Below are 57,671 nucleotides of genomic sequence, written 5' to 3'. Positions count from 1 at the left end.
CCGTTTTCTGCAGGAAGCGCGGGCATTTTCGGACGCCTTGGCCCAGCGCATGGCCACACACACCGAAATCGTCAATGGCCTGCGCAGCCTGTTCATGGTCAACCCCGTGCTCAGCCGCGCCGAGTTTGAGCGTGCCGCCCGCGAACTGGATGTGCGCCAGCGCTACCCCGGGGTGCGCAATCTTGCGTTTACCCGCTATGTGACGGCCGAACAGCGCGCGGCGTTCGAGGCGCGCGTGCGGGCCGACACGTCGGTCAACCCGCAGGGGCTGCCTGACTTTGCCATTCACCCCGCGGGCGCGCGCCCCGAGTATTTTGTGGCTGAGTACCTCTGGCCTGAAGAGGGAAGCAGGGGCCTGCTGGGCCTGGACATCAGTGTCCAGCCCGCCAACCTAGAGGCCATGCACTACAGCCGCGACACCGGTAAAACCGTGGTGTCCGCGCCGTTCGAATTGCTGCAAGAAAAAGACCATCGCACGGCCTTTGTGCTGCGGGCGCCCGTTTTTGGCTCCGCCCCGGTGGGCGGAACGCCCCCTTTTCTGGGCGCGGTGGCTTCCACCATCCGGGTGCACGACCTGATGGGGAGCCTGCGCGAGCTCGGTTACATGAATGGCATCGCGGTGTCGATCGCCGACCGGGGCGCGGTGCATGCCCTGGCGGCAGGTGCCAAGGGCCGCAACGGCGAGAGCGGCAGCGCCGAGAGCAACCCAAAGGGGCTTCCCCTGCTGGCGCTGACGGGCGTGCCACTGGCCTCGGCGGCGCTGCATGAGGTGGATTTACAGGTGCACGACCGCCGCTGGCGCCTGAGCTTCTTTCCCGCCAAGGATTTCCTCTCTCCCTCCGAGCGGCGCCTGCCGATGCTGGCTGCCATGGCAGGCACGCTGCTTTCTGTGCTGCTGGCGGCACTGGTGGTGTTGCTGGGGCGCCAGCGTGCGCTGGCCCTGGCGCAGGCGCAAGTGTCTGACGATGCCCGGCGCCAGAGCGAAGAGCGTTTCAGCGCCGTTTTCAGGCAGGCGGCCGTGGGAATGGCGCAAATCGACACGCAGACCGGGCGGTTTGTGCGCGTCAATCAAAAATATGCCGACATCGTCGGCTACTCGGTGGCGCAGATGTGCAAGACCGATTTTCAGAGCATCAGCCACCCCGCAGACCTGCCAGAGGACCTGGCCCGCCTGGAGCGCCTGAAAGCCGGCGACATATTTGAATACCACATGGAAAAGCGCTATTTCCACCAGGATGGCCACACCCTGTGGGTGGACCTCACCGTGTCTTCGATGTGGGCGCCGGGCGAGCCGCCCGGCTTTCACATCGCCGTGGTGCAGGACATCACCGAACGCAAGCAGATGGAAGACAGCCTGCGCGGCAGCGAGCTGCGCCTGCGCGGCATTTTGCAGCGCCTGCCGGTGGGTGTGTGCCTGGTGCAGGCAGACGGGCTCATGAAGTTTCGCAACGACCAGTTTGTGCAGATATGCGGCTACACCGAAGACGACATTCCCAGGGGCGAAGACTGGTGGCCCACGGTGTACCCCGACGTGCAATACCGCGAGCAAGCCCGCACTACCTGGATGGCAGCGCGCGCCAAGGCCATCGAAGGCGACGGCACCATTGCCTCGGGTGAATACACCATCCACTGCAAGGACGGCCAGCAGCGCACCGTGGAAATTGCCGGTGTCATCGTGGACGGCGGCCACCTTTTCACCCTGGTGGATCTCAGCCAGCGCAAGGCCGACGAAGAGGAAATCCGCTACCTGGCCTTCTACGACCCGCTCACCCACCTGCCCAATCGCCGCCTGCTGCGGGACCGGCTGCAGCAGGCGCTGGCCACCAGCGCCAGGCACCAGCGCAGCGGCGCCTTGCTGCTGCTGGACCTCGACAACTTCAAGACCCTCAATGAAACCCGGGGCCACGAGCGGGGCGATGCCCTGCTGCTGCAGGTGGCCAAGCGGCTGCGCGACTGCGTGCATGAGGACGACACGGTGGCCCGCCAGGGTGGCGATGAATTTGTGGTGGTGCTGGAAGACCTGGGCGACAACCCCGAAGAGGTGGCCGCGCGCAGCGAGGAAACCGGCCAGAAGATCCTGTCGGCCTTGCGCGCGCCCTACGAGGTGGATGGCGAGGTCCACCACAGTTCGCTGAGCATGGGCATCACCGTCTTCAGCGGCCTGCGCGAAACCGTGGACGAGCTGCTCCAGCGCACCGACCTGGCCATGTACCAGGCCAAGTCGGCGGGGCGCGACACCTTGCGTTTTTACGACCCGCAGATGCAGGCCGCCGTGAGCGCACGGGCCGCCATGGAGCTGGACATGCGCGCGGGGCTGGCCCAGAGCCAGTTCGAGCTGTATTACCAGCCGCAGATCGAGCATGGCCGCATCACCGGCGCTGAGGCGCTGCTGCGCTGGCGCCACCCAAGCAACGGCTTTATCTCGCCGGCCCAGTTCATTCCGCTGGCCGAAGAGTCGGGCCTGATCCTGCCGCTGGGCGAATGGGTGCTCAAGTCGGCCTGCGAGCGCCTGGCGCTGTGGGCGCAGCAGCCCGGCCTGGCCGCGCTGAGCCTGGCCGTCAATGTGAGCCCGCGCCAGTTTCACCAGGCCGGTTTCGTGCCCCAGGTGCTGGCGGCACTGGCGGGCGCGGGTGCCGACGGGCACCGCCTCAAGCTCGAATTGACCGAAGGGCTGTTGCTGGAGGATGTAGAGGACACCATCGAGAAGATGGGCCAGCTGCGCGCTTACGGGCTGGGGTTTTCGCTGGACGACTTTGGCACGGGGTATTCATCGCTGGCCTACCTCAAGCGCCTGCCGCTTGACCAGCTCAAGATCGACCAGGGCTTTGTGCGCGACGTGCTTACCGACCCCAACGACGCGGCCATTGCCCGCACCGTGGTGGCGCTGGCCACCAGCCTGGGCCTGCGCGTGATCGCCGAGGGGGTGGAAACCGAGGCGCAGCGCGAGTTTCTGGCCCGCAACCATTGCCACGCCTGGCAGGGTTATCTGCTGAGCCCGCCCGTGCCCGTGGCCGAGTTTGAAGCGCTGGTGCAGCGCACCAACACTGCCCACTGATGGCGAGGAGGCCGCTGGGCCTGCTCCCGCCGCAGCCCGGGCGCAGGCGAATCAGCGCCGGGGGCTGCGCGATGCAGCATCTGTTTATCAATTTTGATAGCTGCTAGCGCTTGCTGAATAAGCGCTAGAGGCCATTTTTACCCAATATTCCACAGAGGGGCTGCGCCGGTACCCGGCAGGTGGCCCACGGGCCAGGGAGCGGCCGGTCGGCGCGGTATCATTCCGGTCCGGTTCCAGCCTGCGGGTTTTCCCCGTGGATGCGTGCGGCCCCGGTTATTCCCTGGCTACTTCCTCTTATTTGCCTTCACCTCTGACCCGTGCGTCTTACCTCGATCAAGCTTTCCGGCTTCAAGTCGTTCGCTGAGCCCACCAATTTCATGCTGCCCGGGCAACTGGTCGGCGTGGTGGGCCCGAACGGCTGCGGCAAGTCCAACATCATGGACGCCGTGCGCTGGGTGCTGGGCGAGAGCAAGGCCAGCGAGCTGCGCGGCGAGAGCATGCAGGACGTGATCTTCAGCGGCACCACCACCCGCAAGCAGGCCAGCCGCGCCAGCGTGGAGCTGGTGTTCGACAACTCCGACCACCGCGCGGGCGGCCAGTGGGGCCAGTACGGCGAGGTGGCCGTGCGCCGCGTGCTCACGCGCGACGGCACCAGCAGCTATTACCTGAACAACCAGCCCGTGCGCCGCCGCGACGTGCAGGACGTGTTTCTGGGCACGGGCCTGGGCCCACGCGCCTACGCCATCATTGGACAGGGCACCATCAGCCGCATCATTGAAAGCCGCCCTGAAGAGCTGCGCCTGTTCCTCGAAGAGGCCGCCGGTGTCTCCAAATACAAGGAGCGCCGCCGCGAGACCGAAAACCGCCTCTCGGACACGCGCGAGAACCTCACCCGGGTCGAAGACATCCTGCGCGAGCTGAACGCCAACCTCGAAAAGCTCGAAAAACAGGCCGAGGTGGCCGCCAGATACAACACGCTGCAGGCCGACGCCACGCTCAAGCAGCACCAGCAGTGGTTTCTGAAGCGCGCCGACGCTGAGGAACAGCAGGCCAAGGTGCGCCTGGATGGCCTGCAGGCCGTGAACGACCTCGAATCGCGCATGGCCGACCTGCGCGCGGTGGAGTCTGATCTCGAAACCATCCGCCAGGCCCATTACGCCGCAGGCGACCAGGTCAACCAGGCCCAGGGCAAGCTCTACGAAGCCACGGCCGAGGTCGGCAAGCTCGAAGCCGAGATCCGCTACGTGGTGGAAGGCCGCCAGCGCGTGGAGCAGCGCCTGGTCACGCTGGCCGAGCAGATCACCCAGTGGCAGACCCGCAATGAAGAGGCCGATATCGAGCTGGAAAACCTGGCCGGTGCCGGGGTGGATGCCGAAGAGCGCGCCGAGATGCTGGCCGCCCAGGTCGAAGAGCAGGCCATGCAAATGCCGGACCTGGAAGAAGCCCTGCGCCAGGCCCAAAGCCGCACGGCAGAGCAGCGCAGCAGCGTGGTGCAGGTGCAGCAGCAGATCGGCGTGCTGGCCGCCGAGCAGCGCAGTTTTGACGAGCAAAGCCGCCAGCTCGATGCCCGCTTCGAGCGCCTGCGCACCGACCGCAACGCGCTGGCCGCACCCGATGAAGCCCGCCTGAACAACCTGCGCGAGCAGCTTGAAGAAGCGCAAGAAATTGCCGAAACCACCGAGGCCCGCCTGCACGAGCTGCAGGAATCGGTGCCCCAGCTCGACGACGACCGCCGCGCCCGCCAGCAGGCCGTCAACAGCGAGAGCGCGCGCCAGGCTGACCTGTCGGCGCGCATGGAGGCGCTCAAGGCGCTGCAGGAAAAGGTCAAGACCGACGGCAAGCTGCGCCCTTGGCTGGCCAAACATGGCCTGGACGGACTGCAAGGCCTGTGGAGCCGCATCCACATCGAACCCGGTTGGGAAAACGCCCTGGAAGCCGCGCTGCGCGAGCGCCTGGGCGCACTCGAAGTAGGGCGCCTGGAGATGGTGCGCGGCTTCCTGGGCTCTGGCGGCAACGACGCACCGCCCGCGCGCCTGGCCTTCTACAGCGCCCCCGCTGCGGGACACCCCGAGCCATCGTCACCCCACGCCCGCCTGTCGGACCTGCTGCGCCTTCAGGATGCCGGCCTGCGCGCCGTGTTGATTGACTGGTTGCAGGGCTGCTATACCGCGCCCACGCTCGATGACGCGCTCGCCCGCCGCAGCACGCTGCAGCCTGGCGAAGTGGTGTTTGTGCCCACAGGCCACGCCGTCAGCGCCCACAGCGTGAGTTTTTACGCACAAGACTCCGAACAATCCGGCCTGCTCGCTCGCGCGCAGGAGATCGAGCACCTCGAAAAAGAGCTGCGCGCCCAGGCCCTGATCGCCGACGAATCGCGCACCGCCCTGGTCCGTGCAGAGTCTGCCTACGCCGACGCCTCGCAGCGCCTGGTGGCAGCACGACGCGAAGCGACCGAAACGCAAAGCCGCGCCCATGAGCTGCAGGTGGAAACCCTGCGCCTCACCCAACTGGCCGAGCAGACCCGCGCGCGCAGCGAGCAAATCGACGCCGACCTGGCCGAGGTGGAGGCGCAGCTGGCCGACCTGCAGGAGCGCCGCGTGGCCGCTGAGGCACGCTTTGAAGAACTCGACATGCAGCTGGCCGACAGCCAGGAGCGCGAGGCCCAACTGGGCGACCGCGTGATCGAAGCCGAGCGCAAGCTCACCGCCTGCCGCGAACAGCAACGCACGCTGGAGCGCCAGGCGCAAGAGGCCACGTTCTCGCAGCGCAGTCTGGAGGCACGCCGGGGCGAGCTGTCTCGCTCCATCGAAACCGCCACCCAGCAGGCCACCGCACTGGCTGACGAACAACAGCGTGCTCGCGACGAGCTGGCCCGCCTGTCCGACGCTGCGGCGCAGGGCGGCCTGCAGCAGGCGCTGGAGGCGAAGATGGAGCGCGAGAAAGCCCTGGCCGCCCAACGCAGTGAATACGACGACCTCACCGCCAAGCTGCGCGCCAGCGACGAGCGCCGCATGCAGCTCGAACGCGCGCTCGACCCGCTGCGCGCCCGCATCACCGAGTTCCAGCTCAAGGAACAGGCAGCGCGCCTGGGCCTGGAGCAATACACCACATTGCTGGCCGATGCGCAGGCCGACCTGGAGGCCGTGGCGAAATCCATCGAGGAAGGCAACGTTCGCATCAGCGGCCTTCAAGGCGAAATCGACCGACTGCACCGCGAGATCGCAGCCCTGGGCGCGGTGAATCTGGCCGCGCTCGATGAGCTGAAACTGGCCAGCGAGCGCAAGGTGTTCCTCGATGCGCAAACCGCCGACCTGACCGAAGCCATGAACACGCTCGAAGACGCGATCCGCAAGATTGATGGCGAAACGCGCCAGCTGCTCTCGGGCACCTTCGATACCGTCAACGCGCACTTTGGCCGCATGTTCCCCGAGCTGTTCGGCGGCGGGCAGGCCAAGCTCATCATCACCGGCGACGAGATTCTGGACTCGGGCGTGCAGGTGATGGCGCAGCCACCGGGCAAGAAGAACCAGACCATCCACCTGCTGTCGGGCGGCGAAAAGGCGCTCACGGCCATTGCGCTGGTGTTTGCAATCTTCCAGCTCAACCCCGCGCCGTTTTGCCTGCTCGATGAGGTGGATGCGCCGCTGGACGACGCCAACACCGAGCGTTATGCCAAGCTGGTCTCCAGCATGAGCAAAGAAACCCAGTTCCTGTTCATCAGCCACAACAAGATCGCCATGGAAATGGCCGAGCAACTGATTGGCGTGACCATGCAGGAGCAGGGCGTCTCGCGCATCGTGGCGGTCGATATGGAGTCTGCCTTGTCGATGGCGGAACTATGAGCACCCCTGAGTCGCTTCGTGCCTTCCCCTCAAGGGGACGACGCCCTCGCTGCGGGGCGGCCCTTGTTCGGCGTCCCTGGCATGGGCCGCGCCAGTTTCAAGCGCGGCTGGGCGTGTGCAACGCAACGGATAGCCAAGAATATTTTTTATGAGCACATTGCAACTGAGTCTGGCCATCATCGGCGGCCTGGTGCTGGCCCTGATCGTGGCCTACAACACCTGGACCTCGCGCCGCAACGCGCCCAAGCGCGCCGTGCCGCAAGAGCCCGAGCGCACTGCCGAGCCCGCGCTGCGCCAGGAGCCGGCGTTCGATACCGATGTAGCCGAGCCCGTGGATGGCGGAGCCTTTCACGGCCTGGACCGCGGCCCCGAGCCCGCCAGCCACACGGTGGATGCCGACGATGCCATGGAGCTGCCCGTGCCGCCCTTGCTGCACGAGCGCCGTTTGGGGCTGGACCCGCTGATCGACATCATCGCCACGCTGCAGCCCGAGCAATCGGTGTCGGGCGACGCCGCACTGGCGGCGCTGCCGCCCACGCGCCGCGCGGGCAGCAAGCCCTTTGCCATCGAGGGTTTCAACGAGGTGACGCAGCAGTGGGAGACCCCCGCGCCCGGCCAGCGCTACCAAAGCTTTCAGGCCGGCGTGCAGTTGGCCAACCGCACGGGCGCGCTCAACGAGATCGAGTTTTCGGAGTTTGTGGTCAAGGCCCAGGCGTTTGCCGACGCCATCAATGCGGCGCCCGATTTTCCCGACATGCTGCAGGAAGTGGCCCGCGCCCGCGAACTCGATCAGTTCGCCAGCGACCACGATGCGCAACTGTCTTTCATGCTGCGCGCCCGCCATGCGGCCTGGAGCCCCGGCTACGTGCAGCAAAATGCCGCGCGCGTGGGCTTTGTGGTGGGCGCCATGCCCGGCAGGCTGGTGCTGCCCGCCAGTGCCCCGGGCCTGCCGCCCGTGTTGACGCTGGGCTACGACACGCAGGCCGCGTTGGCCGAAGACCCCGACCAGTCCGCCATCCGCGACATCACCCTGAGCCTGGATGTCGCCCAGGTGCACCGCAGCGAGCAACCCTTTGCCCGCCTGCGCGAGGTGGCCGCCGCCCTGTGCGAGGCCATGGACGGCGTGCTGTGCGACCAAAACGGCACCCCGCTGCCCGCCATGGCCATGGACCCGATTGCCGCCGACCTGGAACTGCTCTATGACCAGCTCGACCAGCGCGAACTGTCAGCTGGTTCGGTGCTGGCGCGGCGTCTCTTTAGCTGAGCCGTTGTGCGGTCATGACCGAGAATTTTGACCTGTTTTCGGCCCAAGAGCCCGTGGATAAAGCGCAGGCAGCTATCAAAATAAAAGCACTGCGCGACCAGCTCAACCACTGGGCACACCAGTATTACGTGCAGGACGCGCCCACCGTGCCCGACGCCGAGTACGACCGCGCCTACCGCGAGCTGCAGGCCCTGGAGGCCGTGCACCCCGGGCTCATCACCCCCGACTCGCCCACGCAGCGCGTGATTGGTGCGGTGATGGACGGCCTGGCGCCCGTGCGCCATGCGGTGCCCATGCTCAGCATCCACACCGAAACCGACACCGAGGCCACCGGCGCGCAGGCATTTGACGCCCGCGTGCGCCGCGAGCTGGGTCTGTCGGATGCCGACCCCGCCATCGAATACGTGGCCGAGCCCAAGTTTGATGGCCTGGCCATGAGCCTGCGCTACGAAAACGGGCGCTTGGTGCAGGCTGCCACGCGCGGCGATGGCGAGGTGGGTGAGGACGTGACGCACAACGTCCGAACCATCCGGCAAATCCCTTTGACCTTGCCAGAAGGCGTACCCCCGTTGCTCGAAGTGCGCGGCGAGGTCTACATGCGCCGCGCCGACTTCGACGCGCTCAACGAGCGCCAGCGCGAGCAGGGCGGCAAGACCTTTGTGAACCCGCGCAACGCCGCTGCGGGGGCCGTGCGCCAACTCGACTCGGGCATTACCGCCCAGCGCCCCCTGAGCTTTTTCGCCTACGGCCTGGGCGCCATCACGCCGCCTGCCGAGGGCGGGCCGGTGTTTCGCACCCATTACGAGATGCTGCAGACGCTGAAATCTTGGGGTTTTCCGGTCGCAGCCCATGTGCAGATTGCGGTGGGTGCTTCTGAATTGATAGCGTTTCACCAGCAGGTGGGTGCCAGCCGCGATGCGCTGCCCTACGACATTGATGGTGTGGTCTACAAGGTCAATTCGCTGCAGCTGCAGCGCGATCTGGGCTTCAAGACCCGCGAGCCGCGCTGGGCCGTGGCGCACAAATACCCTGCGCAAGAGATGGCCACGCGCATCGAGGGCATCGACGTGCAGGTGGGCCGCACCGGCAAGCTCACGCCGGTGGCGCGGCTGGCGCCGGTGTTTGTGGGCGGCGTCACCGTCACCAACGCCACGCTGCACAACCTGTTCGAGATCCGCAAGAAGGGCGTGCGCGTGGGCGACCAGGTGATCGTACGCCGCGCGGGCGACGTGATTCCGGAGGTGGTGGGCGTGATGCCCCCCGAGGGGGCTGGACTCGCCTTGGGGCGGCCCGGCGGAATTGCCGTGCCCGGCCACCGCACCGTTTACGTGCCCAACTTCAAAATGCCCAAAACCTGCCCCGTGTGCGGCAGCGATGTGGTGCGCGAGAAGGGCGAAGCCAACCACCGCTGCACCGGCGGCCTGTTCTGCCCGGCCCAGCGCAAGGAGGCCATCCTGCACTTTGCCGCGCGCCGTGCCATGGACATCGAGGGCCTGGGCGACAAGCTGGTGGACCAGCTCGTGGATGCCAACGTGATCCACACGCTGCCCGACCTGTATCGGCTGGGCCTCACATCCCTCATCGCGCTGGATCGCATGGCCGAAAAGTCGGCGCAAAACGTGCTGGCCGCGCTCGAAAAATCCAAGCAGACCACCTTGCCGCGTTTTCTGTTTGGCCTGGGGCTGCGCCATGTGGGCGAGGCCACGGCCAAAGACCTGGCAAGGCACTTTGGCACGCTGGACGCCATCATGGATGCGAGCGTCGAGCAGCTGCTGCAGGTGCCCGATGTGGGCCCCGTGGTGGCGCAAAGCCTGCACACGTTCTTTCAGCAACCGCACAACCGCGAGGTGGTGGAGCAGCTGCGCGCCTGCGGGGTGACCTGGCCCGAAGGCGCCCCGGCAGAGCGCGCGCCCCAGGTGCTGGCGGGCAAGACCGTGGTGCTGACCGGCACCTTGCCCACCCTGAGCCGCGACGCTGCCAAAGATATGCTTGAAGCCGCCGGTGCCAAGGTGGCCGGCTCGGTCAGCAAAAAAACCAGCTATGTGGTGGCTGGCGAAGACGCGGGCAGCAAGCTGGCCAGAGCGCAGGAACTGGGCGTGCCCGTGCTGGACGAGGCGGGCATGCTGGCGCTGCTGCAGCACGCGGGCGGAACCCCCGCCGCAGAAGGGGCCTGATGGCGTTGTCGCGGCGCGCACCCCGGCTGGGGCTGGCACTGGGCAGCGGCTCGGCGCGTGGCTGGGCGCATATCGGCGTGCTGCAGGTGCTCGACGAGGAGGGAGTGCGCCCCGACATCGTTTGCGGCTCTTCGATTGGCGCGCTGGTGGGGGCCGCCTACGCGGCGGGCGAACTGAATCGTTTTGCCGACTGGGTGCAGGGCCTGGGCATGCGCGATGTATTCGGCTTCATGGACTTCAACCTCACGGGCGGCATGCTCAAGGGCGAAAAGCTGATTGCCTTCTGGCGCCGCAATTTCGCGGACTTTGATATCGAATCGTCGCCCATGCTTTTTGGGGCTGTGGCCACCGATCTGCATTCGGGCGCTGAAGTGTGGCTGCGCCATGGCTCCATCGCCGACGCGGTGCGTGCCTCTATTGCGCTGCCGGGCCTGTTCACGCCCGTGGCGCGGGCAGACGGGAGGCTGCTGGTGGATGGCGGCATCGTCAATCCCGTGCCCACGTCGCTGGCGCGCGCCATGGGGGCGGACATCGTGATTGGTGTAGACCTGAACTCCGACATCCTGCACCGCCACATGCAGCCGCTGGCCGTGGTGCAGACGCCTGCACCAGATTCCGACGCGGTGCCCGAGCCCGAGCCACCCAAGAGCAGCGGCTGGATGCAGCGCCTCACACCCTGGCGCGCCGACGAGCCCGCAGCGGCTGATGTGCAGCGGGTGCCGTCAATGCTGGACGTGGTGATGACCAGCGTTGCCATCATGCAGATGCGCATCACCCGCAGCCGCATGGCCGGCGATCCGCCCGAGGTGGTGGTGGCGCCTGCGCTGGCCAACCTGGGGCTGCTGGATTTTCATCGCGCCAGCGAGGCCATCGAAGAAGGCCGCCGCGCCGCCAAGGCCAGCTTGCCGCAACTGCGGCGCTTCATGGGCTAACGCTCCTATATTAATAGCGTGTACCGCTTGATACATAAGCGCTAGCGGCGCTTTTATACTGTTCTCATGTCGCTTTTTGAATCCCTTTCAGTGCGCTGGGTTGCGCTGCGCTCCGCGCTGGCCCGCCTGGTGCGCCGGCCCGAACGTCTGGTGTCGCTGCACAGCCTGGTGTGGCTGCTCGCCGCTTTGCCGCTGGCGCTGCTGCTGTATGCGGTGGCGCTGGTGCCCTTCACCCCGGGCATTGGCGATATCCGCAAGGCCAAGACCGAGCAGCCCGCGCAGCTCATGTCGGCCGACGGCAAGCTGCTGGCCGAATACCGCTGGGCCAACCGCGAGTGGGTGGCGCTCGACCAGATTTCATCGAACGTGGTGAATGCGCTCATCGCCACCGAAGACCACCGTTTCTATGACCACTGGGGCCTGGACTGGCGGCGCACGGCGTCGTCGGTGGTGCTCACGCTGCGGGGCGACCCTCAGGGCGGCTCGACCATCACGCAGCAGCTGGCGCGCAACCTTTTCCCCGAGGAAATCGGCCGCTCGCGCACCGTCACGCGCAAGCTCAAGGAGGCGATCACGGCGCTGAAGATCGAGGCGACCTACTCCAAGGACGAGATCCTTGAAACCTATCTCAACACCGTGCCGTTTCTTTACAACGCGTTTGGCATCGAGATGGCTGCGCGCACGTATTTCGACAAGTCGGCCGACAAGCTCAATGTGCTGGAAAGCGCCACGCTGATCGGCATGCTCAAGGGCACGGCTTATTACAACCCGGTGCTCAATCCCGAGCGCGCACTGGCGCGGCGCAACACCGTGCTGTCGCAAATGCTCAAACGCGGCAAGCTGGAGCAAAAGCAGTTCGATGCCCTGAAAAAGCGCCCGCTGCGCGTCAACTTCGAGCGACAGACCGAGGTGATGGGCCCGGCTCCGCACTTTGCGATGCAGTTGCGCAAGCAGCTCATCGGCTGGGCGGACGCCAATGGCTACAACCTGTATGCCGACGGGCTGGTGATTCGCTCCACCATTGATTCGCGCCTGCAAAACTATGCCAACCAGGCCGTGGCCCGCCAGGGGCGCCAGTTGCAGGACGTGGCCGACAAGGCGTGGGCCCGCCGCGATGGCTGGGGCCCCGGCAACGAGCTGGTGCTGGCGCTGGTGCGCGAAAGCGCCGAATACCGCGCCGCGCAGGAAAAAGGCACACCGCCCGATGAAGCACTGCACACCCTGCTGGCCGATGACAGCTTCATGCTCAAGCTGCGCCGAGAAAAAACGCGCGTGCAGGCGGGTTTTCTGGCGCAGGACCCGGTTACCGGCCATGTGCTGGCGTGGGTGGGCAGCCGTGACTTTGGCATTGACCCGTACGACCATGTGGCGGCCGCGCGCCGCCAGCCAGGCTCCACGTTCAAGCCCTTTGTGTACGGGGCCGCTTTTGCCCAGGGGGCATCACCCAACGATGCGCTGATGGACTCGGCCGTTGAAATCCCGCTGGGGGGCGGCCGTGTATGGCGGCCCACCGACGGCCGCGCGCCCAGCGAGGAACCCATGACACTGGCCGATGGCCTTGCTTACTCAAAAAACACCATCACCGCCCAGCTGATGCAGCAGGTGGGCCCCGCCCGCGTGGCCGAGGTGGCGCGCGCGCTGGGCGTGCGGCAGTCCCCGCTCGAAGAAGTGCCCTCGCTGGCGCTGGGCACGAGCCCCGTCACCTTGAAGGAGATGATTGCGGCCTATTGCAGCATCGTGAACCTGGGCCGCTACGTCGAGCCTGTGCTCATCACCCGCATCGAAGACAAAAACGGCAAGGTGCTGGAGACATTTGCCCAGTCCACGCCCGAGCCCGTGTTTGACGCCCGCGCCGCCCAGACCCTGCGCAACACCATGCGCGGCGGGGTAGACCGGGGCACGGCCACGGCGATCCGTTCGCGCTATGGCATCCAGGCCGATGTGGCGGGCAAGACCGGCACCACCCAGGACAACACCGACGGCTGGTTCATCCTGATGAACGCCCGCGTGGTGGCGGGCGCCTGGGCGGGCTTCAACGACGGCCGCATCACGCTGCGCAGCGACTACTGGGGGCAGGGCGCACGCAGCGCACTGCCGATGGTGGGCGAGTTCATGCAGCAGGGGCTGCGCGCCAGGGTGATCAATGGCAACGAGAGGTTTGTGGATGAGTTTGCGCCGGTAGAGCTGCCACCGCCGCCAGATGCACCGCTGGACAGCGTGCGTGACTGGATTCGCGGGCTGTTCGGCGGCGGTGAGTCACGGTCTGCGCCGCCAGCGCCACCAGCGCTCCCACCGGGCACCTTGCCCCCGGTGACCACCGACGATGCGCCATCCGTTCAGTTCACGCCGATGGTTCCGCCGCCCCCACCACTTGTTCCGTTAACGCCAGCCACGCCTGCGCAGGACTGGGTGGGAGGGTGAGCTGTTGAGCGGTATGCCAACGCTGCGGGTGCATTGAATGTCGATGCAACGCAGACCAAACCGGCCGCCGTTGTGGTCGCTGAAATTGGCTAGCAGCTTTTATTGCATCACGTATCCGCATCCCGCAACACTTGCGACCTTGCCCCCGCACCTCGCTTGTGGTGAAAGGCAGGCTGTCGTGGTTTCGCAGCCCGGGCTAACCAGGCCGTGCGGATCCCCCGGCACACAGCGGCCTTCTGATGTCCATCTACATGCCAGGATGCGGACGCGCCTAGCACCAGAGCCCGGAGTCACAAAATTACATGGAACATTCCGGCCACCCGCGCGTTGAAGCCCTCGTTCACCATGGGAATCTGCAGCCACCTCAATGACGAAGAATGCGCCGCGCACGCACAGCGGGGTGATCGCGCAGCGTTTTCGGAGCTGGTGGCCCGTTTTCAGAATCGCATCTACCGCTTCTTAGTGCGGCTCACGCGGTCGCCCGATGATGCGCTGGAGTTGACGCAGGAGACGTTTTTGCACGCCTACCAGGCGCTGGCGCGCTGGACACCCGACGCCCGGTTCAGCACCTGGCTGTTTCGCATTGCCCGCAACCTGGCGTTTGACTGGCTGCGGCGCGGCAAGCGCGTGGCCTTTGTGCCGTGGGACGAAGACCAAGCCGCCAGCCACCCCGACCCCGCACCGGCGCCCGATGCCGTGCTGGAGACGGCGCAGCGCTTCCAGGGCCTGGAGAAAGCCCTGGCGCGTCTGCCGCCAGAGCACCGCGAGATCCTGCTGCTGCGGGAGATTGAAGAAATGTCCTATGAAGACATTGCCGCCGTGCTTCAACTGAACATCGGCACCGTCAAGTCGCGCATCGCACGGGCGCGCGACGGGTTGCTGGAAAAAATGCCGCGCTGAATGGAGACCTTGCCATGACCTGCCCCCGCCACGACGATCTGTCCGCCTATGCGGACGACATGGTGCAACCCGCCGAGCGCGTCCGCCTGCGCCAGCACCTTGCGGGCTGCCCGGCGTGCCAGCACCGGCTTGATGCCATCACCACCCTGGGCCAGCGCTTGCGAGCCTTGCCGTCGCCCCCGCTCGGCGTGGACCTGGCCGGGCAGTGGAACGAACCACAGCCCGAGCCACCGGCTGGGCCTTTGCGCACCCCGCCGCAGGGGCGGCGACCCGCGCGCCCTGATGCGGGCCGCTCGGGCAGGGTGGTCTGGTCGAACTGGCTGGGCTGGATGCCTGCGGGGTTGGCGAGCGGGCTGGCCCTGGCCTCGGGTGTCTGGCTGGGCGGCCTGCTGCTGGGGGGCGGTGCCGCCACGGTGCCAAGTGCCGCCTTGGTGCGGGTGTTCGACCCCGTGCCTCCAGGTGGCCTGTGTGCTGCCGCCGAAATTTGCCGTATCCAGAGAGGAATGCCATGAACCGTCGCAGCGTACCCGCATGGCTTTTGGCCGCATCGCTGGCCCTGAATGCAGGCATCGTGGTGGCCGTGGCCCTGCAGCAGTGGCAGCCACCACCCAAGGCGCAGGCCATGCAGCCAAGTCCCGTGAACCTGCCGGATTACCTGGAGCTGAGCGCCGAACAACGCCAGCGCTGGCAACAGCTTGAGCCAAATTTTCTGCGCGACGTGACCGCGAATTGGGCCGAGATCCGCCGCCACCGCGAGGCGCTGGTGCGGCACATCTTTGCCAATGAGCCGCAGCGCGCCGCCATCGACGCCGAGCAGGCTCGCATTGCCGCCTTGCAGGATGCACAGCAGCAGCGTGTGATTGCGCAACTGCTGGCCGAGCGCGCGTTGCTGGATGACGGGCAGCGTGCGCGGCTGATGGCGCTGCTGCTCAGCCGCTATGCCCAGGAATCGTCCGAAGAGGAGTTGCTGCACCGCGATTGATTGCCGCGCAAGCTCGCCGGGCCGGGGCCGCCAGACGGTGGCTGACAAAAGATGCAAAATAGATGGAACATTTGTCTGCGCCAGTCGTTTGAAACAACAAGGCCTGGCACTTGTCGGCCCCTTGTGTTCAACCCACTGGAGTCATTCGATGAAATCCCCCCTGTACCTTCTGCTCGCCGCTGCCCTGACCCTGCCTGTTGCCGCGCTGGCCGCCGGCCCGTCTGCCCATGACCATGGCACGGGTGAGCCCCAAAAAGTCGAGCTCAACGCTGGCAAGAAATGGCAGACTGATGCCCCGCTGCGCCAGGGCATGGGCGCCATGCGCAAGGCAGTCAACCACACGCTGCCGCTGGCCCATGCAGGCAAGGCGCAGGCCGCCGACTACGACGCCTTGGGTGCAGAAGTCTCCAGGCAGGTCGCGTACATCGTGGAAAACTGCAAGCTTGATCCGAAGGCCGATGCCCAGTTGCACATCGTGATCGGCGAGATCCTGGGCGGCGTGGATGCCGCACAAGGCAAGGAAGGCGACAAGGCGCGCGCTGCCGGGGTGGTGAATATTGCCCAGGCGCTCAACACCTACGGCCGCCATTTCGATCACTCCGGCTGGCAATCCATCCCGATGCCCCATTGATCGACCATCGAATGAGCGCCTGAGCGCCTCGTTGCCCTGGCGGGGTCCGGGGCAAGCGGCTATTCCACGTCGATGCAGTGCAGCCCGAAGCTGCCACGGCGCCGGTCCGCAAAGTAGGCTTCCAGCGTTTCTTTGACGGTGCGAAACGCCAGCTCGTCCCATGGCACCTCGGCTTCGGTGAACAGCCGCGCCTCGATGGTTTCATAGCCGGGGTTGAACTGGTCGCTGAGCAGCCGGGCGCGGTAAAACAGGTGCACCTGGCCTACGCGGCGCACGTTCAGCAGGCTGAACAGCGGGCCCATCTCGATCTGGGCGCCGGCTTCCTCGTCGGTTTCGCGGGCCGCGCCCTGGGCCGTGGTTTCATCCAGCTCCATGAACCCGGCGGGCAGCGTCCACTTGCCCCAGCGCGGCTCGATGTTGCGCTTGCACAGCAGCACCCGGCCATCGGTGAACTCGGGCACGGTGCCCACCACGTTCAGCGGGTTTTCGTAGTGCACGGTGTGGCAGGCGGGGCATACGGCGCGCTGCTTGGTGTCGCCGTCGTCGGGCAGGCGGTAGGCAACGGCCGTGCCGCAGTCGCGGCAGTGTTTGATCGGGCTGCGAAAGGTCATGCCAGAAATATAAGTCAAATAGGCCGCTAGCGCTTATGGTTAAAGCGCAGGCAGCTATTAAAATTGAAGTGAAGTGAGTTGAAGTGAATGCAGGCGCTGCTGGGCGCCTACACCACGCTCAGGCGCAGCGGGGTGAGGCCGTCCACGCCGCCTTCCAGTGTGTCGCCGCGCACCACGGCGCCCACGCCTTCGGGGGTGCCGGTGTAGATCAGGTCGCCGGGGGCCAGCTCCCAGGCGGCCGACAGGTGCTCGATGGTTTCGGCAATGTTCCAGATGAGCTGGGCCACGGTGCTGCGCTGGCGGTCGGCGCCATTGACCTGCAGCCAGATGGCGGCCTTGGCGATGTCACCCGCCTGATCGACGGGAGTGATGGGGCCAATGGGGGCGCTGGCGTCAAAGCCCTTGCCAATGCACCAGGGGCGGCCCTGTTTTTTCATGTCGTTTTGCAGGTCGCGGCGCGTCATGTCCAGGCCCACGGCATAGCCGTAGATGTGCTGCAGCGCATCGGCCGCCTTGATGTTTTTGCCGCCCTTGCCAATGGCCACCACCAGTTCAATCTCGTGGTGCAGGTTGGCCGTGAGGCTGGGGTAGGGCAGCAGGCCGGTTTCGCCGGCATCGACCACCACGATGGCGTCGGCCGGTTTCATGAAAAAGAACGGCGGCTCGCGACCGGTGAAGCCCATTTCCTTGGCGTGCTCTTCGTAGTTGCGGCCCACGCAGTAGATGCGGTGCACCGGGAAGCGGTCGCCAGAGCCCACAACGGGCACGCTGGCTAAGGGCGCGGGAGAAAAAACATAGCTCATGTCAGTCTTTCTGCTTCAAGATGGGTCCTGGTGGTTTGCAATCCACGCGGTCACGGTGTTGCTGCGCCTTGCCGTGCATATGCAGTTTCTGCGGCTCTGTGCTTGATAGCTTGATACTCACGTTTCTTGCAACACCTTATCAATGGTGCGGGGGCGTTGGCGCGGTGGGCTGTGGTGATACCGTCGCGCTGCGCGGCCTCGTCCTGCTGCAGTGTGCCACGGGGCCGGTGTGTCTGCTGGGGGGAGGCTACACTCGCGCCCATGGCACAGAGCTTCGATTTCTATCAGGCGCCAGGCCACCTTGTCCGGCGCGCACACCAGCGCGCCGTGGCACTTTTCATGGAAGAAACGGCCGGTTTTGACGTGACGCCGGTGCAGTTCGCCATCCTCAATGAATTGATCGACCGGCCCGGCGAAGACCAGGTCACCCTGGCGGCCCGGGTGGCATTTGATGCCGCCACATCGGGATCGGTGATTGGCCGCCTGGAGGCGCGCGGCTGGGTCCGGCGTGTGCCCGACATGCGTGACCGGCGGCGCAAGCTGTTGTGGGTCACCTCCGCAGGCGAAGCCGCTGCGCTGCAGATGCGCGGCGCGGCCCAGCGGGTCCAGGAGCGCCTCATGGCGCCGTTGTCTGACGCTGAAGCGGTGCAGCTCAAGGCCTTGCTGGCCAAGCTGGTGTTCAGCCCGGCAGCAGCTGCCGATGCCCATCGTCCCTGCCAGCCCCCTGGTGCGCCCCCGCTCTCCAGCCCATGAAGCTTTTCAACTACTTTCGCTCGTCGGCGTCGTTTCGCGTGCGCATCGCGCTGCAGCTCAAGGGGCTTGGCTACGACTACATCCCGGTGCACCTGGTGCGCCGCGAGCACCATGACCCGGCCTACACGGGCCGGGTAGGCGATGCGCTGGTCCCCACCTTGCTGACCGACGACGGCGTGGCGCTGTCGCAGTCCATGGCCATCATCGAATACCTCGATGAAACCCATCCGTCGCCGCCCTTGCTGCCCGCCGAGCCGCTGGCCCGGGCCCAGGTGCGGGCTTTGGCCCAGATGGTGGCGTGCGAAATGCACCCACCCAACAACCTGCGGGTGCTGAACTATCTGGTGCAAACGCTGAAGGTGGACGAAGCCGGCAAGAACGCCTGGTACAGCCACTGGGCCCGCAGCGGGCTGGAGGCCTTCGAGCGCCAGTTGGTGCTGCTGGCGCAGCAGCGCGCAGCGCAGGGCCTGGCACCGTCCGTGTCTTGCTGGGGCGCTGCCCCCACGCTGGCCGACTGCTGCCTGGTGCCGCATGTGTTCAATTGCCAGCGTTTCAACGTCCCTTTGCAAGGCCTGCCGCTGACCATGGCCGCCTTTGCTGCCTGCATGGCGCTGCCCGCATTTCAGCAGGCGCAGCCCTCGGCCTGCCCCGACTACCAGCCATGAACAAGGCATGACCAAGCCATGACCCAGCCCCCCCGCATTCCCCGCGACTGGCTGCAGCCGCAATGGCCGGCGCCTGCCGGTGTGCGCGCCCTGTGCACCACGCGGGCGGGCGGTGTCAGCACCGGCCCCTGTGCCAGCCTGAACCTGGGCAGCCATGTGGGCGATGATCCCTCGGCAGTGCAGGCCAATCGGCAGCGGCTGCAGGCGGTGGTGCAGGGCGCCACCCCGGGCGCCCGGGCCGTGTTTCTGAACCAGGTGCACGGCACGGCGGTGGCCACCATCAACCCCGCCACGCCCGACGGCACCGAGGCCGATGCCTGCGTGGCCACGCAGCCGGGCGCGGTCTGCACCATCATGGTGGCCGATTGCCTGCCCGTGCTGCTGGCCCATGGCTCGGGCGCGGTGGTGGGCGCGGCCCACGCGGGCTGGCGCGGGCTGGCCGGAACAGGCGGGGTGGGTGTTCTGGAGGCAGTTTTTGAGCGTTTTAAGGCTCTAGTCCTTTCTGATAAAGCGCTAGCAGCTATCAAAAATGAAGCAAATGGAATGCTGGCAGCGCACACGATGGCATGGCTGGGGCCCTGCATTGGCCCTACCGCCTTTGAGGTGGGCGCAGAAGTGCGCGAGGCTTTTTGCAGCCATCACCCGGCCGCCTTGGCGTGCTTTGTGCCACTGGGCCAAGGCAAGTTTCTGGCCGATCTGGCGGGGCTGGCGCGTCTGCGGCTGCGCGCGCTGGGCGTTACGCAGATCTATGGCAACGACAGCACGGCACCCTGGTGCACCGTGGGCAATGCCTCACGGTTCTTTTCGTACCGGCGCGACCAGCTGGCTCTCGGCGGCAGCGGCCGCATGGCTGCCTGCATCTGGCGCGACTGAGCCGGCTGTCTCCGCACCCGGCGTTGTCCCCGCAACCGGTGGCTGGGGCGTTTGCCCGTGCGATTGGCTGTGCGTTTGCGCCGCCAGCTTCTCGTCATAAGCGGCCTGCTCGGCCTGATCGCGTGCCCGCAGGGCCCGCTTGCGCGACGGCGTGCCCAGGATATACGCCACGATGCCCATCGGCAGCAGCCCATACAGCACAAACGTGAAGAAAGCGCCCAGCACGCTGCCGGTGCTGCTGGTGGCTTCGGCCACCGCCATCATGAGGGTGACATACAGCCAGGTGATGATTACAAGGTACATGAGCAAAGGAGCAAAAGAGCGAAAGACGCTGGTGAACATTGCCTTGCGGCAGCAGGTGGGCAACAATGGTGCCGAGACCCCGTGCGATCGACCAACCATTGAGGAAGCAGCATGAATTCTGAAGCACTCTGGGCTCAAGGCGCCCAGCAATTCCAGCAGATTTTCGGGGATAGCTGGACAAAGGCATTGCAGTCCTTCCAGTCTGCCGACGTGGCGGGCGGCATGCCAGGGGCCGCGCCCCTGCAGTTTTCCTCGACCAAGCTGCAGGCGCTGCAACAGCAATATCTTCACGATGCCAAGGAATTGTGGGCCCAGGGCCTGCAGGCCGCCCCCGAAATCAAAGACCGCCGTTTCACGGGCGAAGGCTGGGCTGCCAACCCGGTGGCCACTTTTTCAGCCGCCGCCTACCTGCTCAACGCCCGCACCCTGATGGGCCTGGCCGACGCGGTGGAGGCCGACGCAAAGACCCGTGCCCGCATCCGCTTTGGCGTAGAGCAATGGATGGCCGCCATGGCGCCCAGCAATTTTTTGGCCTTCAATGCCGAGGCGCAGAAGAAAGCCATTGAGACCAAAGGCGAGAGCATTGCCAAAGGCATGCAGAACTTGTTGCACGACATCACCCAGGGCCATGTGTCGATGACCGACGAAAGCCTGTTCGAGGTGGGCCGCAACGTGGCCACCACCGAGGGCGCCGTGGTGTTTGAAAACGAGCTGTTCCAGCTGCTCGAATACAAGCCGCTCACCACCAAAGTGTTCGAGCGCCCGTTTTTGCTGGTGCCGCCGTGCATCAACAAGTTCTACATCCTCGATCTGCAGCCCGAAAACTCGCTGATCCGCTATGCCGTGGAACAGGGCCACCGCACCTTTGTGGTGAGCTGGCGCAACCCCGACGATTCCCTGGCCCACAAAACCTGGGACGACTACGTGGAAGACGGCGTGATGGCCGCCATCGACGTGGTGCAAAACATCACCTCCGCCGAACAGATCAATGCCCTGGGCTTTTGCGTGGGCGGCACCATCCTGAGCAATGCGCTGGCCGTGCTGGCAGCGCGCGGCGATGAGCCCGTGGCCAGTGCCACCTTTTTGACCACGCTGATCGACTTCACCGACACCGGCATCCTGGATGTGTTCATCGACGAAGGGATGGTGAAGTACCGCGAGATGCAGCTGGGCAAAGGCGGCCTCATGAAAGGGCAGGACCTGGCCTCGACCTTCAGCTTCTTGCGCCCCAATGATCTGGTGTGGAACTACGTGGTGGGCAACTACCTCAAGGGCGAAACGCCGCCACCCTTTGACCTGCTTTACTGGAACAGCGACAGCACCAACCTGCCGGGCCCGTTCTACGCCTGGTACCTGCGCAACTTCTATCTCGAAAACAACCTGGTCAAGCCCGGCAAGCTCACCGTGTGCGGCGAGAAGATGGATCTTTCCAATCTTACGCTGCCGGTTTATGTCTACGGCTCGCGCGAAGACCACATCGTGCCCATCAACGCCGCCTACGCGTCCACCCAGGTGCTACCCGGCAAAAAACGCTTTGTGATGGGCGCCTCGGGCCATATCGCCGGGGTCATCAACCCGCCCGCCAAAGGCAAGCGCAGCCACTGGATTCGCGCCGACGGCAAGCTGCCCGCCACCCTCGACCAATGGCTGGAAGGCGCCACCGAGCACCCTGGCAGCTGGTGGACCGACTGGTCCGGCTGGCTCAAGGGCCATGCCGGCAAGCAGATTGCAGCGCCCAAGGGCTACGGCAAAGGGGCACGGTTCAAGGCCATCGAGCCGGCCCCCGGCCGCTATGTCAAGGAAAAGGCATGATTTCAAAGCGCTAAAAATGGCTGCGAGAATCTGAAAGCACCCGCCGGGGCACGAACGCCCCCCCGCACCGATCCACCTCGAAAGGACTATCCATGGAAGACATCGTCATTGTTTCAGCCGCCCGCACCGCCGTGGGCAAATTTGGTGGCGCACTGGCCAAGACCCCCGCCACCGAACTGGGCTCCATCGTGATCCGCGAGGCCATCGCGCGCGCCGGGCTCTCATCCGACCAGATCGGTGAAGTCATCATGGGCCAGGTGCTGGCGGCAGGCGTGGGTCAAAACCCCGCGCGCCAGGCCTCCATGAAGGCGGGCGTGGCCAAGGAAACGCCCGCCCTCACCATCAACGCAGTGTGTGGCTCGGGACTCAAATCGGTCATGCTGGCCGCCCAGGCCGTGGCCTGGGGCGACAGCGAGATCGTGGTGGCCGGCGGCCAGGAAAACATGAGCCTCTCGCCCCACGTGCTCAACGGCTCGCGTGATGGCCAGCGCATGGGCGACTGGAAGATGGTCGACTCGATGATCGTCGATGGCCTGTGGGATGTGTACAACCAGTACCACATGGGCATCACGGCCGAAAACGTGGCCAAGGCCTATGGCATTACCCGTGATATGCAGGACGCGCTGGCCCTGGGTAGCCAGCAAAAGGCTGCTGCCGCGCAAGACGCAGGCAAATTTGCCGACGAAATCGTGGGTGTGAGCCTGGCCCAGAAAAAGGGCGACCCCATCCTCTTCAATGCCGACGAATACCTGAACCGCAAAACCAATGCCGAAGTGCTGGCCGGTCTGCGCCCGGCTTTCGACAAGGCGGGCACCGTGACGGCAGGCAACGCCTCGGGCATCAACGACGGCGCCGCTGCCGTGGTGGTGATGACCGCCAAGAAAGCAGCAGCCCTGGGCCTCAAGCCGCTGGCGCGCATTGCCGCCTTTGGCACCAGCGGTCTCGACCCGGCCACCATGGGCATGGGCCCGGTGCCTGCTTCTCGCAAGGCCTTGCAACGCGCCGGCTGGAATGCCGCCGACGTGGACCTGTTCGAGTTGAATGAAGCTTTTGCTGCCCAGGCCTGTGCGGTCAACAAAGAACTGGGCATTGACCCTGCCAAGGTCAACGTGAACGGGGGTGCCATTGCCATTGGTCACCCCATTGGCGCGTCCGGTTGCCGCATTCTGGTGACGCTGCTGCATGAAATGCAGCGCCGCGATGCCAAGAAGGGCTTGGCTGCCCTGTGCATTGGCGGTGGCATGGGCGTGTCCCTGGCGCTGGAGCGCTGAGCACTCCTGCGCTTCCAGGCACCAGAAGAAGCCGCGGTGACACGCGGCTTTTTTTTGTCCCTATGGGATGGGTGAATGTGAAGGATGGATTTATACCAATAAGTTACAATAAAAACACATTGGTGCAAATTGCGAATTTATGTCCTCGTCATCCTTCTCCCCAGCTTCCGAAAAATCTGTATCCACCCCTGTAGACAGCGCCTTGCTGGGTGACCGCGTGATGCTGGCCGCGATTGCACTGAGTGCCATCGCGGCGGTGGTCCTGGGGCTGCGGTTTGTGGATTCGGTGCTGGCTCTGGTGGCTTCGGGCGCCTTGGTCTTGATTGCGGGTGTGGCCTACGGCACGGCACGGGGCACTCTGGCTTCGCGCTTGGTGCTGGCTTTTGTGCAGGTGGGTCTGGTGGCGCTGCATATCCAGCTGGCGCAGGGCATGCTGGAGTTTCACTTTGGCGTGTTCGTCACGCTGGCCTTGCTGCTGGTGTACCTCGACTGGCGCCCCATTGTGTGGGCCGCACTGCTGTTTGCCGTGCACCATGTGCTGTTTGACCGTCTCCAGGCGGCGGGCTTCGGTGTGTATTGCATGACCAGCCCCGATTTTGGACGGGTGGTGCTGCATGCGGTATATGTGGTGATCCAGACCATGCTGGAGGTAATTTTGGCCGTGAACATGGGACGCACCGCCCGCGAGTCGCTGGAGCTGCAGCGCCTGTCTGCTGCCCTGGTGCGGGGCGACCAGATTGCCCTGGATGTCTCTCACATGGTGGTCGAAACACCGGGTGGAAGGGCGCTCAAGCAGGCGCTGGAGCGCATGCATGAAACCGTTGCAACGGTTCAGGAAGCCGCCACCAGCATGGCGCTGGCGTGCCAGGAGATTGCCATGGGCGCACAAGACCTGTCGGTGCGCACCGAAGACACCGCGGGCAACCTGCAGGCAACGTCTGCCAGCATGGAGCAACTTACCGGCACGGTGCGCCAGTCTGCCAACGCTTCGGAGCAGGCCAATGCCCTGGCGGTGTCGGCTGCCGGCGTGGCACGGCACGGGGGCGAAGTGGTGGGGCGGGTGATCCACACCATGCGCGAGATCAATGAGGGCTCGGCCCGCATTGCGGATATCACGGGGGTCATCGATTCCATCGCCTTTCAGACCAACATCCTGGCGCTCAATGCCGCCGTGGAAGCCGCCCGTGCGGGCGAACAGGGGCGCGGGTTTGCTGTGGTGGCCACCGAGGTGCGCAGCCTGGCGCAGCGCTCTGCGCAGGCAGCCCGCGAGATCAAGGTGCTCATTGACAGCTCGGTGCAAAAAGCGTCGGCGGGGGGGCAACTGGCCGACGAAGCGGGCCGCACCATGTCGGAGATCGTGGGCTCGGTGCAGCAGGTCAGTGCCATGATGGGCGAGATCCATGCGGCTGCGCGCGACCAATCGGCCGGCATTGCCCAGATCAACCAGTCGGTAGGGCAGCTCGACCAGATGACGCAGCAGAACGCCGCGCTGGTGGAGGAATCTGCCGCCGCCGCAGGCACCGTGACCGAGCAGGCCCAGCGGCTGGCCAAGGTGGTTGCGGTATTTGCCCTGTCGCGGGGTGCGTGAACCCGCCATCACCGCCTCTGGCTGGATATCATGACCCCATGATTTCTACTGTTTTTGCCCAACCGTTTGAGCCCTTGGGCTGTGCTGCCTGCCGCGACAAGACCCAGCTTCCCTTTGATTTCACGATGGCGTTCCAGCCCATCATGGATTTGCATTCCGGGCGCCCATTTGCCTACGAGGCGCTGGTGCGCGGTGTGGACGGACAGTCTGCGGCCACGGTGCTGTCGTGGGTGGATGACGCCCACCGCTATCGGTTTGACCAGGCATGCCGGGTGAAAGCCATCGAATTGGCCTCGCGCCTGGGCCTGGCCGCATTGCCCCAGTGCCGCCTCAGCATCAATTTCTTGCCCAACGCGGTGTACCGTGCAGAAACCTGTATTCGCGCCACCATGGAGGCGGCCAAGGAATTCCATTTTCCGCACGACCGCATCATGTTTGAAGTGACCGAGGGCGAGCAGGTGACCAACGGCGCCCACCTCAAGGCCATCTTCAATGAATACCGCCGCCAGGGGCTGATCACCGCGATTGACGATTTTGGTGCGGGTTATGCGGGGCTGAACATGCTGGTTCAGTTCCAGCCCCATGTGCTGAAGATAGACATGGAGCTGATCCGCAATATCGACCAGGATCCCGTGCGCCAGGCCATCGTGTCGGGCATTGCGCTGGTGTGCGATCGCCTGGGCATCGACATCGTGGCCGAAGGCATCGAGACGGCACAAGAATCCGAGCACCTGCTGGCGGCGGGCATCCACTACCAGCAGGGCTATCTGTTTGCCAAACCGGGCTGGGAAACCTTGCCGCTGGCCGTTGGTGGCATTTGATGCAGCCAGTGCACGCTCAAGGCCCTTTCAACAACAGATGCATGACCCTGCGGCCTTCCTCTCGGAGGCTGCACGCAGGGCTGAACACACGGGTTTTGGCTGTGCCAGATGCGTCGCTGCGGAAAAACAGCGGATTCAGTGTTTTCCTTCACGACAGTGCATCAATTGTTGGGTAGAGTGGCGTTGAGCACCTTACAACCAGGAGAAATCACATGAGCAAAAAAGTAGCGTATGTCACGGGTGGCATGGGCGGTATCGGCACCGCCATTTGCCAGCGTCTGCACAAAGAAGGGTTCACCGTCATCGCCGGTTGCGGCCCCACACGTGATTTCACGAAATGGCTGGACGAGCAAAAGGCGCTGGGCTACACCTTTCACGCCTCAGTGGGCAATGTGGGCGACTGGGATTCCACCGTCGAGGCCTTCACCAAGACCAAGGCGGAGCACGGTTCGATCGATGTGCTGGTCAACAACGCCGGCATCACGCGCGATCGCATGTTCCTCAAAATGACCCGCGAGGACTGGGACCAGGTGATCGAGACCAACCTCAACAGCATGTTCAACGTTACCAAGCAGGTGGTGGCCGACATGGTGGAAAAGGGCTGGGGCCGCATCATCAACATCAGCTCGGTCAACGGCGAAAAAGGCCAGGCAGGGCAAACCAACTACTCGGCCGCCAAGGCCGGCATGCACGGCTTCAGCATGGCCCTGGCGCAAGAGCTGGCCACCAAGGGCGTGACGGTGAACACCGTGAGCCCAGGCTACATCGGCACCGACATGGTCAAGGCCATTCGCCCCGATGTGCTGGAAAAGATCGTGGCCACCGTGCCCGTCAAGCGGCTCGGTGAGCCCAGCGAGATCGCCTCCATCATTGCCTGGCTGGCCTCGGAAGAGGGCGGCTACGCCACGGGAGCTGACTTCTCGGTCAATGGCGGCCTGCACATGGGCTGACGCAGCGGCCGGTGCAGACAACAAAAAACCCCGCAATGCGGGGTTTTTTGTTGAGAGGAACATGAATGAAGGGGCTGCCGCCGCCATTGTGATGGGCGGCTGCCACGCCCTCAAAAGCGGGCCGGTGCGCGCTTGCGGTCGCGTTCGTCTTCGGGCCAAGCGGACAAGATTGCGGTGGTATTCATACTGGAAAACTCCTGTGATGTACCAACAACGCGCTCACTTGGCGCTTGGTTGACCGGCAAACGCAAAAAAATGCAACCGGATGAGCCTTAGCCTCAACAAAAATCGTTGCTTCAAGATTAATAGCATTCACCGCAGGTCTTTATTGGTGAAAAGCCAGAAAACTATTGCACTCGATTACAAGGTTTTACGTTTCAAGCGCTGGTGCCCACGCCCAGTTCTTCCAGCCCGGCGGAAATTTCCAGCCAGCGTTCTTCCAGCTGGGCGGTCTCGTCGTGACCGGCTTTCAGGCGTCGGCCAAGGTCTGCGATTTCGGCGGGCGGCAGTGGCTGGGTGAGCCGCTGCTCCAGGTCGGCCCGCTCTGCAACCAGGGCAGACAGGCGTTGGTCGATCTGTTCGAGCTCGCGTTTCAGGGGGCGTGTTTTTTCTGCCAGCTGCTGTCGTGTCTGGGCATCCTGCTTGCGCTGCTCTTTCGCGTCGACTGCGGGTTTGGCATCATTTTGGCCTCTAGCGCTTATCTGGTCTGCGCTAGCAGCTATTGAAACGGGAGCAATAGCCACGGGTTTGGCGGCGGCCACGGCAGGCGCCGGTGCTGCGGCCTTGAGCGCCGCGCTTTCGGCTGCGGCCTCCAGCTTGGCCAGTTCACGTTGGCGCTTGGCTTCATCGAGCAGGTAGCGCTGGTAATCATCGAGGTCGCCGTCAAACGGCCCCACGGCGCCCCGACCCACCATCCAGAACTCGTCGCACACGGCGCGCAACAGGGCGCGGTCGTGGCTGACCAGCATGACGGTGCCTTCAAACTCGTTGAGCGCCATCGACAGCGCCTCGCGCGTGGACAGGTCCAGGTGATTGGTGGGCTCGTCCAGCAGCAGCAAGTTGGGCCGCTGCCAGACGATCATGGCCAGCACCAGGCGGGCTTTTTCGCCGCCGCTCATACTGCCCACGCTTTGCTTGACCATGTCGCCGGTGAAGTTGAATGTGCCCAGATAGCTGCGCAGGTCTTGTTCGCGGCTCGATTCGCGGCTGTTGGGGCCCAGCTCGCGCGCCAGGCGGATCATGTGCTCCAGCGGGTTCTCATGCGGGCGCAGCACGTCCAGCTCCTGCTGGGCAAAGTAGCCGATCGACAGGCCCTTGCCTTCGGTCACGGTGCCGGCCAGCGGCGCCATGGTGCGGGCAATGGTCTTGACCAGCGTGGACTTGCCCTGGCCGTTGGCACCCAGAATGCCGATGCGCTGGCCTGCCAGCACGCTGCGGCTGACGTTTTGCAGGATGGTGGTTTCGGCACAGTCTTCGCTGCGGTAGCCAAACGATGCGTCGCTGATGGCCAGCATCGGGTTGGGCAGGTTTTGTGGCTCCTTGAATTCGAAGGTGAATTCGGCGTCGGCCAGCACGGGCGCGATCTTTTCCATGCGGTCAAGCGCCTTGACGCGGCTTTGCGCCTGCTTGGCCTTGCTGGCCTTGGCCTTGAAGCGGTCAATGAACTTCTTGAGGTGGGCGATTTTTTCCTGTTGTTTGGAAAAGCTGGCCTGCTGCAATTCGAGCTGCTGGGCGCGCAGATCTTCAAACTTGCTGTAGTTGCCGCCATAGCGCGTGATCTGCGCGTTGTCGATGTGCATGGTGACGTTGGTCACGGCATCGAGGAACTCGCGGTCGTGGCTGATGACGATCATCGTGCCTTCGTAGCGCTTGAGCCAGGCTTCCAGCCAGACCAGGGCATCGAGGTCCAGGTGGTTGGTGGGCTCGTCGAGCAGCAGCAGATCGGAGGGGCACATCAGCGCGCGGGCCAGTTGCAGGCGCATGCGCCAGCCACCCGAGAAGCTGTTGACGGGCTTGTCCAGCTCGGACACCTTGAAGCCCAGACCCAGGATGAGTGCTTGCGCGCGGGGTTCGGCATCGTGTGCGCCGGCATCGGCCAGGTCGGTGTAGGCGTGGGCAATGGCCATGCCGTCGTCTGCGGCCTCGGCTTTGGCCAGCTCGGCCTGCAGATCGGTCAGGCGCGTGTCGCCTGCCACCACGAAGGCGGTCGCGGGCTCGTCGGTTTCGGGCATGTTCTGCGCCACCTGCGCCATGCGCCACTGCGTGGGGATGTAGAAATCGCCGCCGTCTTCGTGCAGAGAGCCGTTGAGCAGGGCAAACAGGCTGGATTTTCCGGCACCGTTGCGGCCCACCAGGCCGGCTTTTTCACCGGGGTTGATGGTGGCGTTGACGCCATTGAGCAGCACCTTGGCGCCGCGGCGCAAGGTGACATTTTTAAGAGTGATCATCAGGAAGAGAAAAATGCAACCAGGGCTTGGCGTGTTGCCAAAAGCACCTGATCTTCGCCCGCGCTGGTATCTATCCAGTACACAGGCAGCTGCCCGAAGGCGGCTTCAAAGTGGGAACGCTCGTTGCCGATTTCGAGAACGAGCACCGCATTTTCGCTCATGCGGGCGGGAGCGTCCTGAAGCAGCTGGCGAATGAAGTCCATGCCATCGGCACCGCCCGCCAGCGCGAGGGTGGGTTCCGCCCGGTATTCGGCGGGCAATTGCGCCATGCTGGCCGCGTTCACATAGGGTGGATTGCAAAGAATCAGGTCCCACGGGCCGGGTAGCTGGGCCAGGCCATCCGACAACTGCAGCGAGATGCGGTCTTGAAGGCCATGCTGGTCCACATTGATGCGGGCCACGGCCAGTGCGTCGGGCGAGATGTCGGCGCCCGTGACTTCGACGTCAGGCCAGGCCATGGCCGCCAGAACGGCCAGGCTGCCGTTGCCGGTACACAAATCGAGCACGCGGCGCGTGTGCTCGCCCAGAAAATCATCGATGCTGCCATCGGCCAGCAACTCGGCAATGAAGCTGCGTGGCACGATGGCGCGCTCGTCCACGTAAAACGGCACGCCTTGCAGCCATGCCTCGCGGGTGAGGTAGGCAGCGGGTTTGCGGGTGCGAATGCGCTCGTCAAAAAGTGTAGCTACCAGCGCAAGCTCATCGGGCGCTACAGCCTTCTTTGCCACTGAATCGGGGCGATCGCCCAGGTCACTGTCCAGCGGCAACCCCAGTCGCCACAGCACCAGCCAGGCAGCCTCGTCGTGGGCATTGGTGGTGCCATGCCCGAAGGAAACGCCAGCGGCGGTGAGCAGATCGGCGCCGGACTGCACGAGCGCGGCCACGGTGCCGCCTTGCAGGGCGGGCAGGGCGGAGTTGCCGGTCATTCTGTGGCCGCCTGTGCGGTGGCCGCCTGTGTGGCCGCTGGTGTCGTGCTGGCCTGGCGGTTCAGGTTTTCGAGGGTGCGGCGGTAGATGTTTTTGAGGGGCTCGATGTCGGCCACCACCACATGCTCGTCGATCTTGTGGATGCTGGCGTTGGGCGGGCCCAGTTCAATCACCTGCGGGCAGATCTGTGCGATGAAACGGCCGTCGCTGGTGCCACCGGTGGTGGACAGCTCGGTGGTGATGCCGGTTTCGGCCAGGATGGCCTGCTGCACTGCCGTGACGAGGTCGCCCGGCGTGGTCAGAAAGGGCTGGCCGCCCAGCGTCCACTGCAGGTCGTATTCGAGGCTGTGGCGGTCCAGCAGGCTGTATACGCGCTGCTTGAGCCCTTCGGCCGTGGATTCGGTGGAGAAGCGGAAATTGAAGTCCACCACCACCTCGCCCGGGATCACATTGCTGGCGCCGGTGCCGCCGTGCATGTTACTGATCTGCCAGCTGGTGGGCGGAAAGAAGGCGTTGCCCCTGTCCCACTCGGTGGCAGCCATTTCGGCCAGCGCCGGCAGGGCCTGGTGGATGGGGTTGCGCGCCAGTTGCGGGTAGGCGATGTGGCCCTGGATGCCGCGCACGGTGAGCTTGCCGCTGAGCGTGCCGCGACGGCCGTTCTTGATCATGTCGCCCGTTTGTTTGACCGATGTGGGTTCGCCCACGATGCAGTAGTCCAGCGTTTCGCCACGGGCTTTGAGTTGCTCCACCACCACTTTGGTGCCGTCAATCGAAGGGCCTTCCTCGTCGCTGGTCAGCAGGAACGCGATGGAAATCTGTGGGTCTGGGTGAGCGGCCAAAAATTCTTCCACCGCCACGACGAAAGCGGCGATGGAGGTTTTCATGTCACTGGCGCCGCGGCCAAAGAGCTTGCCGTCCTTGTGCGTGGGCGTGAAAGGGTGACTGCCCCACTGCGCCAGCGGGCCGGTGGGTACCACGTCGGTGTGCCCGGCAAATACTATTGTTTTAATAGCTGCTTGCGCTTGCTGCGTATGGGCTGCAGGCCTTTTTGACCACAAGTTGCTGACACGAAAGCTGTCGGGCCCGCTGTCCAGGCGTTCGCAGACAAACCCCAGCGGTGCCAGGCGTGCCGCGAGCACGTCGAGGCAGCCTGCATCCTCGGGCGTGATGGAGGGAAGGGAGATGAGCTGTTCGGCCAGGTGCAGGGTGCGGGACATCAGAAAAAGCAGGGGAAACCGGGTCAGGCGGATTTGACGTCCAGCACGATTTCGGTGAAAGAAGGTTGGTCGTCGGGAGTGTCCCGCGCCTCTTTTTGGGCCTTGGCTGCGTTGGCAGCCAGGGCGAAGTCGTTTTGCAGGCGCCACATCAGGTTGGTGGGCGAGTCGGCGTGGGCCAGGCCTTCCTTGCGGTCAACCTTGCCTTCCATGATGTGGTGGGCCAGTGCTTCCTCGAAGGTCTGCGAGCCTTCGGCCATGGATTTTTCCATGGCCTCCTTCACGCCCGAGAAGTCGCCCTTTTCCACCAGCTCGGAAACCAGCTTGGTGTTGAGCATGATTTCCACGGCGGGCACGCGCCCGCCTTCGACCGTGCGCACCAGCCGCTGGGACACCACCGCCTTGAGCGCCGAAGCAAGGTCGCCCAGCATGGTGGGGCGCACCTCGACGGGGTAGAAGCTCAGGATACGGTTGAGCGCGTGGTAGCTGTTGTTGCCGTGCAGCGTGGCCAGGCAAAGGTGGCCCGACTGCGCATAGGCAATGGCGGCCGACATGGTTTCACGGTCACGGATTTCGCCGATAAGGATCACATCGGGGGCCTGGCGCAGCGCGTTCTTGAGTGCGGTCTGCAGCGACTGCGTGTCACTGCCGATCTCGCGCTGGTTCACGATCGATTTCTTGTTCTTGAACTGGTATTCAACCGGGTCTTCGATCGTGAGGATGTGCCCGGTGAGCTGCTCGTTGCGGCTGTCGATCATCGAGGCCAGCGTGGTGCTCTTGCCCGAGCCGGTGGCGCCCACCACCAGGATGAGCCCGCGCTTTTCCATGATCAGTTCGCGCAGGATGGGCGGCAGGCCCAGCGAGTCGAGTTCGGGGATGTGCTGCGAGATGAAGCGGATCACCACCGCATAACTGCCACGCTGGCGCATGGCGCTGACGCGAAAACGGCCCACACCGCTCAAGGGCACGCCCATGTTGAGCTCGCCGGTTTCTTCCAGCTCTTCAATGCGGTCCGGGGGCACCACCTCGGACAGCAGGTTGCGCGGGGCATCGGGCGGCAGGATCTGGTTGTTGATCGGCACGCATTCGCCGTTGATCTTGATCAACGCCGGCGCGTTGGCCGACAGATAGACGTCGGAGGCCTTTTTCTCTGCCATCAGGCGAAGAATTCTTTCCATCGTGCTCATGGTTTCTCCCTCTCGTTGTTCGTGTCGGTCTTGGCGTGGATTGCGCTGGCGTTGTCGATCAACCGCGCTCAGTCGCGCAGCAGATCGTTCAGGCTCGTCGTCGAGCGGGTCTTGGCATCCACCTTCTTGACGATGATGGCGGCATACATGCTGTATTTGCCGCCTTCCTTGGGCAGGCTGCCGCTGATGACGACTGAGCCCGCAGGCACGCGGCCATAGCTGATCTCGCCCGTGGCGCGGTCATAGATCGGGGTGCTTTGGCCCAGGTACACGCCCATGGAAATCACCGAGTTTTCTTCCACGATCACGCCTTCGACCACTTCGGAGCGCGCACCGATGAAGCAGTTGTCCTCGATGATGGTGGGGTTGGCCTGCAGGGGTTCGAGCACGCCGCCCAGGCCCACGCCGCCCGACAGGTGCACGTTCTTGCCCACCTGCGCGCAGCTGCCCACGGTGGCCCAGGTGTCCACCATGGTGCCTTCATCGACATAGGCACCAATGTTCACATAGGACGGCATCAGGATGGCGCCCTTGGCGATGAAGCTGCCTCGGCGCGCCACGGCCGGGGGGACTACGCGCACGCCAGTGGCGGACATTTCGTCAGCGCTGAGTCCGCCGAACTTGGTGGGCACCTTGTCGTAGAAACCCAGGTCACCCGCCTCGATGAGTTCGTTGTCTTTGAGGCGGAACGACAGCAGCACGGCCTTCTTGATCCATTGGTGCACCGTCCACTGGCCCACGGCTTCGCGCGTGGCCACGCGCAGCGTGCCGTTGTTCAGCTCGGAAATCACATGGTCGACGGCGTCAACAATTTCTTTGGGTGCGGCGGCGGGCGAGAGGCTGGCGCGGTTGTCCCAGGCGTTGTCGATGAGGGTTTGGAGTTGTTGGGTCATGGAATCAGGCAGTACGGGATTGGATGAATTGGACGATGCGCAGCGCGGCCTCCACGCATTCTTGAGTGTCGGCCACAAGGGCCATGCGCACACGCTGCGCGCCGGGATTGCTGCCCTGGGCCTCGCGGGCCAGGTAGCTTCCGGGCAGCACGGTGACATTGTATTGAGCCAGCAAGGCGCGGGCGAACTCGGTGTCGGTCATGCCCAGGGCCTCAGGGACCTTGGCCCAGAGATAAAAACCGGCGTCGGGCAAGGAGACATCCATCACCCCGGCGAGCAGGGGCGTGACCTGCGCGAATTTCTTGCGGTAGAGCATGCGGTTTTCTTCCACATGGTGCTCATCGCCCCAGGCTGCAATGCTGGCCGCCTGCACCACCGGGCTCATGGCACTGCCGTGGTAGGTGCGGTACAGCAAAAACGCCTTCATCAACGCGGCATCGCCGGCCACAAAGCCGCTGCGCAGCCCCGGCACGTTGCTGCGCTTGGACAGGCTGGTGAAGGACACCAGGTTCTTGAAATCATTGCGCCCCAGGCGGGCTGCCGCCTGCAGGCCGCCCAGCGGGGGCTCATCGCGGAAGTAGATTTCGCTGTAGCACTCGTCCGAGGCGATCACGAAGCCATGGCGGTCGCTCAGCTCAAACAGCTTTTGCCATTCGGACAGCGGCATCACGGCGCCCGTGGGGTTGCCGGGCGAACAGACAAACAGCAGTTGCGTGCGCTGCCACACCGCGTCGGGCACGGTGTCCCAGTTCACTGCGAAATTGCGCGCAGGGTCGCTGGGCGCGTAATGGGGCGTGGCCCCGGCCAGCACGGCCGCGCCTTCGTAGATTTGATAGAACGGGTTGGGGCACACCACCACGGGCTGGCCCCTGGAGGGGTCGATCACGGTCTGGGCAAAGGCGAACAGTGCTTCGCGCGACCCATTGACGGGCAGGACCTGCGTGGCGGCGTCCACGGCCAGGTCGTAGCGCCTGGAAAGCCAGGCCGAGAAGGCCTCGCGCAGGCGCAGATCGCCGGCCGTGGCCGGATAGCTGGCCAGGCCATCGAGGTTGGCGCTGATGGCATCCTTGATGAACTGGGGCGTGGGGTGGCGGGGCTCTCCCATGCCCAGGCTGACCGGGCTGAAAGCTGCCGGAGGCGTGACCCCCGCGAAAAGCTGTCGCAGCCGCTCGAAAGGGTAGGGCTGCAGGTGGGAAAGCAGGGGATTCATGGGGCTGCATTATGGGCGATGCCGATGCTGGCATCGGCTGGCCGGCGGCACTGCAAAGACGCGCGCCCGGTGTAAACCCTTGCATGCCGTGTTTGTCAATCCGGTGTAAGAGGCAGCTTCTAGCATGTTTGTAACTATTTAAAACGTGATCGGGGACAAAATGGCTGGATTCTCTTTGCTGCGACCGGGCCGACGCCTGATGCGCTGGTTTCGCCTGCCGGGCAAGCTGGTGGCGCCGGGTTCCGTGCTGTTGGCCACGGTGGTTGCCGCCAGTCTCTCGGCGCCGTGGTGGGTATTGCTTGCGGGCGCAGCGCTCGGGTTGTATCTGATGCTGGCGCTGTATGCCAGCCTGTCGGCCGATCTGGCGGGTTTGGCGCATGCCATGCAGCGCACCACCGGAGGGGATCTGTGCGCCCGTGCGGGCGTTTATGGCCAGGACGAAGTGGGAGGGATGGCCAAGTCGCTCGACCAGATGGTGCTGACGCTGTCGTCCATGGTGGCCGACATACGCAGCAATGCCGCGCTGGTGGCCCACGCCGGGCAGACCCTGGCCCACGGTAACCGCGCGCTGGCAGACCGCACCGAGCAGCAGGCGGCCAACCTGGAAGAAACCGCTGCCAGCGTGGAGCAGCTGTCCGCGGCTGTGCAGAGCAATGCGCAAACGGCGCTGGGGGCCGACCAACGCGCCGCCCAGGTGCGGGAGGCAGCCGATGCCGGGGCCCAGGCCATGGCCAGTGCCGTGCAATCGGTGCAGGCCATCCAGCAAGGTGCGCGCCGCATGACCGAAATCATCGGCGTGATTGACAGCATTGCCTTTCAAACCAACATCCTGGCGCTGAACGCGGCAGTGGAAGCGGCCCGCGCGGGCGAACAGGGGCGTGGATTTGCCGTGGTGGCCGGAGAGGTACGCACCCTGGCCAAGCGTTCTGCCGATGCAGCCCAGGAAATCCGGCAGCTGATCAGCGCGTCGGTGAACCAGGTGGAGGCCAGCGCCGGCCTGATCCGCACGGCCGGAGACGGGATCGCCGAGATGGCGGGCGGCATACGCAGCGTGGCCGCCAGCATGTCGGAGATTTCGGGCTCCAGTGCCGAGCAGAGCACCGGGCTGCGTGAAGTCAGCGCCGCAGTGCAACAGCTCGACCAGATCACGCAGCACAACGCCCAGATGGTGGGCCATGCCGTGCAGCAGGCCGAAGCCCTGCAAAGCCGGGCCTCCACCCTGTCACGCGCAGTGTCGGCCTTCCGATTGCAGCAGGGCACGGCTGAAGAGGCTGTGGCGCTGGTGAGCAAGGCGGCAGCGCTGCACAAAACAAGCCCGCGCGACGCTTTTCTGAGAACCATCACCGACAAGAACCAGGCGTTTCATGACCGCGACATGTATGTGTTTGCGCTCAATCCGCAAGGAACCTATCTGGCGTTTGGTGGCAACCAGGCCAAGGTGGGGACGCGCGTACAGGACATTCCGGGCATTGCCGGGGATCGGCTGGTCAGCGACATTGTTGCGCAGGGCGACCGTGCACCCGGTTGGGTGGAATACGACATCACCAACCCGGCTACCGGCGCGGTGCAGACCAAGATGTCGTTCGTGGCGCGTCTGGGTGATTTGTACGTGGGGTGTGGCGTTTACAAGAGCCTTGCAGCCCGCTGAAACGATGCGCACCTACCCACGCCTCAGGAGGGCGCGCGGTCCGCGTCGCAATCCTCAGTGCGACGGCGGGTTGCGCCGTTGCCGGGCGCGGGCCGTGGCTGCAGCAATCGCTGCCTGTCGGGCGGCGTGTGCTGTTGAGGCCTGTGAGTTGCCTACCGCATGCACAGGGCTTTGCGCAGGCAGCGTGTCGGCATCGGGCTCGGGTGCTGGCGGCTCGGCGCTGTGCTGCGCCAGCCGTTGCTGGCGCATGGCGTAGCGCTGGCGTGCGTTGTCGGCCTGGGTGGGGGTCCAGGCGGCCCAGCCCGTGGCGGTGCCACTGGCGTTTTCCAGCTGGATACAGTCCACCGGGCACACCGGGATGCACAGTTCGCAACCCGTGCAATGGGCTGCAATCACGGTGTGCATGAGCTTGTTGGCACCCACAATGGCGTCGGTGGGGCAGGCCTTGATGCAGAGGGTGCAGCCAATGCACCAGTCCTCATCGATCACGGCCACGGTGCGGGGGGCCGGCAGCCCATGCACAGGATTCAACGGCACCACGGCGTGGCCCGTGATGGCAGCCAACCGGGCCACCCCTTCCAACCCGCCCGGAGGGCACTGGTTGATGGGGGCCAGCCCCTCGGCCACCGCTTGCGCATAGCTGGCGCAGTCGGGGTAGCCGCAGCGGGTGCACTGCGTCTGGGGCAGGGCCGCGTTGATGCGCGCTGCCAGCTCCGCCACCGTTTGCGGCAAGCCAGGCATCAGGCCTTGCGTGCTGCCGGGCGCTTGGTGCTTTTTGCTGCGGGTGCAGAAGCGCGCGCCCGCGCGGTGTCGGAGGTCTTGGCGACAGCCGCCTTGGTGGCCGTTGGGACGGTGCTTGCGGTTTCGGTGCCTGGCGTGTTCACCCAGCGTGTTGCCACACCGGCGGGCGATGCGTTCGCGCGGATGGCGGCCTGAACTGCCTTGGGCTTTGCCACGGCAGCAGGAGTGGAAGGCGCCACCTTGGGCGTAGCAGCAGCGGCCTTGACGGTACGTTTGACGGGGCTTGCGCTTACCGTCTGTGCGGAGGCTGGTGCCGCAGCGCTGGCTGACACCGGGGCGGCAACCACGGGCGCGGGCGTGCTCGGTGCGGGGGCTGCGCTGGCAGCTACAACCGGCTCGCTGGCCGCGTTGGCAACAGCCGTGGAGGCCGCAGACTTGGCGGCCAAAGCCGCATCGTGCTTCTGGATGAATGCGTGCACCCTGGGATACACGACATCGCGCCAGCGGCGGCCACTGAAAATGCCATAGTGGCCTGCGCCCTTGGCTTCAAGGTGGTGCTGCTCTTTGCGCACGATGCCGGTGCACAGGTCGTGTGCGGCCTCGGTCTGGCCTGAGCCGGAGATGTCGTCAAGTTCACCTTCCACCGTGAACAGCGCGGTGGTGGTGATGTCCTGCGGGCGCACGCGCTCAATCTTGCCGGTGGGGGAGCGCACATCCCAGGTGCCATGCACAAGGTTGTAGTCTTGGAACACGGTCTTGATGGTTTCCAGGTAGTAATCCGCGTCCATGTCCAGAACGGCGTTGTATTCGTCGTAGAACTTGCGGTGGGCCTCGGCGCTGGCGTCGTCGCCCTTGATCAGGTCCTTGAAATAGTCGTAGTGGCTGGTGGCATGACGGTCGGGGTTCATGGCCACAAAGCCGGTGTACTGCAGGAAACCGGGGTACACGCGGCGTCCGGCACCCGGAAAGTTGTCGGGCACCCGGAAGATCACATTGTTCTCGAACCACTCGTAACTGCGGTTCGTTGCCAGGTTGTTCACCGTGGTGGGCGATCTGCGTGCATCGATGGGGCCGCCCATCATGGTCATGGTGATGGGCGTGGTCTCGCCGCGGCTGGCCATCAGTGACACCGCAGCCAGCACCGGCACGGTGGGCTGGCAGACGCTGATCACATGGCAATTGCCATAAATGCCCTGCAGGTGGCGAATGAACTCCTGCACATAGTTGACGTAGTCGTCAAGGTGAAACTCGCCCTCGGACAGCGGCACCAGGCGGGCGCTGCGCCAGTCGGTGATGTAGACCTTGTGGTCCTTGAGCATGGTGCGCACCGTGTCGCGCAGCAAGGTGGCGTAATGGCCGGACAGCGGGGCTACGATCAGCACCACGGGCTGGGTTTTGAGCTTGGTCAGCGTGGCCGGGTCGTCCGAAAAACGCTTGAAACGGCGCAGTTCGCAAAAAGGCTTGTTGAGTTCGACGCGCTCATGAATGGCCACGCCAACACCATCGACGTCCACCGTGTGGATGTCGAAAGCTGGTTTTTCGTAACCCTTGCCCAGGCGATACAGCAGGTCGTAGCCGGCAGAAACACGTTGCGCGAGCGGGATTTGGCTGAGGAGCGAAGACGAGTGGCTGTACAGCTTCGAGGCGGCCTGGGCAAATTCGGCAAAAGGCTCCATCAGGGAGCGTTGGGTTTCGTATATCTGGTAGAGCATGGGGTGAAACTCCGTTATGTTGCAGTGCAATATAACAGCAACTGATTACGGATGTCTGGAGTAAAACCACCAATATGAGGTCGCCTTGGAGACAGTTTGATGACCCGTTATTAGCTTCACGCCGGCGTTTGGTTTGCTACTAATAGCATAGCTGGATGCGCTTTGCTGTAAAGGGCTTGGTGCCGATTTGATGCCTTGTTGATAAGGCAGGCGCCAGCGGGCACCTGCTTGCGCAGTGCCCCCAGCGGGGTGGTTTACCTCGCTTGCCCAGGTTCAAGTGCTGCCGTGTTCCTGCAACCAGGCCTCAAAGGCCTCCCTTGCCACGTTGCGCAACGCTGGGCGAAAGGCCGCATTGTTGCTGAGATACAGGCAATGGCGCATCACGGTGTAGGGGTTGAAGCTGCCTTGGGGGTTCTGCTCCTCAAAATGCAGCTTGTAGCGCTTGACCACGGCAATGGTTTCGCGCAGCAGCGCATTGAAGCGGGCGCGTGTCATGCCGGGCGACCAGCCCTGGATATCATCCACGAAGCTGTCCACCTTGTAGGGCTCAAACTCAAAATCCTTGAAGAAATGGGTGGCAATCTTCAAGAAGGTGAAGGCGTTGAGCGCACTGCCTGCATCGGGGGCCTTTTCTGGTACCTGCGCACCGGTTTCAGGCGGGGCCTCTGCGGTTTCGTCGGGGGCTTCCAGCAATTCGGCCGCGGTGGCGTCCCGGATCTGGCGGAACTCGCGGTCGGCCAGTTCAAACAACGCCGCCAGCACATTGATGCGGCGCTTGAGCTGGCCTGGAATCGATTTTTTGTACTTGATCTTGTGGTCCAGCACGCTCCAAGAATCCTGGATGATGGTGCGCACCTGCAGCTCAAACGCATGGCCTGCACATGCAGCATGCTCGGGCAACGCCCGCTGGGCCGCATTGAGCCTCAGGTCCAGGTGCAGGCCCTTGTAGCCAAACGAAGCCTCGGTGCCCTCAACGGCGGCCACCTTGTCGGTGACTTCCATCACATCAAAATGCGAGCGCACCAGGTGGGCCACCTTTTCGAGCTCGTCTTCATACAGGCAGACCACGCGCACCCCGATCAGGTCGGTGATGTAGGGGGCAATTTCATAGGGCAGGTTGGCCTCTTCCAGCGACGGCCTGTACTTGCGGGTGAATTTCTGGATGCACTCGGTCTTGTCCTTGACCCGGCCCTCCACCTTGGCTACATCCACCTGCCCGGACGCGGAGAGCAGGGCCGTGATCAGCGTCGCAAAAGACGCGCAGGCCTCCTGCAGGCGCTGCAGGTTCTGGTCATGGAAGGCATAAAAACGGGCTTCCTCCCGTTCAAAATCAAGCGATGGCATAGGGATTGTCTCGAATGCACCTGTTATCTGGATCGTAAGGCCTGTGTCGTCCCGTGCTGCCTGCGTGGGTCTGCGAATACGCACAAATACTGGGGGGAGGGCCTGGGAACTTGCCCATAATGGCAAAAGACTGTGCCGGCGTTTTTGCGCTGCCCGTTGCTCCAGACAATTTTTCCCACCAAGCAACCATCCAGACTTCCAACCCCATGAGCCAAACCCGCCAGCACCAAAAGCGGCCTCGCACGGAAGAACACCGTTGGGGTCTGCTTGCGCTGACGGGGCCGGTGCTGACGGTGTTCTTGCTGGGATTGACATTTTTATACTGGCAGGGCGCACAGCGGGAAGCTGACGCCAAAAGGCATCAGGCCTTTGCCGTCTCGGTGGAGCGCATTGTTTCCAGCCTCAAAGACCGCATGGCCACCTACGAACTGGTGCTGCTCGGCGTGAAGGGCTACTACGACGGCTCCGACAGCATTGATCGCGACGAGTTTGAGGCCTATGTGCAGGCGCTGCGCCTGCCAGAAACCCGGCCCGGGCTGCAGGGCGTGGCCTATGTGCTGAATTTGCCGGCAGACGAGTTGGACGCCCATGTGGAGCAGATGCGCAACAAAGGCTTCCTGTCTTACAACGTGCACCCGCAGGTCGCGCAATCGCACCACACCCCTATCACCCACATCGAGCCCCAGTCCAGCGACAACCTCAAGGCGCTGGGGTTCGATGTTTCCACCATTACCACCGCCCGCGAGGCGCTGGACCGCGCGCGCGACACCGGCAAACTGGCCCTGACCTCCAGGCTCAGGCTGCAGCAGGACGTGGGGCGTGATGCCGTGACCGGGCTGGTCATGTACCTGCCGCTTTATCGCAAGGATGCCGACCTCGGCTCGGTGGAGGGCCGCCAGCGGGGCATTGTGGGCTGGGTTTCGGCACCCTTTCGCATGAACGATCTGCTGCAGGGAATGGCCCGGCAACTTTATTCCGATATCGACTTGGTCGTTTATGACGGCGACCCGCAATCCGCCGAGAGCCTGCTGTATGGCGACGCAAACCTTGCTGCAGCCGCGCAAGGCGCAGCACCGGGTTTGCGCGCCACGCAGCAAATAGCGCTGGGCGGGCGCACCTGGACGCTGGTGATGCAGCCGCTGCCGGCTTTCGAGCAGCGCTTCAAGGACCGCGATGACGTCCTGCTGGCCGCGATGGGCGTGGCCCTGGGCCTGATGGCGGGTGTGCTGACCTGGGTGATGGCCACGGGACGTGACCGCGCCTTGGGGCTGGCCCATCGCATGACGCAGGCGCTGCGCAGCACCCGGGACGACCTGGAAAGCACCCTCAACGCCATTCCCGACCTGTTGTTCGAGGTCGACCTGGAGGGGCGCATCCACCATTACCGCTCCGCGCGCTCCACGCTGCTGGCCGCGCCTCCCGAGATGTTTCTGGGCCGGCTGATGGACGAATTTGTGCCGCCCGAGGCCTCTGCGGGCTGGCATGCCGCGCTGCAGGCCGCCCACGACACAGGTTATTCAATGGGCCACCAATACCGACTGGAACTGGCGCAACAGACGCATTGGTTCGAGTTGTCCATCGCGCGCAAGGAAAGCGCAACGCCCGGGCAGGTTCCCCGTTTCATTGCCTTGTCGCGAGACATCACCGAACGCAAGCTGGCCGAAGCCCGCACGCACCAGCTGGCCTACTTTGACGGGCTGACCGGCCTGCCCAACCGACGCATGCTGCTGGACCGCCTGGACCATGCCCTGGCCTCGGCGCGCAAGTCGGGGCAGGTGGGGGCGTTGTTGTTCATCGATCTGGACGATTTCAAGCAGATCAACGACGCCCGCGGGCATTCGCTGGGAGACGAACTCCTCAAGCAGGTGGCTCAGCGCCTCGCGCAGCTGCAGCGCCCCGGCGACACCGTCGCGCGCATCGGGGGGGACGAGTTTGTGATGCTGATCAACGACATTGCCACCGACATGGAATCGGGCGGGCGCAGCGCGCTGCTGGCGGCCGAGGCCGTGCGGGCGACCCTGGAGGCGCCCTACACCATCGACACCCATCTTTACAGCAGCACGGGCAGCATCGGCATCACCCTTTTCCCCAAGCGCAGCGAAGAGGTCGAAGACCTGCTGCGCGAGGCCGACACCGCCATGTACCGCGCCAAAGACCTGGGACGCAACCGCATCCGTTTTTACGAAACCGACATGCAGGCCGACGTGCAAGAACGCCTGGCGCTGGAACAAGACCTCAAAAAAGCCAGCGCAGAGGGCCAGCTGACTGCGTTCGTGCAGTCGCAGGTGGATGCGTCCGGCACCGTGATCGGTGGCGAGCTGCTCATGCGCTGGAACCACCCGGTGCGCGGCAACGTGCCCCCCAGCCGTTTCATTCCGGTGGCGGAATCCTCAGGTCTGATCCTGCGCATGGGTGACTGGATGATCCTGCAGGCCTGCGAGACACTGGCCCGATTGCACGCGGCAGGGCAGGAGCTTTTGATATCCGTGAACGTGAGCGAGCGCCAGTTTCGCCAGGACGATTTTGTCGAACGCGTGCTCGGCATGCTTGCCCAGACCGGCGCCCCGGCAGCGCTGCTCATCCTGGAGGTCACCGAAAGCCTGCTGATCGAACACCTCGACGACACCATTGCCCGCATGAGCGACCTTGTGCGTCACGGTGTGCGTTTCTCGATTGACGACTTTGGCACGGGTTATTCCAGCCTGGCCTACCTCAAGCGACTGCCCCTGTACGAGTTGAAGATCGACAAGAGCTTTGTGCAGGACACGCCCGACGACCCGAACGACACCGCCATCGTGCAGTCCATCATTTCGGTGGCCAGGCACCTCAAGCTGCGCGTGGTGGCCGAGGGCGTCGAAACCCGCGCCCAGGCCGATTTTCTGGTGGCCAGCCAGTGCGACTGCCTGCAGGGCTATCTGTTTTCCAGGCCCGAGCCGCTGCAAGGGTGGCTCACGCGCCAGCTGGGCGGGGGCTGAAAGGGCTGAAGGCGCGGCAAGGTTGCGCCATGCGCGGGGGGCCTCAACGTTGCGCCTGGGAGGCCCTGCAACGCTGAAAACTGTCGTTCAGGCGCGTGCAGGGCAAGTCACCCAACGGCAAAGCGCAGCGATCGGCTGGATGGCGAAGCTCAAGCGCAGACTTGCTTCAGGCCTCGACCGGGCTGGCGTGCGCCAGGGCCATCACTTCGTGCGGCGGCAGGCCTTTGAGGCGATGGTCGCTCCACACCTGGCGCCAGCGGCGTGAGCCTGCCAATCCATGGCGCAAGCCCAGCATGTGCCGCGCGATGCTGGCCCAGGGCGTGCCATGTGCTGCGGCCTCGCGCGCCATGTAGTCCACCATGGCGGCTTCCACATCCTCGCGGGTGAGCGTGCTTTCAGCGGCGCCGTAATACAGGGCGTCCCAGCGCGCCAGCCACCAGGGGTTGTGATAGGCCTCGCGGCCTACCATCACGCCATCCACCTGGGACAGCTGCTCTTGCACGGCGGCATCGGTGTTCAGGCCGCCGTTGATGGCAAAGGTCAGGTGCGGAAAATCGGCCTTGAGCTGGCGCACCACGTCGTAGCGCAGCGGGGGCACTTCGCGGTTTTCCTTGGGCGACAGGCCCTTGAGCCAGGCATTGCGCGCATGCACGATGAACACCGTGCAACCCGCAGCGGCCACGGTGCCCACAAAGTCGCGCACAAAGGCGTAGCTCTCGTCCTTGTCGATGCCAATGCGGTGCTTGACCGTCACGGGCACCTGCACCACGTCCACCATGGCTTTGACGCAGTCGGCCACCAGCTGGGGCTCGTTCATGAGGCAGGCGCCAAAGGCACCGCGCTGCACCCGCTCGCTGGGGCAACCGCAGTTGAGGTTGATTTCGTCATAGCCCCATTGCTCGCCCAGCCGCGCGCAGTGCGCCAGATCGGCCGGCTCGCTGCCGCCCAGCTGCAGGGCCACGGGGTGCTCTTCGGCGTTGAAGCGCAGGTGGCGCGGCACATCGCCATGCACCAGCGCACCCGTGGTCACCATCTCGGTGTACAGCAGGGTGTGTCGGCTCAGCAGCCGGTGCAGGTAGCGGCAATGGCGGTCGGTCCAGTCCATCATCGGGGCGACAGACATGCGCCAGGGGCTCAGGGTGGGTTCCACAGGCAATTCAGAAGGCAGGAAAAGAGGGGGGAGGGCTGCTGCTGCAACTCAGAAGGCAAGGCGCCTTTGCACAGCGGCCGACGAAAAGCACAGATTATCCCACCAGCGCCGAACGGACACTGGCAAGTGGTTATATGCAAAAAGTGCCTCTGGCGCTTGTCTGTAAAGCGCTGACAGCTATCAAAAACAAAGCATTCTGGGTTTTCCGGGATAACGCGGTGCAGCACCGTGGATCGCCAGCGAATGCCACTCGATGGGCCGCCACGCCCCGGCGCGCTTGCGATTTCCGCTTTCTAGTTCCGCTTCCAAGTCCTGCGCAAGAGGCGCCCGCCAGGGGAAACTTCTTGCCGCAGCACAAGAAGCGTTGCCAAATGTTTCGGTGATACTCGCTACGCCGTTTTTGTTCGTGCCCTTGCGTTTGCTTTTTCATGCACCACACCATTTTTGACACGCCGGTGGTCAACACGCTGCTGCGCGTGGTTTCGCGAGCCACCCTTCGCCTGACCGGCTGGACTATCGAAGGCAGCCTGCCAGCCCATGCCGCCAAGAGCGTGCTGATTGCCGCGCCCCACACCAGCAACTGGGATCTGCCCTATACGCTGATGCTGGCTTTCTCGCTGCACCTGCGGGTGTACTGGATGGGCAAGCAAAGTCTGTTTCGGGCGCCTTTTGGCGGGGTGATGCGCTGGCTGGGCGGGATTCCGGTGAACCGGGAGCAGTCGAGCAACCTGGTGGCCAGCTCGGCCCAGGCCATGCGTGCCGCCAAAGGGCCCATGCAATTGATCGTGCCGCCCGAGGGCACGCGCGGCAAGACGCGGCACTGGAAAACCGGCTTTTACTTCATCGCCCAAGAAGCCGGCGTGCCCATCGTGCTGGCGTTTGTTGACTATGGCCGCAAGGTGGGAGGCCTGGGCCCGGTATTCGAGCCCACGGGCGACCTGGACGCTGACATGGCCACCATCAAGGCGTTTTATGCCCCCATCAAGGGCAAGAACGCGGATCAGTTCGAGACGTGATGCCGGTGCAGCATGTTCCTGATTTTTGCATCAAATTGGCCGCTAGCCGTTTATCGATAAGCGCAAGCAGCTATCAAATTTAAGGCAATGCTGATTAAGGTCCACCGTTGTGGGGTTTCAACCGTTATCCGCCTATGAAGCAGCAGACCCTGGCCATGGCCGCAGATCAAGACAGCGGATTCGAGCATTCGCGCAAGCCCACCCGACGCGAAGAGTTCTTGCAAACCATGGATGCCATCGTGCCATGGGCCGCCCTCTGCCAGGTGATAGAGCCGCACTACCCCAAGGCAGGCAACGGCCGCCCGCCCATTGGCCTTGAGCGCATGCTGCGCATCCATTTTCTTCAGCACTGGTTCAACCTGGCCGATCTGGCGTGCGAGGAGGCTCTGTATGACAGCGCCAGTCTGCGCCGCTTTGTGGGCATTGATCTGGGCCGCGAACGCGTGCCCGATGCCACCACGCTGCTGAAGTTTCGCAAACTGCTCAATGAGCACAAACTGGGCGAAGCCCTGTTTGCCAAGGTAGGCCAGCAACTGCAGGAGCGCGGCTTCAAGGTCAACACCGGCACCATCGTGGATGCAACCATCATCGCAGCGCCCAGCTCCACCAAGAACGCCGACAAGGCACGCGACCCCGACATGCATCAGACGCGGAAGGGCCAGCAATGGTATTTCGGCATGAAGCTGCACATTGGCGTGGACAGCCAAAGCGGGCTGGCGCACAGCGCCGTGGTGACGGCGGCCAATGTGCACGACAAACACCCTCTGCCCGATCTGCTGCATGGCAACGAACAGCGCGTGTACGGCGACTCGGCCTACGCCAGCCAGAAAGCGCTGATCCGGGGCAAGGCACCCAAAGCCAAAGACTTCACCAACCAGCGCACCCGCAGGTGCGGGGTGGTTGACGAGACGCAGCGGTCCAAGAACCGCAACAAGTCACGCATCCGCGCTCGCGTAGAGCATGTGTTCGGGGTGGTCAAGCGGTTGTGGGGCTTTGGCAAGGTGCGCTATCGCGGGCTGCAAAAGAACGCGACGCGGGCGTTCACGGCCTTGGCGCTGGCCAACATCTACCTGGGCCGAGGGCAATTGCTGGGACAGGTGCGCCCGTAGGGGTTTGAAGGGGGCTGAAAGCCTCCAGAGAGCGGGCTCAGCGGGCCGAGATTCGGCAGCGTTTCACGCCATTTGGCATTCAAATGGTTCGTGCCATGGATTGACGCTACTTGATCAGCATTGCCTTAAAGCGCCAGATCAGCGTGCTGCAGACTTCTGGTACATCCCCTCGATGGCCTGTGCAAAGTGCAGCATCAGGTTGTTGCGCTTGAGCTTGAGCGTGGGCGTCATGAAAGTGTTTTCGATGGTCCAGGGCTCCAGCGTCAGGTGCACGGCGCGTGGCACGGCGTAGCGGGGGAAGCTGGCGGTGTTCTTTTCGATGCGCGCCAGCACGGCGCGTTGCACGCTGGGGTGGTGCAGGCTGGTGGCCTCTTGCGGGTTCAGGCCCAGGTCGGCGGCAAGGCGCTGCCATTCGTCGTGCTTGATCACCGCCACGCAGGCAATGAAGGGCCGGTTTTCGCCCACCACAAACGCCTGCTCCAGCGCCGGGTCGGCCAGCACCGCCAGTTCCAGATCGCCCGGGGGCACTTTTTCGCCGGTGGAGGTGACGATGATTTCCTTGATGCGCCCCCGGATGTAGATGCGCCCGCTGATGATTTCTGCCTGATCGCCCGTGCCCAGCCAGCCGTCAGCGCTCAGGATCTTGGCGGTGTCTTCGGGGCGCTTCCAGTAGCCCTTCATCACGATAGGGCCGCGCACCTGCAGCTCACGGTTGTCGCCAATGCGCACCTCTACACCGGGCAGGGCGCGGCCCACGCTGGCGGGGTCGTTGTCGTCGGGGGAATTGGCCGACACCACGGGCGCAGTTTCGGTCATGCCGTAGCCTTGCACCAACTGCAAGCCCAGCCCCAGGAAGCATTTGGCGATGGTGGGCGACAGCGGGGCGCCACCGCTCACGGCCACACGCACGCGGCCGCCAAATTGCGCCAGCAGCGGCTTGGCGACCAGTGCCTGCAGCAAAGGCCAGGGCAGGGCGGCCATCCAGCCGGCGGCCCGGCCTTCGTCGGCCTGGGGTGCTGGCAGGCCCTGGGCGACACAAAAGCGCGCCCAGCCTTTGTTTTGCGCCGCTTCGTACAGCTGCATCTTCCAGGGCGTGGGCGAGAGCTTTTCGAGCAGCTTGGCGTGGACCCGTTCGTAAATGCGGGGCACCGACACCAGTACCGTGGGGCGCACCGTTTTCAGGTCTTCGGCCAGCAGCGGCACCGAGCGTGCATAGGCCACGCAACTGCCCGCCGCAATCGGCAGGTAATAGCCGCCCGTGCGCTCAAACGTGTGCGACAGCGGCAGGAACGACAGGAACACGTCGTCCACTGTGGGAACGATGCGTTGGAGCACCGCTTTCACGTCGCTGACCACGTTGCGGTGCGTGAGCATCACGCCCTTGGGCTTGCCGGTGGTGCCCGAGGTGTAGACGAGGGCGGCCAGGTCCTCGGGGCCGGGTGGCGTGGGGGCAGGCAACTCAGCGGCCCGGGGCGCGCTGGCCAGCCATTGCGCCAGCGTGCCAACGGCCGGGCCGTCGGCGGTGGCGGCACAGGTGTGGGCCTCGCCATCGTCGTCCATGATGACCACCGCGCGCAATGCAGGAAACGCCGTGCCTACGGCCCGGATGTTCTCCCAGTGCTCGGCCTGGCCAACGATGAGCATGGAGGCTTCGCAGTCGGCCAGGATGTAGGCAATGCTGCCTGGGTTGTCGATGGCGTGCAGGGGCACCGGCACGCAGCCTGTGGCCAGCGTGGACTGGTCTGCACACATGGCGTTCAGGCCGTTGGGCAGCAGGATGGCCACGCGGGCGGCAGTGGGCAGCTGCGTGGCAACCATGGCTTGCGCCCATTGCGCCACACGCTGTGCGGCTTGCTTCCAGGTCAGGTGGACCCAGTCATGCGTGGCGGGATCAAATGCACGGTAGGCCTGTGCGTCGGGGGTGTGGGCAACACGGTAGGCGAGGAGCTGGGGCAGCGTTTCGACACTGGCGAAGTCGGGTGCAAAAGAGGTCATCGGGAGGTGTGCTGAGTCATGAACATGCCGCATGGGGGCAGGTTCTGCGGGTAAACCCGGGTCATCATACCGACACATCTGCGGGCGCCGCGCAACAATGCAGCCGTGCATGACGGAGGTCAGTGACCGGTGCCGACACCCACCGAGGCACGGCCCCGTTCAGCGCTGGTATTTACGCGACAGACACGTTTGTATCAATACCGCTTCACACGCAACGCCTAAAGTGCAGGGCACATTTCTGGGCAGTTCAATGCGCAACATCAAACGATTCTTTTGGTTCTACCTTTTCATTCTGACGGGGTTGTGGCTGGTGGCCGACCTGATGGTCTGGTCTTCGCCGACCAACTTTTTTGCCTGGCGCTCGGTGCTGATGCAATACAGCGGGGTGCTGGGCATTGGTGTCATGAGCGCAGCCATGGTGCTGGCGGTGCGCCCGGTGGTGTTCGAGCCCTATCTCGGCGGCCTGGACAAGATGTACCGCCTGCACAAATGGCTGGGCATCTCGGGCCTGGTGATTTCGGTCGCCCACTGGCTGCTGGCCCAGGGCACCAAGTGGGCCGTGGGCTGGGGCTGGCTGCAGCGCCCCCAACGGGGCCCGCGCGCCGAATTGCTGGATGCGCCCATCCAGCAGTTCTTTCTGAACCAGCGCGGCCTGGCCGAGAGCATTGGCGAGTGGGCCTTCTATGCCGCCGTGCTGCTGATGGTGCTGGCGTTGGTGAAGCGGTTTCCCTACCGGTATTTCTTCAAGACGCACCATCTGCTGGCCGTGGCCTATCTGGCGCTGGTGTGGCACTCGGTGGTGTTGCTGAAGTTCGATTACTGGACTGGCGTTCTCGGCCCGCTGATGGCGGTGCTGATGGGCGCGGGCACGGTGGCGGCCCTGATGGTGCTGTTGCGGCGCGTGGCGGTGGGCCGCCAGGTGGTGGGGGAGGTGGCCGCCATACGGCGCCATGAATCGCTGAATGTTGTGGCGGTGGACATTTTGTGCAAGGGCCGCTGGGCGGGGCACGAGTCGGGCCAGTTCGCCTTTGTCACCCTGCACGAGGACGAGGGGCCGCACCCTTACACCATATCGTCGGCGTGGACGGGCGACGGCCACATCACCTTCATCATCAAGGCACTGGGCGACTACACCCGCACGCTGAGCGAGCGCGTGCGCATCGGCGACGTGGTCAAGCTGGAGGGCCCGTACGGCCGGTTCACTTTCCAGGGCGCGCAAAAGCGCCAGATCTGGGTGGGCGCCGGGATTGGCATCACGCCGTTCATCTCGCGCATGAAGGCGCTGGCCGCGGAGTCCGATGGCAAGACTATCGACCTGTTCCACCCCACAGCGGTGTACGACGAGCACGCCATCGGCATGATGGCCCGCGATGCCGAGGCCGCGGGAGTGCATCTGCATGTGCTGTGGAGCCAGCGCGACGGCCAGCTCAACGCGGCGCGCCTGACCGAACTGGTGCCCGGCTGGCGGGATGCGGATATCTGGTTTTGCGGTCCCGCGCCCTTCGGCCAGTCACTGAAGAAGGACCTTGGGGCCTTGGGACTGCCAGAGTCCCGCTTCCATCAAGAGTTGTTTCAGATGCGGTAGTCCGCCTTGGCGGGCGTGGGTGAGGCCGCGCCTGCCTGGCGGTCTTGGTCAGGTCGCCGCTTCCAGCCCCTGCGCAAAGTGCGCCTGCATGGCCCTGACAGTCTTTTGCGCATCGCGCGCCACCATGGCGGCCAGGATGGCGCGGTGCTCGTTCAACGAATCCTCGATGCGGCCCTGCTTGAGCAGCGAGTTGTGGCGGTTGAGCTTCATCACCTTGCGCAGGTCGGCCACCATCTGGCTGCGCCAGCGGTTGTTGGCCAGCTCTAAAAGCAGCATGTGAAAGCGCTCGTTCACGGCAAAAAAACGGTCGCGCTCGTTGGCTGCGGCTTCCAGCTCGGCATGCAGATCCTGCAATTCTTTCAGTTGCGCCGGGGTGGCGGTGGTGGCCACCACGCCGGCGGCATCGCTCTCCAGCAGGCTGAGCAGGTGGTACACGTCGCGCAGGTCTTTTTCCGACATTTCGGTTACATAAGCCCCACGGCGCACTTTCATGGTGACCAGGCCTTCCGCAGCCAGCACCTTCAGCGCCTCGCGCAGGGGGGTGCGGCTGATGCCAAACTCTTCGGCGATCTTGAGCTCGTCAATCCAGCTGCCAGGCTCCAACTCGCGCCGAAAAATGCGCTGGCGCAGTTGCTCAGCCACTTCAACATACAGGGCGCGGGGCGTGAGGGTGAGGGCAGACATGGGGTGGATTGTAAGCTGGCAAGAATATTTTGAATGAATAATTATGAATGATGTAAACTCGCCGCCACATCGGGATCAGCCCTTGCGCCGTTTCACGCCCCAAAGCCATCTTCGGAGAAGCCTTCGCCATGAGTGACAAGCCCCACAACAACGCCCCCGAGTTCGCTGCCGCTTCGCTGGAAGCCTGGACCAAGGCGGCCGCCAAGTCAGCCCCCGGTGGCGATGTGAACGCCCTGAACTGGGTCACGCCCGATGGCATCACCGTCAAGCCGCTGTACACCGCCGAAGACACGGCCAGTCTGCCGTATGCCAACACGCTGCCCGGTTTTGAGCCCTACCTGCGTGGTCCCCAGGCCACCATGTATGCCGTGCGCCCCTGGACGATTCGCCAATACGCGGGTTTTTCCACGGCCGAAGAATCCAATGCTTTTTACCGCAAGGCGCTGGCCGCAGGCGGGCAGGGCGTGAGTGTGGCGTTTGACCTGGCCACGCACCGTGGCTACGACAGCGACCACCCGCGCGTGACCGGCGACGTGGGCAAAGCCGGCGTGGCCATCGACAGCGTGGAGGACATGAAGATCCTGTTCGACCAGATCCCGCTCGACAAGGTGAGCGTGTCGATGACCATGAACGGCGCCGTGCTGCCCGTGCTGGCGGGCTACGTGGTGGCGGCAGAAGAGCAGGGCGTGAGCCAGGACAAGCTCTCCGGAACCATTCAGAACGACATTCTGAAAGAGTTCATGGTGCGCAACACCTACATCTACCCGCCCAAGCCCTCGATGCGCATCATCGGCGACATCATTGGCTACACGGCACGCAACATGCCCAAGTTCAACTCGATCTCGATCTCGGGTTACCACATGCAGGAAGCCGGGGCCAACCAGGCGCTGGAACTCGCTTTCACGCTGGCCGATGGCAAGGAGTATGTGAAGACCGCCATTGCCTCGGGCCTGGATGTGGACGAGTTCGCCGGGCGCCTCTCGTTCTTCTGGGCGATCGGCATGAACTTCTACCTCGAAGTGGCCAAGATGCGCGCTGCGCGCCTGCTGTGGTGCCGCATCATGAAGGAAACCGGCGCGAAGAACCCCAAGAGCCTGATGCTGCGCACCCACTGCCAGACCAGCGGCTGGAGCCTGACCGAGCAAGACCCCTACAACAACATCGTGCGCACCACCATCGAAGCCATGGCGGCGGTGTTTGGCGGCACCCAGAGCCTGCACACCAACGCGCTCGACGAAGCCATTGCGCTGCCCACCGAATTTTCATCGCGCATTGCGCGCAACACGCAGCTCATCATTCAGGAAGAAACCCACATCACCAATGTGGTGGACCCCTGGGCCGGCAGCTACATGATGGAAAAGCTGACGCAGGACATGATGGATGCCGCCTGGAAGATCATCGAAGAAGTCGAAGCCATGGGCGGCATGACGCAGGCCGTGGACAGTGGCTGGGCCAAGCTCAAGATCGAAGCCGCCGCCGCTGAAAAACAGGCGCGCATCGACTCGGGCAAGGACGTCATCGTGGGCGTCAACAAGTACAAGCTGGCCAAGGAAGACCCGGTCGACATCCTGCAGATCGACAACGTCAAGGTGCGCGACGGCCAGATTGAGCGCCTGAAAAATATCAGGGCAAAACGCGACCCAGCCAAGGTACAGCAAGCGCTGGATGCTCTCACTTCTGCAGCAGAAGACGGCAGCGGCAACCTGCTGGACCTGTCCATCCAGGCCATGCGCCTGCGCGCCACCGTGGGCGAGGTGTCGGATGCGCTGGAAAAGGTTTACGGGCGCCATCGCGCCGATACACAAAAGGTGACCGGTGTGTACGCTGCTGCTTATGACTCGGCCGAAGGCTGGGACAAACTCAAGGCCGAAATCAACGAATTCGCCGAAACCCAGGGCCGCCGCCCGCGCGTGATGATTGCCAAACTGGGCCAGGACGGCCACGACCGTGGCGCCAAGGTGGTGGCCACGGCATTTGCCGACCTGGGCTTTGACGTGGACATGGGCCCACTGTTCCAGACCCCCGAAGAATGCGCCCGCCAGGCCATCGAAAACGATGTGCACGCGGTGGGTGTGAGCACGCTGGCTGCAGGCCACAAAACGCTGGTGCCCGCCATCATCCAGTCGCTCAAGGACCAGGGCGCCGACGACATCATTGTGTTTGTGGGCGGCGTGATCCCGGCGCAAGACTATGCGCACCTGTATGAAGCGGGCGTGAAGGGCATCTACGGCCCCGGCACACCCATCCCCGCCAGCGCCAAGGATGTGCTGGAGCAGATTCGCAAGGCGGTGGCGTGAACCCAGGCGCGTTGCTGGAGGGCATGTTGCATGGCAATGCTGCCGTGCAGCGCCGTGCCATGTCCAAAGCCATCACGCTGCTCGAATCGACCCGCGCCGATCACCGCGCGCAGGGCGACGAACTGCTCACAGCGCTTTTGCCCCACACCGGCAAATCGTTTCGTCTGGGCATCAGCGGCGTGCCCGGCGTGGGCAAGTCCACCTTTATCGAGGCGCTGGGCCTGTATCTCATCGCTCAGGGCCACCGCGTGGCCGTGCTCACCATCGACCCGTCCAGCACGGTTTCGGGTGGCTCCATCCTGGGCGACAAGACGCGCATGGAGCACCTGTCCGTGCACGAAAAAGCCTACATCCGCCCGAGCCCGAGCAGCGGCACGCTGGGCGGCGTGGCAGAGAAAACGCGCGAGGCCATGCTGGTCTGCGAAGCGGCGGGCTACGACGTGGTGATTGTCGAAACCGTGGGTGTGGGCCAGAGCGAAATTGCCGTCAATGGCATGACGGACATGTTCGTGCTGCTGCAGCTTCCCAATGCGGGTGACGACCTGCAGGCCATCAAGAAAGGTGTGATGGAGATCGCCGATCTGGTGGTCATCAACAAGGCCGACCTCGACAAGAACGCCGCCACGCGCGCCGAGGCGCAAATCACATCCAGTCTGCGCATCCTGAGCCAGCACGGCAACCCTGAAAACGCCCACCACAACGAAGCCCTGTGGCACCCCAAGGTGGTGCAGATCAGCGCATTGCTGGGGCAGGGCGTGGACAGCTTCTGGGCCGCGGTCACGCAGTTTCGGCAGTTGCAAACCGCCAACGGCCGCCTGGCCACGCGGCGCGAGAAGCAGGCGCTGGCCTGGATGTGGGAGCGAATCGACGCGGGCCTCAAGCTCGCATTTCGCCAGCACCCCCGGGTCGTACAGCTGCTCCCCCAGATGCAGGCCGATGTGGCGGCGGGGCGCATCGCGGCTTCCACTGCGGCAAGAAATCTGCTGCTAGCGCACGCCCATCAAGCGCAAGCAGCTATCAAATAAATAGTAAACAATAAACCGAATTCACCAAAGGACGACCATGCAAGACATCCTGGATCAACTGGAGAAAAAGCGTGCGCTGGCACGATTGGGCGGCGGGCAAAAGCGCATTGACGCGCAGCACGCCAAGGGCAAGCTCACGGCGCGCGAGCGCATCGAGCTGCTGCTGGACGACGGCACGTTCGAGGAATGGGACATGTTCGTCGAGCACCGCTGCACCGACTTTGGCATGGAAGCCAACAAGATCCCCGGCGATGGTGTGGTTACGGGCTACGGCATGATCAACGGCCGCCTGGTGTTTGTGTTCAGCCAGGACTTCACCGTGTTTGGCGGTGCGCTGTCTGAAACCCATGCCGAGAAAATCTGCAAGGTGATGGACCAGGCCATGAAGGTGGGCGCACCCGTCATCGGCCTCAACGACTCGGGCGGCGCGCGCATCCAGGAGGGCGTGGCCAGCCTGGGTGGCTATGCCGACGTGTTCCAGAAAAACGTGCTGGCCAGCGGCGTGATTCCGCAGATCAGCATGATCATGGGCCCGAGCGCCGGTGGCGCCGTGTATTCGCCCGCCATGACCGACTTCATCTTCATGGTCAAGGATTCGAGCTACATGTTCGTCACCGGCCCCGAAGTGGTCAAAACCGTGACGCATGAAGAGGTGACGGCCGAGGAACTGGGCGGCGCCATCACCCACACCACCAAGAGCGGCGTGGCGGACCTGGCGTTCGAAAACGACGTGGAGGCGCTGATGATGCTGCGCCGCCTGTACAACTACCTGCCGCTGAACAACCGCGAAAAAGCGCCCGTGCGCCCAAGCAACGACCCGGCCGACCGCGCCGACCTGTCGCTCGACACCCTGGTGCCCGACAACGCCAACAAGCCCTACGACATGAAGGAGCTGATCCTCAAGACGGTGGACGATGGCGACTTTTTTGAGCTGCAGCCCGAATACGCCAAGAACATCCTCATCGGCTTTGCCCGCATGGAAGGCCAGACCGTGGGCATCGTGGCCAACCAGCCGCTGGTGCTGGCTGGCTGCCTGGACATCAAGTCGAGCATCAAGGCCGCGCGTTTTGTGCGCTTTTGCGATGCGTTCAACATCCCCGTGGTCACGTTTGTGGACGTGCCCGGCTTCATGCCCGGCACTTCTCAAGAGTACGGCGGCATCATCAAGCACGGCGCCAAGCTGCTGTATGCGTATGCCGAATGCACTGTGCCCAAGATCACCGTCATCACGCGCAAGGCCTATGGCGGTGCGTACGACGTGATGAGCAGCAAGCACCTGCGCGGCGACGTGAACCTGGCCTGGCCCAACGCCGAAATCGCGGTGATGGGCGCCAAGGGCGCGGTGGAAATCATCTTCCGCGAAGACAAAAACGACCCCGTCAAGCTGGCCGCCCGCGAGGCCGAATACAAAGAGCGTTTCGCCAACCCGTTTGTGGCGGGTGCCCGGGGCTTCATCGACGACGTCATCCTGCCGCACGAGACGCGCAAGCGCATCTGCCGCTCGCTGGTGATGCTGCGCGACAAGAAGCTGGAAAACCCGTGGCGCAAGCACGGCAACATTCCTTTGTAACGCCGGTCCAGCGAGTGCTGTCATGCCCAAAGCGACCCACGCCGAGCAAGCCCGTGTGCTGACCGATATTCCGAACATCGGGAAATCGATGGCCGCCGATCTGCACAGCCTGGGCATCACCACGCCACAGCAAGTGCGTGCGATGGACCCGCTGGAAATGTATGGGCAGCTGCGCGGACCCACGGGTCAGCGCCAAGACCCGTGCGTGCTGGATGTCTTTATGGCTGCACACGACTTTATGAACGGCGGGCCCAGCCAGCCGTGGTGGAACTACACGGCCCGGCGCAAAGCGCTGCTGGCCCAACAACATTGAGAGAGAACAGGACGTCATCATGTTCAAGAAAATCCTGATTGCGAACCGCGGCGAAATCGCCTGCCGTGTCATCGCTACCGCCCGCAAGATGGGCATCGCCACCGTCGCCGTCTATTCCGACGCCGACAAGGAAGCGCGCCACGTCAAGCTGGCGGATGAGGCCGTGCACATCGGCGCGGCGCCTTCGCGCGAGTCGTACCTGCTGGCCGACAAGATCATCGAAGCCTGCAAGCAGACCGGCGCACAGGCCGTGCACCCCGGCTATGGTTTCCTCTCCGAGAACGAAGCCTTTGCCAAGCGCTGCGAAGACGAAGGCATTGCCTTCATCGGCCCCAAGGCATTTTCGATTGCGGCCATGGGTGACAAGATTGCATCCAAGAAGCTGGCGCTGGAAGCCAAGGTCAACACCATTCCGGGCTACAACGATGCCATCGCCGGCCCCGAGCAGGCGGTGGAAATTGCCAAGGGCATTGGCTACCCGGTGATGATCAAGGCCAGCGCGGGCGGCGGCGGCAAGGGCCTGCGCGTGGCGTTCAACGACAAGGAAGCGTTTGAAGGCTTTGCCAGCTGCCAGAACGAAGCCCGCAACAGCTTTGGCGATGACCGCATCTTCATCGAAAAATTCGTGCAGGAGCCGCGCCACATCGAGATCCAGGTACTGGGCGACAGCCACGGCAATGTGATCTATCTGAACGAGCGCGAGTGCTCCATCCAGCGCCGCCACCAGAAGGTGATCGAAGAGGCGCCATCGCCCTTCATCTCTGATGCCACCCGCAAGGCCATGGGCGAGCAGGCCGTGCAGCTGGCCAAGGCCGTCAAGTACCAATCCGCTGGTACGGTGGAGTTTGTGGTCGGCAAGGACCAGGACTTCTACTTTCTGGAGATGAACACGCGCCTGCAGGTGGAGCATCCGGTGACCGAATGCATCACTGGCCTGGACCTGGTGGAGCTGATGATCCGCGTGGCGGCGGGCGAGGCGCTGCCGCTTACGCAAGCCGATGTGAAGCGCGACGGCTGGGCCATCGAGTGCCGCATCAACGCCGAAGACCCGTTCCGCAATTTCCTGCCTTCCACCGGCCGCCTGGTGCGCTTTCAGCCGCCGGAGGAGTCGATGTTCCAGTCGGACACGGCCAAGAAATTGGGCGTGCGCGTGGACACGGGTGTGTACGAGGGCGGCGAGATCCCTATGTATTACGACTCGATGATCGCCAAGCTCATCGTGCACGGCACCGACCGCAACGACGCCATTGCCAAGATGCGCGCGGCGCTCAACGGCTTCGTGATTCGCGGTATCAGCAGCAACATTCCGTTCCAGGCCGCTTTGCTGGCGCACCCCCGTTTTGTGACGGGCGATTTCAATACCGGTTTTATTGCCGAAAACTACAGCAAGGGTTTTGCGGCCGAAGACGTGCCGCACGACGATCCGCTGTTCCTGGTGGCGCTGGCCGCCTACATGAACCGCCGTTACCGCGCCCGCGCCTCGGGCATCAGCGGCCAGCTGGCCGGGCACGAGGTGAAGGTGGGTGAAGAGTTTGTGGTGATCGTCCTTGGCGCCGAAGGCCAGAACCAGCAGCACGAAGTCACGGTGACGGACTTCGAAATAGATGGCAAATCGCTCTCCAGCGCAGTATCGGTGGGCGGCAAAAACTATCAGATCAGTAGCACGGCCACGCTGGGGCAGATTCGCGTGCAGGGCGCTTGCAATGGCCAGGGCTTCACGGCCCAGGTCGAGCGCGGTGTGGGCAAGAACCCGCTGGCGCTGCGCATTGCGCACAACGGCACGCAGATCGACGCGCTGGTGCTGTCGCCGCTGGGCGCACGGCTGCACAAGCTGATGCCGTTCAAGGCACCACCAGACCTTTCCAGGTTTTTGCTGTCGCCCATGCCCGGCCTGCTGGTCGATGTGGCGGTGCAGCCCGGCCAGAAGGTGCAGGCGGGTGAAAAGCTGGCCGTGATCGAGGCGATGAAGATGGAAAACA

43 protein-coding genes (2 of these 43 only partly in view) are annotated in these 57,671 nt (G+C 64.2%); 28 read left to right on the top strand and 15 right to left on the bottom strand.

The genetic code is table 11. From position 1 onward, the window contains the following. The 10 genes from K226_RS0112735 to K226_RS0112690 form a co-directional block, all read left to right on the top strand. Nucleotides 1–3,055, top strand: partial view of an EAL domain-containing protein gene (locus tag K226_RS0112735; RefSeq protein WP_024815182.1) — the 3' portion only. The gene continues 131 nt to the left of window position 1, outside the view; 3,055 of the gene's 3,186 nt are visible here — the last part of the coding sequence; the start codon falls outside the window, past its left edge; the stop codon is at nucleotides 3,053–3,055. Between the two features lie 317 nt (nucleotides 3,056–3,372). After that, nucleotides 3,373–6,897 (top strand): chromosome segregation protein SMC, encoded by a 3,525-nt coding sequence (gene smc / locus K226_RS0112730; protein ID WP_024815181.1) that lies wholly within the window; start codon nucleotides 3,373–3,375, stop codon nucleotides 6,895–6,897. 148 nt (nucleotides 6,898–7,045) lie between these two features. Further along, nucleotides 7,046–8,161 carry a cell division protein FtsZ gene (locus K226_RS0112725; protein ID WP_024815180.1) on the top strand — a complete coding sequence of 372 codons (1,116 nt, stop codon included), beginning with the start codon at nucleotides 7,046–7,048 and terminating at the stop codon, nucleotides 8,159–8,161. A 14-nt stretch (nucleotides 8,162–8,175) separates the two neighbouring features. Continuing rightward, a complete protein-coding gene (ligA, locus tag K226_RS0112720; RefSeq protein ID WP_024815179.1) occupies nucleotides 8,176–10,335 on the top strand; it encodes an NAD-dependent DNA ligase LigA in 2,160 nt (719 codons plus the stop codon). Beyond that, entirely contained in the window at nucleotides 10,335–11,267 is a 933-nt protein-coding gene (locus K226_RS0112715; protein ID WP_024815178.1) for a patatin-like phospholipase family protein, read from the top strand. Before ligA ends, K226_RS0112715 begins: the two co-directional genes overlap by 1 nt. A gap of 66 nt (nucleotides 11,268–11,333) precedes the next feature. Then, nucleotides 11,334–13,688 carry a penicillin-binding protein 1A gene (locus K226_RS0112710; protein ID WP_024815177.1) on the top strand — a complete coding sequence of 785 codons (2,355 nt, stop codon included), beginning with the start codon at nucleotides 11,334–11,336 and terminating at the stop codon, nucleotides 13,686–13,688. A gap of 345 nt (nucleotides 13,689–14,033) precedes the next feature. Beyond that, on the top strand, nucleotides 14,034–14,588 hold the full coding sequence (locus K226_RS0112705; protein WP_024815176.1) for a sigma-70 family RNA polymerase sigma factor: 555 nt from the start codon (nucleotides 14,034–14,036) through the stop codon (nucleotides 14,586–14,588). 14 nt (nucleotides 14,589–14,602) lie between these two features. Then, nucleotides 14,603–15,100 carry a zf-HC2 domain-containing protein gene (locus K226_RS0112700; protein WP_024815175.1) on the top strand — a complete coding sequence of 166 codons (498 nt, stop codon included), beginning with the start codon at nucleotides 14,603–14,605 and terminating at the stop codon, nucleotides 15,098–15,100. After that, nucleotides 15,097–15,570 carry a periplasmic heavy metal sensor gene (locus tag K226_RS0112695; RefSeq protein WP_024815174.1) on the top strand — a complete coding sequence of 158 codons (474 nt, stop codon included), beginning with the start codon at nucleotides 15,097–15,099 and terminating at the stop codon, nucleotides 15,568–15,570. Before K226_RS0112700 ends, K226_RS0112695 begins: the two co-directional genes overlap by 4 nt. A gap of 148 nt (nucleotides 15,571–15,718) precedes the next feature. Then, nucleotides 15,719–16,201, top strand: coding sequence for a hypothetical protein (locus K226_RS0112690; protein ID WP_024815173.1), 483 nt, complete (start codon nucleotides 15,719–15,721; stop codon nucleotides 16,199–16,201). A gap of 59 nt (nucleotides 16,202–16,260) precedes the next feature. Here K226_RS0112690 and K226_RS0112685 read toward each other — a convergent pair whose 3' ends face one another. Next, on the bottom strand, nucleotides 16,261–16,812 hold the full coding sequence (locus K226_RS0112685; protein ID WP_024815172.1) for an NUDIX hydrolase: 552 nt from the start codon (nucleotides 16,810–16,812) through the stop codon (nucleotides 16,261–16,263). A gap of 107 nt (nucleotides 16,813–16,919) precedes the next feature. Next, nucleotides 16,920–17,615 (bottom strand): fumarylacetoacetate hydrolase family protein, encoded by a 696-nt coding sequence (locus K226_RS0112680; protein ID WP_024815171.1) that lies wholly within the window; start codon nucleotides 17,613–17,615, stop codon nucleotides 16,920–16,922. 261 nt (nucleotides 17,616–17,876) lie between these two features. Here K226_RS0112680 and K226_RS0112675 point away from each other — a divergent pair, with 261 nt between their 5' ends. From K226_RS0112675 to pgeF, 3 genes are read left to right on the top strand one after another with little or no spacing between them, the layout of a single operon-like run. Beyond that, nucleotides 17,877–18,368: a MarR family winged helix-turn-helix transcriptional regulator gene (locus K226_RS0112675; protein ID WP_024815170.1), complete on the top strand. Its 492-nt coding sequence runs from the start codon at nucleotides 17,877–17,879 to the stop codon at nucleotides 18,366–18,368. Further along, nucleotides 18,365–19,033, top strand: coding sequence for a maleylacetoacetate isomerase (gene maiA, locus K226_RS0112670; RefSeq protein WP_024815169.1), 669 nt, complete (start codon nucleotides 18,365–18,367; stop codon nucleotides 19,031–19,033). Before K226_RS0112675 ends, maiA begins: the two co-directional genes overlap by 4 nt. Before the next feature lie 18 nt (nucleotides 19,034–19,051). Further along, on the top strand, nucleotides 19,052–19,906 hold the full coding sequence (gene pgeF / locus K226_RS0112665; protein ID WP_024815168.1) for a peptidoglycan editing factor PgeF: 855 nt from the start codon (nucleotides 19,052–19,054) through the stop codon (nucleotides 19,904–19,906). Here pgeF and K226_RS0112660 read toward each other — a convergent pair. Beyond that, a complete protein-coding gene (locus K226_RS0112660; RefSeq protein ID WP_081739423.1) occupies nucleotides 19,826–20,209 on the bottom strand; it encodes a hypothetical protein in 384 nt (127 codons plus the stop codon). The two genes, pgeF and K226_RS0112660, sit on opposite strands and share 81 nt — an antisense overlap. Nucleotides 20,210–20,320: 111 nt before the next feature. Here K226_RS0112660 and K226_RS0112655 point away from each other — a divergent pair, with 111 nt between their 5' ends. The 5 genes from K226_RS0112655 (at nucleotide 20,321) to phbB (ending at nucleotide 26,651) form a co-directional block, all read left to right on the top strand. Then, nucleotides 20,321–22,021 (top strand): alpha/beta hydrolase, encoded by a 1,701-nt coding sequence (locus tag K226_RS0112655; protein ID WP_024815166.1) that lies wholly within the window; start codon nucleotides 20,321–20,323, stop codon nucleotides 22,019–22,021. A 92-nt stretch (nucleotides 22,022–22,113) separates the two neighbouring features. Next, nucleotides 22,114–23,292 carry an acetyl-CoA C-acetyltransferase gene (locus tag K226_RS0112650; RefSeq protein WP_024815165.1) on the top strand — a complete coding sequence of 393 codons (1,179 nt, stop codon included), beginning with the start codon at nucleotides 22,114–22,116 and terminating at the stop codon, nucleotides 23,290–23,292. A gap of 139 nt (nucleotides 23,293–23,431) precedes the next feature. Continuing rightward, nucleotides 23,432–24,880 carry a methyl-accepting chemotaxis protein gene (locus tag K226_RS20410; RefSeq protein ID WP_024815164.1) on the top strand — a complete coding sequence of 483 codons (1,449 nt, stop codon included), beginning with the start codon at nucleotides 23,432–23,434 and terminating at the stop codon, nucleotides 24,878–24,880. Nucleotides 24,881–24,918: 38 nt separating this feature from the next. Next, entirely contained in the window at nucleotides 24,919–25,701 is a 783-nt protein-coding gene (locus K226_RS0112640; RefSeq protein WP_024815163.1) for an EAL domain-containing protein, read from the top strand. Nucleotides 25,702–25,913: 212 nt separating this feature from the next. Then, complete coding sequence (gene phbB, locus K226_RS0112635; RefSeq protein WP_024815162.1) at nucleotides 25,914–26,651, top strand: acetoacetyl-CoA reductase; 738 nt, start codon at nucleotides 25,914–25,916, stop codon at nucleotides 26,649–26,651. A gap of 377 nt (nucleotides 26,652–27,028) precedes the next feature. Here the strand turns inward: phbB and K226_RS0112630 are convergent, their stop codons facing one another. The 6 genes from K226_RS0112630 to dapC form a co-directional block, all read right to left on the bottom strand. Beyond that, entirely contained in the window at nucleotides 27,029–29,098 is a 2,070-nt protein-coding gene (locus tag K226_RS0112630; RefSeq protein ID WP_024815161.1) for an ABC-F family ATP-binding cassette domain-containing protein, read from the bottom strand. Continuing rightward, nucleotides 29,098–30,024: a 50S ribosomal protein L3 N(5)-glutamine methyltransferase gene (gene prmB, locus K226_RS0112625; RefSeq protein WP_024815160.1), complete on the bottom strand. Its 927-nt coding sequence runs from the start codon at nucleotides 30,022–30,024 to the stop codon at nucleotides 29,098–29,100. The genes K226_RS0112630 and prmB overlap by 1 nt, the downstream gene beginning before the upstream one ends. Further along, nucleotides 30,021–31,241: a succinyl-diaminopimelate desuccinylase gene (gene dapE / locus K226_RS0112620; protein ID WP_024815159.1), complete on the bottom strand. Its 1,221-nt coding sequence runs from the start codon at nucleotides 31,239–31,241 to the stop codon at nucleotides 30,021–30,023. The genes prmB and dapE overlap by 4 nt, the downstream gene beginning before the upstream one ends. 23 nt (nucleotides 31,242–31,264) lie before the next feature. Then, nucleotides 31,265–32,425, bottom strand: coding sequence for a PilT/PilU family type 4a pilus ATPase (locus K226_RS0112615; protein ID WP_024815158.1), 1,161 nt, complete (start codon nucleotides 32,423–32,425; stop codon nucleotides 31,265–31,267). 68 nt (nucleotides 32,426–32,493) lie between these two features. Further along, complete coding sequence (dapD, locus tag K226_RS0112610) at nucleotides 32,494–33,318, bottom strand: 2,3,4,5-tetrahydropyridine-2,6-dicarboxylate N-succinyltransferase (protein WP_024815157.1); 825 nt, start codon at nucleotides 33,316–33,318, stop codon at nucleotides 32,494–32,496. Between the two features lie 4 nt (nucleotides 33,319–33,322). Next, nucleotides 33,323–34,528, bottom strand: a complete 1,206-nt coding sequence (gene dapC / locus K226_RS0112605) for a succinyldiaminopimelate transaminase (RefSeq protein WP_024815156.1) — start codon at nucleotides 34,526–34,528, stop codon at nucleotides 33,323–33,325. A 160-nt stretch (nucleotides 34,529–34,688) separates the two neighbouring features. On the opposite strand from dapC, the gene K226_RS0112600 reads away from it, so the two are divergent. Continuing rightward, nucleotides 34,689–36,176, top strand: a complete 1,488-nt coding sequence (locus K226_RS0112600; protein ID WP_024815155.1) for a methyl-accepting chemotaxis protein — start codon at nucleotides 34,689–34,691, stop codon at nucleotides 36,174–36,176. A 54-nt stretch (nucleotides 36,177–36,230) separates the two neighbouring features. Here the strand turns inward: K226_RS0112600 and rsxB are convergent, their stop codons facing one another. The 3 genes from rsxB to K226_RS0112585 form a co-directional block, all read right to left on the bottom strand. Continuing rightward, complete coding sequence (rsxB, locus tag K226_RS0112595; protein ID WP_024815154.1) at nucleotides 36,231–36,917, bottom strand: electron transport complex subunit RsxB; 687 nt, start codon at nucleotides 36,915–36,917, stop codon at nucleotides 36,231–36,233. Next, complete coding sequence (locus K226_RS0112590) at nucleotides 36,917–38,629, bottom strand: polyhydroxyalkanoate depolymerase (protein ID WP_024815153.1); 1,713 nt, start codon at nucleotides 38,627–38,629, stop codon at nucleotides 36,917–36,919. The genes rsxB and K226_RS0112590 overlap by 1 nt, the downstream gene beginning before the upstream one ends. A 273-nt stretch (nucleotides 38,630–38,902) precedes the next feature. Further along, complete coding sequence (locus K226_RS0112585; protein ID WP_024815152.1) at nucleotides 38,903–39,973, bottom strand: GTP pyrophosphokinase family protein; 1,071 nt, start codon at nucleotides 39,971–39,973, stop codon at nucleotides 38,903–38,905. 206 nt (nucleotides 39,974–40,179) lie between these two features. Here K226_RS0112585 and K226_RS0112580 point away from each other — a divergent pair, with 206 nt between their 5' ends. Beyond that, nucleotides 40,180–42,948 (top strand): EAL domain-containing protein, encoded by a 2,769-nt coding sequence (locus tag K226_RS0112580; protein ID WP_051463538.1) that lies wholly within the window; start codon nucleotides 40,180–40,182, stop codon nucleotides 42,946–42,948. A gap of 166 nt (nucleotides 42,949–43,114) precedes the next feature. Here the strand turns inward: K226_RS0112580 and dusA are convergent, their stop codons facing one another. Continuing rightward, entirely contained in the window at nucleotides 43,115–44,104 is a 990-nt protein-coding gene (gene dusA / locus K226_RS0112575; protein ID WP_024815150.1) for a tRNA dihydrouridine(20/20a) synthase DusA, read from the bottom strand. Nucleotides 44,105–44,526: 422 nt separating this feature from the next. On the opposite strand from dusA, the gene K226_RS0112570 reads away from it, so the two are divergent. Together K226_RS0112570 and K226_RS0112565 are read left to right on the top strand one after the other, a co-directional pair. After that, nucleotides 44,527–45,114, top strand: coding sequence for a lysophospholipid acyltransferase family protein (locus tag K226_RS0112570; RefSeq protein ID WP_024815149.1), 588 nt, complete (start codon nucleotides 44,527–44,529; stop codon nucleotides 45,112–45,114). A gap of 134 nt (nucleotides 45,115–45,248) precedes the next feature. Further along, a complete protein-coding gene (locus K226_RS0112565) occupies nucleotides 45,249–46,223 on the top strand; it encodes an IS5 family transposase (protein ID WP_024815148.1) in 975 nt (324 codons plus the stop codon). 138 nt (nucleotides 46,224–46,361) lie between these two features. On the opposite strand, the gene K226_RS0112560 is transcribed toward K226_RS0112565, so the two are convergent. Continuing rightward, nucleotides 46,362–48,218, bottom strand: coding sequence for a long-chain fatty acid--CoA ligase (locus K226_RS0112560; protein WP_024815147.1), 1,857 nt, complete (start codon nucleotides 48,216–48,218; stop codon nucleotides 46,362–46,364). A gap of 250 nt (nucleotides 48,219–48,468) precedes the next feature. Here K226_RS0112560 and K226_RS0112555 point away from each other — a divergent pair, with 250 nt between their 5' ends. Then, on the top strand, nucleotides 48,469–49,803 hold the full coding sequence (locus K226_RS0112555; RefSeq protein ID WP_024815146.1) for a ferric reductase-like transmembrane domain-containing protein: 1,335 nt from the start codon (nucleotides 48,469–48,471) through the stop codon (nucleotides 49,801–49,803). A gap of 48 nt (nucleotides 49,804–49,851) precedes the next feature. Here the strand turns inward: K226_RS0112555 and K226_RS0112550 are convergent, their stop codons facing one another. Beyond that, on the bottom strand, nucleotides 49,852–50,487 hold the full coding sequence (locus K226_RS0112550) for a GntR family transcriptional regulator (protein ID WP_024815145.1): 636 nt from the start codon (nucleotides 50,485–50,487) through the stop codon (nucleotides 49,852–49,854). 128 nt (nucleotides 50,488–50,615) lie between these two features. Between K226_RS0112550 and scpA the strand changes: the two genes are divergently transcribed. The 5 genes in view from scpA to K226_RS0112525 are tightly spaced (at most 37 nt apart) and all read left to right on the top strand, a layout consistent with a single transcriptional unit that may run on beyond the window. Beyond that, on the top strand, nucleotides 50,616–52,784 hold the full coding sequence (scpA, locus tag K226_RS0112545) for a methylmalonyl-CoA mutase (RefSeq protein WP_024815144.1): 2,169 nt from the start codon (nucleotides 50,616–50,618) through the stop codon (nucleotides 52,782–52,784). Next, nucleotides 52,781–53,809 (top strand): methylmalonyl Co-A mutase-associated GTPase MeaB, encoded by a 1,029-nt coding sequence (gene meaB / locus K226_RS0112540; protein WP_024815143.1) that lies wholly within the window; start codon nucleotides 52,781–52,783, stop codon nucleotides 53,807–53,809. The genes scpA and meaB overlap by 4 nt, the downstream gene beginning before the upstream one ends. 37 nt (nucleotides 53,810–53,846) lie before the next feature. Next, nucleotides 53,847–55,379, top strand: coding sequence for an acyl-CoA carboxylase subunit beta (locus K226_RS0112535; protein WP_024815142.1), 1,533 nt, complete (start codon nucleotides 53,847–53,849; stop codon nucleotides 55,377–55,379). Between the two features lie 22 nt (nucleotides 55,380–55,401). Further along, the gene (locus tag K226_RS0112530; protein ID WP_024815141.1) at nucleotides 55,402–55,692 is read left to right on the top strand and encodes a helix-hairpin-helix domain-containing protein; all 291 of its coding nucleotides are present in this window, start codon (nucleotides 55,402–55,404) and stop codon (nucleotides 55,690–55,692) included. A 19-nt stretch (nucleotides 55,693–55,711) separates the two neighbouring features. Then, nucleotides 55,712–57,671 carry the 5' portion of an acetyl/propionyl/methylcrotonyl-CoA carboxylase subunit alpha gene (locus K226_RS0112525; RefSeq protein WP_024815140.1) on the top strand. It continues 95 nt past the right edge of the window, so 1,960 of the gene's 2,055 nt are visible here — the first part of the coding sequence; its start codon is at nucleotides 55,712–55,714; its stop codon lies off the right edge, out of view.

This window comes from Acidovorax sp. JHL-3 (assembly GCF_000526295.1).
Taxonomy (GTDB): domain Bacteria; phylum Pseudomonadota; class Gammaproteobacteria; order Burkholderiales; family Burkholderiaceae_C; genus Acidovorax; species Acidovorax defluvii.
This window is presented reverse-complemented; position numbering and strand designations above follow the sequence as displayed.

Excerpts from the sequence above, each read along its gene's own strand:
- K226_RS0112700 (WP_024815175.1), top strand. The coding sequence starts at position 14,603 with ATGACCTGCCCCCGCCACGACGATCTGTCCGCCTATGCGGACGACATG.
- K226_RS0112660 (WP_081739423.1), bottom strand. The coding sequence starts at position 20,209 with ATGTACCTTGTAATCATCACCTGGCTGTATGTCACCCTCATGATGGCG.
- dapD (WP_024815157.1), bottom strand. The coding sequence starts at position 33,318 with ATGACCCAACAACTCCAAACCCTCATCGACAACGCCTGGGACAACCGC.
- pgeF (WP_024815168.1), top strand. The coding sequence starts at position 19,052 with ATGACCCAGCCCCCCCGCATTCCCCGCGACTGGCTGCAGCCGCAATGG.
- maiA (WP_024815169.1), top strand. The coding sequence starts at position 18,365 with ATGAAGCTTTTCAACTACTTTCGCTCGTCGGCGTCGTTTCGCGTGCGC.
- K226_RS0112715 (WP_024815178.1), top strand. The coding sequence starts at position 10,335 with ATGGCGTTGTCGCGGCGCGCACCCCGGCTGGGGCTGGCACTGGGCAGC.
- K226_RS0112725 (WP_024815180.1), top strand. The coding sequence starts at position 7,046 with ATGAGCACATTGCAACTGAGTCTGGCCATCATCGGCGGCCTGGTGCTG.
- K226_RS0112630 (WP_024815161.1), bottom strand. The coding sequence starts at position 29,098 with ATGATCACTCTTAAAAATGTCACCTTGCGCCGCGGCGCCAAGGTGCTG.
- K226_RS0112615 (WP_024815158.1), bottom strand. The coding sequence starts at position 32,425 with ATGAGCACGATGGAAAGAATTCTTCGCCTGATGGCAGAGAAAAAGGCC.
- phbB (WP_024815162.1), top strand. The coding sequence starts at position 25,914 with ATGAGCAAAAAAGTAGCGTATGTCACGGGTGGCATGGGCGGTATCGGC.
- K226_RS0112695 (WP_024815174.1), top strand. The coding sequence starts at position 15,097 with ATGAACCGTCGCAGCGTACCCGCATGGCTTTTGGCCGCATCGCTGGCC.
- K226_RS0112535 (WP_024815142.1), top strand. The coding sequence starts at position 53,847 with ATGCAAGACATCCTGGATCAACTGGAGAAAAAGCGTGCGCTGGCACGA.
- K226_RS0112690 (WP_024815173.1), top strand. The coding sequence starts at position 15,719 with ATGAAATCCCCCCTGTACCTTCTGCTCGCCGCTGCCCTGACCCTGCCT.
- K226_RS0112685 (WP_024815172.1), bottom strand. The coding sequence starts at position 16,812 with ATGACCTTTCGCAGCCCGATCAAACACTGCCGCGACTGCGGCACGGCC.
- rsxB (WP_024815154.1), bottom strand. The coding sequence starts at position 36,917 with ATGCCTGGCTTGCCGCAAACGGTGGCGGAGCTGGCAGCGCGCATCAAC.
- K226_RS20410 (WP_024815164.1), top strand. The coding sequence starts at position 23,432 with ATGTCCTCGTCATCCTTCTCCCCAGCTTCCGAAAAATCTGTATCCACC.
- K226_RS0112555 (WP_024815146.1), top strand. The coding sequence starts at position 48,469 with ATGCGCAACATCAAACGATTCTTTTGGTTCTACCTTTTCATTCTGACG.
- K226_RS0112675 (WP_024815170.1), top strand. The coding sequence starts at position 17,877 with ATGGCACAGAGCTTCGATTTCTATCAGGCGCCAGGCCACCTTGTCCGG.
- scpA (WP_024815144.1), top strand. The coding sequence starts at position 50,616 with ATGAGTGACAAGCCCCACAACAACGCCCCCGAGTTCGCTGCCGCTTCG.
- K226_RS0112655 (WP_024815166.1), top strand. The coding sequence starts at position 20,321 with ATGAATTCTGAAGCACTCTGGGCTCAAGGCGCCCAGCAATTCCAGCAG.
- K226_RS0112680 (WP_024815171.1), bottom strand. The coding sequence starts at position 17,615 with ATGAGCTATGTTTTTTCTCCCGCGCCCTTAGCCAGCGTGCCCGTTGTG.
- dapE (WP_024815159.1), bottom strand. The coding sequence starts at position 31,241 with ATGTCCCGCACCCTGCACCTGGCCGAACAGCTCATCTCCCTTCCCTCC.
- K226_RS0112710 (WP_024815177.1), top strand. The coding sequence starts at position 11,334 with ATGTCGCTTTTTGAATCCCTTTCAGTGCGCTGGGTTGCGCTGCGCTCC.
- K226_RS0112570 (WP_024815149.1), top strand. The coding sequence starts at position 44,527 with ATGCACCACACCATTTTTGACACGCCGGTGGTCAACACGCTGCTGCGC.
- K226_RS0112590 (WP_024815153.1), bottom strand. The coding sequence starts at position 38,629 with ATGCTCTACCAGATATACGAAACCCAACGCTCCCTGATGGAGCCTTTT.
- K226_RS0112530 (WP_024815141.1), top strand. The coding sequence starts at position 55,402 with ATGCCCAAAGCGACCCACGCCGAGCAAGCCCGTGTGCTGACCGATATT.
- K226_RS0112640 (WP_024815163.1), top strand. The coding sequence starts at position 24,919 with ATGATTTCTACTGTTTTTGCCCAACCGTTTGAGCCCTTGGGCTGTGCT.
- K226_RS0112650 (WP_024815165.1), top strand. The coding sequence starts at position 22,114 with ATGGAAGACATCGTCATTGTTTCAGCCGCCCGCACCGCCGTGGGCAAA.
- K226_RS0112585 (WP_024815152.1), bottom strand. The coding sequence starts at position 39,973 with ATGCCATCGCTTGATTTTGAACGGGAGGAAGCCCGTTTTTATGCCTTC.
- K226_RS0112550 (WP_024815145.1), bottom strand. The coding sequence starts at position 50,487 with ATGTCTGCCCTCACCCTCACGCCCCGCGCCCTGTATGTTGAAGTGGCT.
- K226_RS0112600 (WP_024815155.1), top strand. The coding sequence starts at position 34,689 with ATGGCTGGATTCTCTTTGCTGCGACCGGGCCGACGCCTGATGCGCTGG.
- K226_RS0112560 (WP_024815147.1), bottom strand. The coding sequence starts at position 48,218 with ATGACCTCTTTTGCACCCGACTTCGCCAGTGTCGAAACGCTGCCCCAG.
- K226_RS0112705 (WP_024815176.1), top strand. The coding sequence starts at position 14,034 with ATGGGAATCTGCAGCCACCTCAATGACGAAGAATGCGCCGCGCACGCA.
- dapC (WP_024815156.1), bottom strand. The coding sequence starts at position 34,528 with ATGAATCCCCTGCTTTCCCACCTGCAGCCCTACCCTTTCGAGCGGCTG.
- K226_RS0112580 (WP_051463538.1), top strand. The coding sequence starts at position 40,180 with ATGAGCCAAACCCGCCAGCACCAAAAGCGGCCTCGCACGGAAGAACAC.
- ligA (WP_024815179.1), top strand. The coding sequence starts at position 8,176 with ATGACCGAGAATTTTGACCTGTTTTCGGCCCAAGAGCCCGTGGATAAA.
- K226_RS0112565 (WP_024815148.1), top strand. The coding sequence starts at position 45,249 with ATGAAGCAGCAGACCCTGGCCATGGCCGCAGATCAAGACAGCGGATTC.
- prmB (WP_024815160.1), bottom strand. The coding sequence starts at position 30,024 with ATGACCGGCAACTCCGCCCTGCCCGCCCTGCAAGGCGGCACCGTGGCC.